The organism is Streptococcus sp. Marseille-Q0941 (assembly GCF_943736975.1).
Taxonomy (GTDB): Bacteria; Bacillota; Bacilli; order Lactobacillales; family Streptococcaceae; genus Streptococcus.
This window is the reverse complement of sequence record NZ_CALSFO010000002.1, coordinates 57672-115342: the sequence shown is the minus strand read 5'-3', so window position 1 is coordinate 115342 and position 57671 is coordinate 57672. Positions and strand designations below refer to the sequence as shown.

Below are 57671 nucleotides of genomic sequence, written 5' to 3'. Positions count from 1 at the left end.
TCAAACCAGCAGCCTATGCTCTCATTCTTTTACGTGAAAACGGTCTACCATGTGTCTTTTACGGAGACTACTACGGTATCTCTAGTCAGTATGCTCAAGAAAACTTCAAGGATGTCCTTGACCGTTTGCTAACTATCCGAAAAGAGTTGGCTTATGGAGAGCAAAGGGACTACTTTGATGACCCTAATTGTATCGGTTGGGCCCGTTCAGGTGCAGACAACCAAACACCTCTCGCAGTTCTTATCTCAAATGCTCAAGAGAATTCTAAAACCATGTTTGTCGGCCCAGAATGGGCAAACCAAACCTTTGTTGATTTACTTGGTAATCATTCTGATCAAGTAACTATTAATGCTGATGGTTATGGTGATTTCCCAGTTGCTGAACGTTCTGTAAGTGTTTGGGGACTTGCTAATTAAGAACAAAAAAACTTGCCTTAGTAGCAAGTTTTTTTATTACTAAATATTAGTCTTTCCATAGATCCATAGCATTTTTAAAATCTGATGAGACTTGAACATTTTGAGGATTAGTTGCTTCTCTCTCTTGACGTTTCACCTCTACCTGGGCTACACTCTTAATCCCCTCATGGCGCCAGTTGCGGAGGATTGCTTGGATGTACTTCCAATTTGGTTTTCCATTTAAAACAGCTTCACGCAAGGCTTCTTTTATCAAATCTGCACTAGTTCCGTCTTCTCTCAAACTCTTTTCCAAATCTTCAATTTCAAAGGGACTCAAGAGACGACCTAATTCCTGTTGAAAGGTTTCTACCAGATTCTTTAAGTCATTTGGTGCAGATTGTACCTGACTTGTTTCTTGCTTCCCAAACAGTTGGTCCAGACGTTCCAAGGCAAGGGTTGCATCGAAAATTACTTCTATCTCACCATTGAGTTCAATGGTTCGGTATTGAAGCAAGCCCTTATCAGTCAAGCGTGAAATAGCTTGATTGACTTCAGTGACTTGCTTGCCAATTTTTTCAGCAATCTGGCTTGGAGACAATTCACCTAAAGCCGTTGTATTCTGTAAGTAAAAGAATTGCCAAACCAAGAAATCATCGCTTGACGAGAACAGTTGATTGTAGTTTAAGAGCAGGTCACTTGGTAAAACTAAGTTCCCTGATTTGAAAGCATCTAAATATGTCATAATTCCTCTTATAAATATCCAAAATGAGACACATCATCTTCCACACTTTTCCACTCAAAAGGCGTTTCTTGGTAAACTGCATAATTTACCCAGTTACTGAAAAAGAGGGCTGCAGATGAACTCCAACGCATACATGGAAGTTCATGAATGTCATCATTTTTGAAATAATTTTCTGGTATATGTGGATCTAAACCAGCATCTAGATCTCTAAAATATTCCTTTGCAAGCGTATCACGATCATACTCTAAATGCCCGAAGCTATAGACTTCTCTCAAATCTCGACTCGCAAGGATAGAAACTCCTACCTCTTCTCCTGATGCTAAAATCTCTAGATTTGTTTTATTCAGGATATCTTCTTTGTGGACTTCTGCATGGCGAGAATGAGGGGATACATATAAATCATCAAAACCTCTCAATAGGAGATGACCTTCTTTCAAAACATCTTGAGGATAAATCCCCGAAAGCTTTTGGTCCATCTGGTATTTATCTACGCCATAGCGATAGTATAGACCTGCCTGTGCTCCCCAACAAATATGCAGGGTTGAAAAGACATGGGTCTTAGACCAATCGATAACTTGGGTAAACTCTTGCCAATAGTCCACTTCTTCAAAAGGGAGATGTTCAACTGGAGCACCTGTGATAATCAAACCATCGAAATAATCGTCTTTGACTTCCGAGAAAGTCTTATAAAAAGTCTCCATATGCTCAGAGCGGGTTGTTTTAGATTGGTGACTTTCCATATATAAAAAATCAATATCTAATTGCAGAGGAGTATTGGCCAAATGGCGTAAAAGCTGAGTTTCTGTAACCATTTTCAGTGGCATCAAGTTTAAAATCAGAATTTTCAGTGGTCGAATATCCTGATGAGCCGCCCTCTGGTCATCCATGACGAAAATATTTTCCGTTCGTAAAATCTCAACTGCTGGTAATTTTTTATCAATTCGAATCGGCATAGAAATCTCCTTACTGTATCATATTGGACTCAAGTAAACATGGTATCGTCAACGGGGAAAAATGCTGACGTTTCTCTTTCCCTTTATTATACTGTATGAAGATATAGTTTTCAATTATAGTTTTTCTCTAACTAGATATAGCTTATTTTTATATCAAATGAAGAGAAAACAGCCCTAGGGACTGTTTTTCATTAATAATGCATCAGCACTTTATAGTCGTAATCTCCGATAGCTTCACGACCTTTGAGTTCATCCAGTTCGATCAAGAAGGCACAACCTGCTACGACTCCACCCAATTTTTCAATCATTTCGATGGTTGCTTTAACAGTACCACCTGTTGCCAAGAGGTCATCTACGATAAGAACACGTTGTCCTGGTTTGATAGCATCTGCGTGCATAGTCAAAGTGTCAACTCCATATTCTTTTTCGTAGTCAGCTGAAATAACTTCACGTGGCAACTTGCCAGGTTTACGCACTGGTGCAAAACCGATTCCCAATTCAAAAGCGACAGGACATCCAACGATGAAGCCACGCGCTTCAGGGCCGACGATCATATCAATCTTTTTGTTAGTAGCATATTGAACAATTTCGCGAACAGCGTAGCTGTAGGCATTTCCATCTGCCATCAATGGGCTAATATCACGGAAAGTAATTCCTTCTTGAGGATAATTTTCAATACTTGCAATGTAATCTTTTAAGTTCATAGCGTTTCTTTCTTTTTAAATTTTTACTCCCTATTATACCATAATTCCTAGAAAAGCAAAATAGAAAGAAGCCTTGACACTTAGTACAAGACTTCTCATTTTTTCTTCAATTATTGCGATCATTTGCTTAATCAAGTTCTTACTTCTTTTACACCAACTCACTCAAATATTCATAACGTTCATATTTTTCAAGTAAGGCTTCATTCTTCTCATCTAGCTCTTTTTGAAGAGTCGCTAGTTTTCCAAAATCAGAGCCATTTGCCTGCATTTCTTCTTCAATAGCAGCGATTCGATTTTCCAGGTTTTCGATATCAACTTCAATACTTGCCCACTCCTGCTTTTCCTGGTAGGTCATGCGTTTCTTTTCTTCACGGACTTTGACCACTTTTTCCTTATCAGCCTTTTGACTTTGCGTTACTGCTTCTGCTTCAAAGACCTTTTCATCCAGATAGTCCGTGTAATGACCAAAGAAAGGACGAATGGTCCCATTCTCAAAAGCAAGAATCTTAGTCGCTACCTTATCAAGAAAATAACGGTCGTGACTAACAGTCAAAACTGGACCTGCAAATCCTTGCAAGAAATTCTCCAAGACTGTCAAAGTAGCAATGTCTAAATCATTTGTCGGTTCATCCAAGAGAAGCACATTGGGTTTTTCAAGGAGTAATTTGAGGAGGTAAAGACGCTTCTTCTCTCCACCTGACAGCTTCTCAATCAAGGTACCGTGCGTTGAACGAGGGAAGAGAAATTGTTCCAGTAACTCAGCAATTGATGTCGTAGAGCCACTACTAGTCTTCACCTCTTCTGCCACTTCCTGCAGGTAATTGATAACCCGCTTGCTTTCATCCAATCCTTCGATTTGTTGAGAGAAATAGGCGATACGAACCGTTTCGCCGATGATCACTTGTCCTTCAGTCGGTTCAAGACTTCCTGCAATGAGGTTAAGAAGGGTTGACTTTCCAACACCATTATCCCCAACGATTCCGATACGGTCTTTGGCTTGCACCAAGAGGTTAAAATCTTGTAAAATCGGCTTGTTCTCATAGGCAAAGGAAACATCCTTAAACTCGATGACCTTTTTACCGATACGGCTAGTTTCAAAATTCATGGTCAAATCTGTCTCAACACTAGTATCTGAAACTTCCTTTTTCAAGTCGTGGAAACGATTGATACGAGCCTGTTGCTTGGTTGCACGAGCTTGCGGTTGTCGGCTCATCCAGGCCAATTCCTGCTTATAAAGTTGTTCCTTTTTGTGAAGAAGAGCTGCATCGCGCTCATCCTGTTCGGCTTTGAGGCGAACATAATCTTGATAGTTCCCTTGATATTCTGTTAATTCACCTCTATCTAATTCAAAAATTCGTGTAGAAAGAGCATCTAAGAAATAGCGGTCGTGGGTGATAAAAAGAACCGTTTTCTTGGAATTTTTCAAGAAAAGGGTCAGCCACTCGATGGTCGCAATGTCCAGATGGTTGGTCGGCTCATCCAGTAACAAGAGGTCGTGGTTTCCTAGGAGAACTTGTGCCAACTGAACCCGTCTTCTCAGACCACCTGACAATTCACCAACTGGAGTCGACAAATCCTGAATACCCAACTTGCTGAGAACGGTCTTAACCTGACTCTCAATTTCCCATGCTTGTAGAGAATCCATCTCAGCCATGACCCGTTCCAAACGAGCCTGCTTGCCTTCGCTATAGTTGAGCATGATCAACTCATATTCACGAATGAGCTGGATTTCCTTGAGGTCACTGGATAGAACCGTATCCAAAACCGTCTTACTATCATCGAACTCTGGATCCTGAGTCAGGTAGCCAATCTTGTAATCACTCTTTGCTGAAAAAGGACTAACATCGCCATCAAATCCTGAAACTCCCGAAAGAACATCCAAAAGAGTAGTCTTTCCTGTACCGTTGACACCGATAAGACCGATTCTGTCCAAGTCATGAATGATAAAGGAAATATCCTTAAAGACGGTCTTGTCACCAACAGATTTGCTTAGTTTTTCAACAATAAAATCACTCATTTTTTCTCCCTTAGGTAATCATGGATGGCTTGACGGTCATTTTCCAACTCTCCATCGACAATAGCATACTCAATTTCCTCTAAAGCATCTCCCAATTCAGGACCTGGCTGGTAACCATATTCCTTGATTAAAATGCCTCCGTTAATCTGGATTTCTTTCTTATCATGAATGGTCAAACTCTGGTAAGTTTCTGTAATGGCTTGTGGATTGACTTCCTTCCCTTGAGCTTTGCGAAGATTTTCAGCTTGTAGAAGGGAATCCAAGTCAAATCGGTAACAATCACGCTTGCTCAGTTCCCTCTTTTCACGAACAGCTAAAATAGTCAGCAAATCCTGAACCTGCTTGGCAAATTGACGTGAGGTCTTCCAATCTTTCAAAAATGGCTGTGCATCCCTAATTTCCAACACCCACAAGAGAGCCGCCCAAGCTTGTTCAGAGGATTCAAAGGTGAAATTAGTCTCCAAATCAAACAGTCTGTTAAGCTTGTCCTGACTTCCTGCCATATCAGGGAGATAATCATAAGCTTGACTCTCAATCATGGAAGACAATCCTACACGCCAAAAGGGTGCCAGCAAGAGCTTATCAAACTCGACGAAGGTACGTTCCACAGAAATCTTCTCCAAGAGCGGAGTCAAGGATTTCATCGCTTCAAAGGTTGCTTGCTCAAGTTCAAAACCTAGACTGGCTTGGAAACGAAAGCCACGCATGATGCGTAGAGCATCTTCGTTGAAACGCTCACTGGCAACTCCGACTGCTCGCAAAACTTGATTTTCTAAATCTTTGAGCCCGTCAAATAAATCAACGATTTCCCCTGTCTCATCCAAAGCAAAGGCATTGACTGTAAAATCACGGCGTTTGAGGTCTTCTTCCAACGAACGCACAAAAGAAACTGCGCTTGGTCTTCGATAGTCTACATAGACATCTTCTGTCCTAAAAGTGGTGACCTCGTACTCCTCATCTCCATCTAAAACTAAGACAGTTCCATGTTCAATGCCGATATCGGCTGTACGGGGAAAAATCTGCTTAGTCTCTTCAGGATAAGATGAAGTCGCAATATCCACGTCATGGATAGGACGATTGAGTAGGGCATCCCTTACAGATCCGCCTACAAAATAAGCTTCAAATCCTGCTTCTTTAATTTTTTCTAATACTGGTAAAGCCTTCTGAAATTCAGAAGGCATTTTTGTTAATCTCATAATAAGTGTTCTAATCCATAGACAAGCTCATGACGCTTGACAACTTCTTTGATTCCCAAATTCACTCCTGTCATGAAAGAGCTACGATCATAGGAGTCATGACGCAGGGTCAATCCTTCTCCCTGATTTCCAAAAATGACTTCCTGATGGGCTACCAATCCTGGTAAACGAACCGAATGGATACGCATGCCATCAAAGTTGGCACCACGTGCACCAGCAATGAGTTCTTCCTCATCACTAGCACCTTGTTGAATAGACTTGCGAACTTGTGCCATCAACTCAGCTGTTTTAATAGCTGTTCCACTTGGAGCATCTTTTTTCTTGTCATGGTGAAGCTCAATAATCTCCACATTTGGAAAGTATTTAGCTGCTTGTGCCGCAAATTGCATGAGTAAGACAGCACCCAAAGCAAAGTTAGGAGCAATCAAGCCACCCAAGTTTTTAGAACGTGAAAAATCTTTTAATTCTTCGATTTCCTGACTGGTAAAGCCTGTTGTTCCAACTACTGGAGCAAAGCCATTTTCAAGAGCAAAACGTGTATTTTCATAGGCAACAGCTGGTGTTGTAAAGTCCACCCAAACATCTGCCTCAAAACCTGCCAAGTCATTCTTATCATTGAATACTGGAATCCCCTGCCATTCCGATGCAGACTCAAAAGGATCCAAAACGGCTACTAGTTCCAGTTCAGAATCAGAGAAAACCATCTGACAAGCAGCTTGGCCCATTCTCCCTTTAAAACCTGCGATAATCACTCGAATACTCATCTCTACTCCTAATCAAGATACAAAGGACGTTAGCTGCCCATGAAAAATAGGGAATGGCGCTGACTTTCCACGAAAGGCAAGACAGGCATCTTTTTTCAAGAGGCAGGTAGTCCGTGTTCAATTTCTAAGATACAAAGCCTGTAAGAACAATCTAGACGATTGGTGTATAACCCAAAGCAATACTTCCTTCACCAAGGTGAGTTCCAATAACACTACCGAAGGTTGCAATTGAAATATCTGTAGCTACACCACCATCTATCAAAAGCTGGCGCAAATCTGCTGCTTTTTGAGGGGCGTTCCCATGAATCACTACAATTCGGTAGTTCCCGTTACTTGTTGTTTCTTTGACAATTTCAACCAGGCGTTTTGTTGCTTTCTTCTCTGTACGAACCTTCTCACAAACTTCGATAACACCTTGGTCATTGAAATATAAGATTGGTTTAATACTAAGAAGGTTTCCTAAAACAGCTGCACCATTTGATAAACGACCACCTTTTACCAGATGGTCGAGGTCATCTACCATGATAAAGGCAGAAGTATTTTCAATTTGTTCAGTTACCTTCTCTAAGATAGACTCGAAGTCATCTCCCTGCTCAACCCACTGAAAAACACTTTCCACCATAAAACCTAGTGGAGCACTTGTAATACGAGTGTCAGGAAAAGCAATCCTTAATCCTTCGAACTCATCCGTCATATACTGGATATTCTGGTGAAATCCTGAGATTCCAGAAGAAAGGAAGAGCCCCAAAACATGAGTATAACCTTTTTCTTGCAAGGATGACAATATTTCATCTAACTTAGCAATACTTGGCTGACTGGTTTTCGGTAGTTCAGATGAACGAGCCATTTTTTCATAAAATTCTTGAGCGGTTAGATTTACACCTTCAACATACTCCTGTCCATCGATATTCACAGGAATGTCTAGCACAAATAAATCTTCTTTCCGCAAGGTTTCCGCTTGTAGAAAAGCAGATGAGTCTGTTATGACCGCTAATTTCATTTTTAAAACTCCAAATTAATTCCTGGTAAATCTAGGGCGATTTCCGTCACTTCGTAAGTCAAACGGTTTAGCATATCCAAAGAAGGACGAGCAAGTGTCTCAACTTCTTCTTGACTAAAATCGCTTGGTTGATCTACGATACGACCTTCAACGTGGTTGACTTGAGAGATGGTTCCACTGATAACAAATTTATCAAAGACAATCATAAAGCTCAAAACAACTACGAGAGAAGTCACCTGATTTTCTTGGTCGTGTTGAAGTAGTTGGAAGTTCACATCAACCTTTGTTTCAGGAATTCCGTTCTCATTTTCCCATTCAAAGTTACGTGCATCAAAGTGATACTGACTAACAAATTCTTGTTCGCGTTTTAAATTCATCATATTCTCCATGGTTACAATTTACTTTGACATTGTAACATATTTTCTTATTTTCTGCTAACTTTCCTAAATACCAATCTCTGCTTTCACAACTTCAGCAATAGTGTCAACATAATAGTCTACTTCTTCAGTTGTTGGTGCTTCAGCCATGACACGCAAGAGTGGTTCTGTTCCACTTGGGCGAACGAGAATACGACCGTTACCTGCCATCTCTTCTTCCATCTTATCAATAATCGCCTTGATAGCTGGTACTTCCATAGCTTTTTCCTTCATGGCATTCTCTACACGAATATTAACTAGCTTTTGAGGATAGATAGTCACTTCTAATGCTAATTCTGATAAACTCTTACCTGTTTCTTGCATGATCTTCGTCAATTGAACTGCTGACAACTGACCATCACCAGTTGTGTTATAGTCCATCAAGATAACATGACCAGACTGTTCACCACCGAGATTGTAACCTGACTTTCTCATTTCTTCAACTACATAGCGGTCTCCAACAGCAGTGACTGCTTTATTGATTCCTTCACGGTCCAAGGCTTTATGGAAACCAAGGTTGGACATAACTGTTGTCACAATCGTATTTTGAGCCAATTGACCTTTCTCAGAAAGGTATTTCCCGATGATATACATAATCTTGTCACCATCAACAATTTCACCATTTTCATCCACAGCAATCAAACGGTCGCTATCACCATCAAAGGCCAAACCAATGGCAGATTGACTTTCTTTAACAAGTTCTTGCAAGGCTTCTGGATGAGTGGAACCAACGTTCAAGTTGATGTTGAGTCCATCTGGAGTTTCTCCGATAACCGTTAATTGAGCACCCATGTCTGCAAAAATTTGTCGAGCACTTGTTGAAGCAGCGCCATTTGCAGTATCCAAGGCTACCTTCATCCCTTCAAGAGCTGTTCCAGTTGAAACAAGATAAGCTTCATACTTGCGCAAACCTTCTGGATAATCAACTACAGTACCTAGACCTTCAGCACTTGGACGTGGAAGAGTATCTTCACTCGCATCAAGCAAGGCTTCGATTTCTGCTTCCTTGTCATCGTCAAGTTTAAAGCCGTCACCACCAAAGAATTTAATTCCGTTATCAAGAGCTGGGTTGTGACTAGCTGAAATCATGACACCTGCACTTGCTCCCTCAGTTTTAACCAAGTATGCTACTGCTGGTGTTGCAAGAACACCAAGCTTATATACGTGAATTCCAACTGAAAGGAGACCCGCAATGAGAGCTGCTTCAAGCATTTCCCCTGAAATACGTGTATCACGTCCTACGAAAACCTTAGGCGCTTCAGTCGCATGTTGACTGAGGACATATCCTCCGAAACGACCCAATTTAAAGGCCATTTCTGGCGTTAATTCTACGTTTGCTTCCCCACGGACTCCGTCCGTTCCAAAATATTTACCCATTTTAACATTCCTTTTCTAGTATATTTTTTTAAGATTCTGACTTCGTCTCTGCTGATGTCGTTGAAGAGTTTTCAGTAGACGAAGTATTACTTGTTGTAGTTGTGCCACTTGTTGTTCTAACCGTTTTAGTTGAGACTTTCATAGTCGTTTCAAAAGGTGTGATAACTGTCGGTAAGACAGATCCATTTTTATCAACAGCTTGTAAGGGAACTGATCCAGAGTAGTTTCCTGTAATCTGTTCACTCGTTGGTAAAACTGCTACAATTCTATCAATCTTAGACAAAGTATCTGCGTCGCTGGTCACTGATACTTTTTCATCAGAAACAGTAACACGTTCGATGATAATACGCTCATCAATTTGACTAGAATCGATTTGAGGAACCACTGGTACATTATTTTTAGTGACTTTCTTACCAATCTTGACTGTGATTTTTTGTGGTGTTGCGACAGCTGTCAAACCACTTGGAAGATTTTCAATGTTCAAGGGAACTTCAATCGTTCCTTCTGTAGCTTGCGTCAAATCAGCAGTCACTTTAAATTTACGAGTGCTCTCTTGCATCTCACTAGCCAAGGTGACTCGATTTGAACCCGTCAAAAATACCGTAACTTCTGAGCTAAAACCACTAATGAAATATTGGTCACTATCATACTGAATATCAATCGGGACATTAACTACCGTATTGGTATAGGTTTCAGTTCGAGTTTGTCTAGCATTCGTATTGTTTTGATAATTGATTGATGTTGCGTAGATAAATAAAACGCAAGCAAAGAGGAGTGAGGAGATGATATATAAACTATTTTTTTTCATTCTTCCAGCCCCCTAATATACGTTCTGTTAAGCTTGGCTCTTGTGAATTTTCCGGAATTAGTATACGGCGTAGCTCTTCTTCAAACTCCTCCATCGTTAAATCATGTTTAAAGACACCATTATAGGTAATGGAAATACCTCCAGTTTCCTCTGATACAACAAAAGTGAGAGCATCCGAAACCTCAGATAAACCAATGGCTGCACGATGTCGCGTTCCAAATTCCTTAGAAATACCAGTGTTTTCAGTTAGCGGAAGATAAGCAGAAGTTACCGCTATCCGATCACCTTTTATAATGACTGCTCCATCATGTAAAGGGGTGTTGGGGATGAAGATATTGATTAAGAGTTCTGCCGAAATTTTAGCGTCTAAAGTAATCCCTGTGGAAATATATTCCTGCAAGGTTCTGACACGCTGAACAGAGACAAGTGCTCCAATTTTACGTGGACTCATATATTCTACCGCTTTAACAAAGAACTGAATCATCTGTTCTTCTGAACTCATTGGTGTACTTGAAAAGAAGTCCGTAGCTCGACCTAATCGTTCCAAGCCTGTCCGAATTTCTGGAGAGAAAATGACAACCGCTGCAATAACCCCGTAGGTAATCAATTGATTGATCAACCAGGAAATAGTTGTCAGGCCCAAGGTATTAGCTGCTATCTGAGCTAAGATAAAAACTAGAACGCCTCGAACCAGGATCATAATCTTGGTTCCTGCAATTGATTTTGTAAATTGGTATAAGATATAGGCAACGATAAGAATATCAATCACATTTATCAGAATACTCCAAGGACTGGAAAATAAACTAGACCAGTATTGAAGATTAGATAATTGCTGAAAATTCATTCTAGGTCTCCTCTCCATAAAAAAGCTACTCTTCATTATATCATTTTATATGAAAATTTTCTTCCCCCTACTTCATTTTAAATTAGTAGAAAATATGATAGAATAAGAAAATAGAAATTATTAAGGAGAAACCATGTCTGAACTATACGATATCACCATTGTAGGAGGTGGTCCTGTCGGTCTTTTCGCAGCCTTTTATGCTCACCTTCGCCAAGCCAAAGTACAAATCATCGATTCTCTTCCTCAACTAGGTGGTCAACCTGCTATCCTTTATCCTGAAAAACAAATTCTCGATGTTCCAGGTTTTCCAAACCTTACAGGGGAAGAATTGACTAACCGCCTTTTGGAACAACTTGAAGGGTTTGAGACGCCTGTTTACCTCAATGAAACTGTTCTTGAGATTGAAAAAGAGGACGGTGTTTTTAATATTACAACGAATAAGGGAAATCATACTTCTAAAACCGTCATTATTGCTATGGGTGGCGGAGCCTTTAAACCTCGTCCACTAGAATTAGAAGGCGTGGAAGGCTATGACAATATCCACTACCACGTTTCTAATATTCAACAATATGCTGGTAAGAAGATAACCATCCTCGGTGGTGGTGACTCAGCTGTGGACTGGGCACTAGCTTTTGAAAAGATTGCTCCAACTACACTTGTTCACCGCCGAGATAACTTCCGTGCTCTTGAGCATAGTGTACAAGCCTTGCAAGAGTCTTCTGTGACTATCAAAACACCATTTGTTCCAAGTCAGCTTCTTGGAGATGGTCAAACTCTTGACAAACTGGAAATCACAAAAGTCAAATCCGATGAGACCGAAAGCCTTGAACTGGAGCACCTCTTTGTCAACTATGGCTTCAAATCATCAGTTGGTAATCTTAAAAATTGGGGATTAGAACTGAATCGTCATAAGATTATCGTCAATAGCAAGCAAGAATCAAGCCAGGCTGGAATTTACGCTATCGGTGACTGCTGCTACTACGAAGGTAAGATTGACTTAATTGCAACTGGCCTTGGTGAAGCTCCAACTGCTGTCAACAATGCCATTAACTACATTGACCCTCAGCAAAAAGTACAACCAAAACACTCGACAAGTCTATAAGAAAAAAACCACGAATCCTAGGGTTCGTGGTTCTTTTAATGGAATTATATTATTCTCAACGTGTAAATCCTCTAGAAATATTATAAAGGCTACTTTGATTGTAGAAAAAAAGACTGAATTAAGACAAAAGCCCCAACATTAAGTTGAGGCTAATCATTATAGGTGGACGGATTTCAACCGTCGTCTTGATAATAGCACAAGCTTCAATAGCTAGATACTACTAAACTCAGTGTACCCTCGCTAAATCCATCTTCTTTCAAAGGTGCTATACCATGTTTTCACTCGTAAACTACTACCCTACTTATCTATTTCTATTGTACCAAGAATTAAGAGTTTTTACAACTATTTTCATATCCCTAGAATTCAAAGCATGAGTACACCCTTCTTTATCAAATTCATACCCGTAAGCACATATAGAAGCTTAAAATCCGCTTATCTTATGCGCTCTATTCATAATTCATCTGCAATTTTGTTGATCTTTCTCAGTCGATGATTGACACCACTTTTGGTGAGAGGGGTTGTCAAACTGTCTGCCAATTGCTGGATAGAATAATCAGGATGTTGGATACGCAAATGCGCTACTTCTTGCAAATCTGCTGGAAGATTATCCAAACCAATTCTATCTTTGATTTTACTGATGTTGTTGATGGTTTTCATGCTTGCTGAAACCGTCCGAGCAATATTAGCTGTCTCTGCATTATTGGCACGGTTGAGGTCATTACGAGTTTCTCGGAGTATCTTGATACCTTCAAAAGTATCTCGTGCCTGCATGGCTCCGACTAAAATTAGGAAATCCATAATATCTTCTGCTCGCTGAAGATAGGTCACCGCACCTTTTTTTCGTTCGATAACCTTGGCATCTAGCAAAAACTGCTGCAAAAGTGAAGCAAGCCCTTGAGCGTGGTCTACATAAACCGAACTAATTTCTAACTGATACTTGCCTGACTCGGGATCTCTGACACTTCCATTTGCTAAGAATGCACCACAGAGATAGGCACGACCTGCTTCCTCATCTCCTAAAATATCTGGATCAATCCCTGTTTCCAAGCCAAAGAAAGAATCTGCTAAACGTAAATCCGCTAAGAGTTCTTGAACACGCTCATCTGTGAAAACGGTATAGACACGATTTTTTCGAAGATTGCTTCTCTGGTGGTGACGAATCTCAGACTTGATGCCATAAAAGTGTAAGAAAGATTCATAGAGATGACGGGCCAACTTAGCATTTTCTGTAATGACGGACAAGGTCAAACCAGAGCTCGATAAACCAATACTACCCGACATCTTGATAATAGCTGATAATTCATGGCGACTGAGGTGGTGCTGACTTAAAATTTCTTCTTTTACTGCTACTGTAAAACTCATTTTCTCACCTGTATGATGCGCATGAGCTCATCTACGATTAGGTCACCATCGTGAAAGGCTCCCCCATTTTTCAAGCGTAGAAAGTTGGATGAAATGACACGTGGGACTTGCTTACGCAAACCTTCAAAATCATGCTCAACCTGCACCAAATATTCATCAAAACGGTTGGTATCCATATAGTCCCTCGGAACTTTTTCGATATTCACAAGGACAGTATCGATAAATGGACGACCCAAATGACGATGCAAGACTTCTACGTGATCACTATCTGAGAAATGCTCGGTCTCTCCGCGCTGAGTCATAATGTTACAGACATAGGCAATTTCAGCCTTAGTTTCCAGAAGTGCCTGACCAATTTCTTCAATAACGATATTAGGCAAAATCGAAGTAAAGAGGGAACCTGGCCCCAAAACAATCATATCACTATCAAGAATCGTATTGACGACTCGGCGACTTGCCTGTGGCTTTTTATCATCCAGAGTGTTGGTAACATAGACATAGTCAATCATTCCTGGATGATCTGCGATGTGACTTTCCCCAGCTACTTCTGATCCATCTTTGAAGACCGCATGGAGTGTCAAAGGATGGTCACTTGATGGAAAAATCTTGCCTGTCGTATGGAAAAACTTACTCAGTAATTGCATGGCATTGTAGGTTGAACCCTGCATTTCAGAAAGTCCTGCTATGATAATGTTCCCTAATGGATGACCGGCAAAAGCACCTGCATCCTCAGAAAAACGGTATTGGAAGACTTTCTCGTAGAATTTTGGCATATCTGACATAGCCACAAGGACATTACGCAAATCACCTGGTGGTGTTAACTGTTGAATGTTTTTACGAAGTTCACCTGAAGAACCACCATCATCCGCAACGGTTACAATAGCTGCGATATCCACATCCTTTTCGCGTAGACTATTTAAAATAACAGGGATTCCGGTTCCTCCACCAATCACCGTAATTTTTGGTTTTCTCATGAACGGTTTACCGTTTCCTTTCTTCGATCTTTATCACGATGACTTTCATTTACAAGCCAATTTTTAGATAAATCGTTTGCTAATCGTTTGGCAAAAGCAACGCTTCGGTGCTGGCCACCTGTACAACCCACTGCAATGGTTAAAACAGACTTACCTTCTTTTTTGTAGCCTGGTAGAATTGGTTCAATCAAGGCTAACAAATGACGATAAAAATCTTCAGATTCCTTATGATTCATGACGTAGTCATAAACTGCCTGGTCTTCACCTGTTTGGTTACGAAGTTCTGGAAGATAGTAAGGGTTTGGCAAGAAACGCACATCAAATACTAAATCGGCATCAATTGGAATTCCGTATTTAAATCCAAAGGACATAACCTCAATACGGAAAGATTGCGTTTGTTCTTGGTCCGAAAATTGCTCTGCAATGGTCTTACGGAGTTCACGAGGGGTTAACTCTGTCGTGTCTACCACGTTTTGACTCATGTTTTTCAAAGGAGCCAAGAGTTCTCGTTCCAACTTGATTCCATCTAAGATACGACCATCTGCTGCAAGAGGGTGACTTCTTCTTGTTTCCTTATAACGTGCAACTAATTCCTTATCGGCAGCATCTAAAAAGAGAATCTTAAAGTCTAAACCTTCTTGATTTTCTATCTCATCAAGAACCAACTGAATCTCTGAAAAGAAAGAACGACTTCTCATATCCACGACCAAAGCTAACTTGTGGTCATCATCCTTGGTCTCCACCAACTGTAAAAACTTAGGCAAGAGAGCAGGTGGCATATTATCAATGGTAAAATATCCTAAATCTTCAAAGGATTGAATGGCTACAGTTTTCCCTGCACCACTCATCCCTGTTACAATCACTAGGTGAAGTTGTTTTTTTGTCATCATAGTCTCCTTATATCAAAAGAAGTTTGGAAGAACCAAACTTCAACTAGCTTATCCAATCTCTGCGATGACTTCAATTTCGACTTTTACATCGCGAGGAAGACGAGCTACTTCCACAGCTGAACGAGCTGGAAATTCCTTATTAAAGGCTGTTTGGTAAACCTCATTAAAAGGTACAAAATCGTTCATATCGTTCAAGAAGCAAGTTGTTTTCACCACATGGTCAAAATCTGTTCCCGCTTCTGCCAAAATAGCTCCTATATTTTTCAAGACTTGTTCTGTTTGTTCTTGGATAGTTTCTCCTACGATTTCTCCAGTTTCAGGAGATAGAGGAACTTGACCGCTAGCAAACAAAAGGTTACCAACGATTTTACCTTGAACGTACGGTCCGATTGCCTTTGGAGCTTTATCTGTATGAATTGTTTTTGCCATTTGTATTCCTCACAATTTTTCTAAAATAGCATCCCAAGCTTGGTCCATTCCTGCTTTTGTCACGGATGAAAAGAGGATAAAATCATCACTTGGATCAAAGTTTAATTTCTTTTTAATAGCTGATTCGTGCTTGTTCCATTTCCCACGCGGAATCTTGTCTGCCTTGGTCGCTACAACGATGACAGGGATTTCGTAATATTTAAGAAATTCATACATCTGTACATCATCTGCTGACGGATCATGACGAAGGTCAACGAGACTAACAACTGCTCGAAGATTTTCTCGAGTAGTTAAGTATTCCTCAATCATGCGTCCCCATTTTTCGCGTTCTTTTTTGGAAACACGGGCATAACCATAACCAGGCACATCCACAAACCGCATCTTATCATCAATATTAAAGAAATTCAGTAGTTGTGTTTTTCCTGGTTTTCCAGAGGTACGAGCTAGATTTTTTCGATTGAGCATAGTATTGATAAAACTAGATTTACCAACATTTGAGCGACCTGCAAGAGCAATCTCAGGAAGTTCATCCTGCGGATAGTGGGACTTGTTAGCTGCACTCAGCAAAATCTCAGCATTGTGTGTATTGATTTCCATGGTCACCTCTAGGCTGTCTCTAGGATTGGCTTAGCTGTTCCATTGACTGCTTCTTTTGTGATACGAACTGTCTTCACATTATCTTGACTTGGAACTTCAAACATAACATCTAGCATGGTTTCTTCGATGATTGAGCGAAGACCGCGAGCACCCGTTTTCCGTTCGATTGCTTTGTTGGCAATTTCTTGAAGGGCTTCATCGTCAAATTCAAGCTCTACATCATCATATGAAAGCAAGGTCTGGTATTGTTTCACCAAGGCATTTCTTGGCTCTTTCAAAATACGAACCAAATCGTCCACGGTCAACTGCTCTAGAGCTGCAAAGACAGGCAAGCGTCCAATCAACTCAGGAATAATTCCGAATTTTTGAATATCTTCTGCGATGATCTCTTGCATGTAAGAGCTATTTTCATCAATAGCCTTGTTATTTTGTCCAAAACCGATAACTTTTTCACCCAAACGCTGTTTGACAATTTCCTCGATTCCATCAAAGGCACCACCCACGATGAAGAGGATATTCTTGGTATCCACTTGAATCATTTCTTGTTGCGGATGTTTACGTCCACCTTGAGGAGGTACACTAGCTACAGTTCCTTCGATAATTTTGAGGAGGGCTTGTTGCACACCTTCTCCAGAAACATCACGTGTGATGGAAACATTCTCACTCTTCTTGGCAATCTTGTCAATCTCATCGACGTAGATAATCCCACGTTCTGCACGCTCAATGTTAAAGTCAGCTGCCTGCAAGAGTTTGAGGAGGATATTTTCAACGTCCTCACCCACATAGCCAGCCTCAGTAAGAGCCGTTGCATCAGCAATAGCAAATGGTACATTCAAACTTCTAGCAAGAGTCTGAGCAAGGAAAGTCTTCCCTGAGCCAGTTGGGCCAATCATTAGAATGTTTGATTTTTGCAAATCAACATCTTCATGATCTTCACGAGTGTCATGGAAATTGATGCGTTTGTAGTGGTTATATACAGCCACTGCCAAAGCACGTTTGGCACGATCTTGACCAATCACATAGTGGTTCAAGATATTTAGGAGTTCAATAGGTTTTGGTACTTCAGACAAGTCTGCCAAAACTTCCTCAGCCAACTCCTCACGAATAATTTCCTGGGCCAACTCCACACATTCATTACAGATAAAGGCATTGTTCCCAGCGATTATTTTTTTAACTTCTTCTTGGCTTTTGCCACAAAATGAGCAATAAACCATCATATCATTTTTCCTATTTGTAGGCATGATTCCCTTCCGTTCTAACTATTCTTTCTATCTAAAATAAGGTCATATAAAAAGCATGAATGCTATTTACCAAGTTTGTAAAGGCATTAAGCCAAAGCAGAGTAGCAAGTCCAAATCGCTTTTTACGAAAAGCGTGTGTTCCAGCTACAAGACAGACAGCACACAAAAGAGCTGTAAAAAATCCAAAAATACTGCGCTCCATTAGACTTCCTTTCTCTTTCTATATTCGATGGTAAAATCATAGGCATTTTTTTCATCTTTATTATAAGATTTACTTGTAACGTTCTCAAAAGCAGTCAAGTCAAATTCTTCTGGGAAATAGGTATCTCCTTCAACTTGAGCATGAATTTGTGTCACAATCATCTCATCCAGATAGGATTCAAAAAGCTGAAAAATCTGCTTGCCACCAATGATGTATAGATTTTTATCCTGATGATGATACCAGTCTAAAACATCCTCAACACTTTGGAAAACCAGAGCCCCATCGATTGTTTCCTCGGGATTACGCGTCAAAATCAGGGTTTCACGTCCTGGAAGTAAACGTCGTCCCATTCCATCAAAGGTGACACGCCCCATTAAGATAGCATGATTAAAGGTTGTTTCTTTAAAATGTTTTAACTCTGCTGGCAAATGCCAAGGTAAGCGATCTTCTTTTCCGATTACACCCTTTTCATCTTGAGCCCAAATGGCTACGATTTTCTTTGTCATGCTTCCATCCTTTTCATTGATAGTTCTATTTTATCAAAAATCTTCAAAAAAGACTGTTTTGGAATGCCCTCCTGAATAGAAAAAATCCGTAGAAAACTTCTACGGATTTTTAGAAAAATAGACTATCTTACAAACCAGGTGCTTGTCCTAATTCTGCCGCAAGCATCCAGACTGTTTTTTCAAGGTCAGCCTTAGCACCAACAAAGATATCATTCGTAACATCATCACCTTCTTCATCTGTTACATCCAAAGCTTTTTGGAAAAGAGTGATGAGGTAACGATAAATGTCAAGGACACGTTCCAAACTTTCTTCTACATTGCGGAACTCTCCAACTTCTTCTTCAATTTCACTGTGTTGAAGGAATTCTGTCAAAGTAGAGTATGGTTTTCCACCAAGTGTAATCAAGCGTTCGCTGATTTCATCTAGGTAACCATCAAGGCTATCCATGTATTCATCCATCTTAGGATGCCATACCATAAAACCACGTCCACGCATGTACCAGTGTACTTGATGAAGAGCGATATGTGCTACATACAAGTCTGCAACTGCTTGATTCAAAACTTTCTTTGTATTTACTAGCGCTTCTGCCGCTGATTTAGATAATGTTGCTACATCTTTTAATGCATCTTTTTTCAATTCAACCATTTTTCTCACCTCGTAAAATTATTTTTGTAACCATATTTATTGATTACTACCTCAGTATACTACTCCAAGTAGACAAAAGCAAGGAAATTAACTCACATTAAAAAAGTTGTAATAGACTGATAATTTAAGAATAAGAAAGAGAATTTTTCTAGTTATTTTCTGTGTCTTTCCCAGAAAATTGACTTTGATAAAGGTCATAATAGAAGCCTTTTGCGTTTAAGAGACTTTCGTGATTTCCTTGTTCGATAATCTGCCCATCTTTAAGTACCACTATCTTATCAGCTTCCTGAATCGTAGAAAGTCGATGGGCAATGACAAAGCTAGTTCTTCCCTTCATCAAACGCTTCATAGCCTTTTGAATCAAGAGTTCTAGACGGGTATCGACTGATGAGGTTGCCTCGTCTAAAATTAAGATTTTAGGATCCGCCAAAAGTGCACGCGCGATCGTTAACAACTGTTTCTGTCCAAGAGAAATATTACTTGACTCTTGGTTCATTTCCATGTTGTAGCCACCAGGGAGGGTGCGGATAAAGTGGTCAACATTAGCAGCTTTAGCAGCTTCGACGATTTCCTCATCAGTTGCTTCAAGATTCCCAAAGCGAAGATTTTCCTTGATACTACCTTCATAGAGCCAAGCATCCTGTAGGACCATCCCAAACTGACGACGGTAGTCCTGACGAGACAAGTCTCGAATATCTTGTCCATCCACTAAAATGGCTCCAGCAGTTACATCATAAAAACGCATGAGAAGGTTAATCAAGGTTGTTTTTCCTGCTCCAGTAGGACCAACAATGGCTACCATCTCTCCTGGTTCAACATCCAGATTGAAATTGCGAATCAACGGTTTGTTTTCTACATATTGGAAATCAACATTCCTAAAGCTAACTTGCCCAGTCAAAGGTGATAGTTCTTTCACTTCAAGATCTTGAACTTCCTCCGTTTCATCCAAAACTTCAAAAATACGATCAAGCGAAGACTTGGCGCTCTGCATTTGCCCTGCTAACTGGGTGATGTTTTGGATAGGCTGGCTAACTTGCCAGACGTATTGGACAAAGGCCTGCATATTACCAATCGTCAAACGCCCCGCAATAACCTGTATACCTCCTAAAACTGCAACAATCAGATAAGTCAAATCTGATACGATATGTAGAGCGGGCATCATCAAACCTGAGATAAAGCTAGCCTTAAAGCCAACCTGTTGCAATTCATCGGTAATCTTTTCAAATCTCTCTTGAGAGTTTTCCTCACGTCCGAAAAGTTTTAAAACATTAAAACCAGTCAAGTTTTCCTGTACAAAGCCATTCATACGTCCCAAGATAGCTGCCTGTTGTTTAAAGTACGGTTGCGAACGATTCAGAATCGTTTTAGCACCAAAATAAGTAATCGGAATGGACAAGATGACAATGATAGCCAACTGAAGATTTAGATAGAGAACCATTCCCATCACAAAAAGAATGGTAAAGACGGCATTGACGATCTGTAAGAAAGATTGTTGGAGTGCGTTGGACACAGTCTCTACATCACTGGTAAAACGACCTAACAAATCTCCAAACTGGTGCTTATCGAAGTAGGACACAGGAATGCGATTGATTTTTTTGCTCATTTCATTTCGCAAATCCTGTATCATGGATTGCACAGCATTGGTCATAAAGTAGTTTGAGTAATAAGAACCCAATTCATAAAAAAGCCCACGCAAGAGATAGATAAGTAGAATCACTGCAATATAAGAAGTATTGATACCCGCTCCTGCAACTCCATTTGCCATAGCAAGGAGATTGCTCGTTAACTCTGTGATGGCAAGCCCCAATACGAATGGCTCGATAACACTCATAACAACGCTGATTATTTTCAAGAAAACTGCAAAGAAAACAGAGAAACGGTAGGCTTTTAAATAGCTCCATAGTCGAGCTAGACTAGATTGATTTTGCATCCTTTACCTCCTATTCTTCTGTCAGAGACGCATTTTTTAGCTGCGACTCAGCAATTTCTCGATAGATGTCATTGGTTTCCATCAATTCTTCATGACGGCCACGACCAACGATTTCCCCCTTATCAAGGACGATAATCTGGTCAGCATCCATGATGGTTCCAACACGTTGCGCAACAATCAATACTGTTGCGTCTTGAGTCACTTCCTTGAGACGGCGACGCAAGATTGCATCTGTACGGTAGTCCAAGGCTGAGAATGAATCATCAAAGATGTAGATGTCTGGTCCCTTGATGACTGCTCGGGCGATTGATAAACGTTGCTTCTGACCACCGGATAGGTTGCTTCCCCCTTCAGCCAGATGAGTCGCAAATCCTTCTTCTCGACTTTCGATAAAGTCTTTGGCTTGTGCAACATCAGCTGCTTGGTGCAAATCCTCATGACTAGCATCTTCTTTCCCGTAACGGAGATTATCTGCGATCGTTCCCGTAAAGAGCAAGGCCTTCTGTGGAATAAAACCAATCTTCTGACGAAGCGATTTGAGTCGGTAATCCCGAACATCTACACCATCGACCCTAATTATTCCCAGAGTAACATCATAGAAACGTGGAATCAATTGAACCAGGGTAGACTTACCTGACCCAGTTGAGCCAATAAAAGCAATGGTTTCTCCTGGTTTAGCAGTAAAGGAAATATTATGCAAAACAGGGCTCTCTGTTTCTCCAGGATAGGCAAAGGTCACATTATCAAATTCTAGATAACCGTGAGTTTCTGTTTCTTGAATTCCGTCCTCATTTGGATCAATGGAAATAGGCATGTCCATGATTTCCTTCAAACGCTCACTAGACACAGCCGTACGTGGATACATGGTAAAGAGATTTGACAAGAAAAGGAAGGACAAGAGAGCATGGAAACTATACTCGATAAAGGCCACCAAATCCCCAATCTGCAAATTTCCATGCTTCAGTGGATCAAGGGCAAACCAAACGATAGCCACAATCATAGCGATTATGATTTGGACAAAAAGTGGCTCCGTCAAACCAGTCAATTTGAACAAACGATTCGAATTATTCGCATAGATGGCATTTTTCTCTTCGAAACGATTTTCTTGGAAGTCTTCACGCGCAAAGGCACGAATAACACGCAAACCCATCAAATTTTCACGGACATATTGGTTAATCTTGTCCAGTGTTTTTTGTTGTTTCTCAGATAAGGGGCGCGTTTTCACTGCCACATAAAAAACTACAACAGCTAGAAAAGGAACAGAAAAAGCGACAATCCAAGCTAATGAAGGGCTAGTCAAGAAAATCATGAGAATGCTCGACAGCATCATCATGGGAGTAATGACACCCAACTTAAGGGTTTGTTCTGCAAACTGCATGAGAACAAAGGCATCACTGGTAATACGAGTAACCAGTGAAGATACACCAATCTGTTCATATTCGTGATGAGAATACTCTTGCAACTTAGCATAGACATCATTGCGCATATCCTTAACCATATTGGTAGTCAACTTACTAGCAGCGTAGGATAGGACTATCCGCCCAAATGTTCCCAAGACGATAATGACCAACATGATGACGGCCCAAAAATAGAGCTTTTCTTCATTACCTTGATTGATTCCCTGATCAATCATGCGAGCCAGAACGGTCGGTAGACCTAGATTGACAATGACAAAGAAAACTGCTCCGAGAAAGTCTAAAATCAACCACTTGGGATAACGTTTGAGATAAGACCAAATATACAGCATGATTCTCCTTTCTTTTTCTCCTAAGATGCAGAAAAGAGCGTGCTTTCGCACGCCTTTCTTTCCCTAAGGAACTTTTCTAGACTAGAAAAAATTCCTCTTTCACAAGAATGCTCCAAGTAAAAACAAGACAGGCAGTCAAAGTCACCTAGTACTTTTGACTGTCTGTCTGGAATAAGCTAGATTATTTTACAAAATCAAGCAATGCTAAGAAGCTTTCTGGATCAAGTGATGCACCACCAACAAGAGCTCCGTCAACATCTGGACAAGCCATGTATTCTGCAACGTTTTCAGGTTTAACTGAACCACCGTATTGAACACGTACTTTGTCAGCTACTTCTTGACCAAAGTCAGCAGCTACAACGTCACGAACAACTTTACACATTTTTTGTGCGTCGTCTTGTGAAGCTGATTTACCAGTACCGATAGCCCAGATTGGCTCATAAGCGATAACTGTTGAAGCTACTTGTTCTGCAGTCAATCCTGCAAGAGCAGCAGATACTTGTGCACCTACGAATTCAGCAGCTTTACCTGCTTCGTATGTTTCAAGGCTTTCACCACAACAGATAATTGGAAGCATACCGTTTGCAAAGATCGCTTTTGCTTTTTTGTTGATATCTTCGTCAGTTTCATGGAAGTAGTCACGACGTTCTGAGTGACCGATAACGACGTAGTCAGTACCGATTTCTTTCAAAACTTGTGGGCTAGTTTCACCAGTGAAAGCACCTGCATTTTCAAAGTAGCAGTTTTGAGCAGCAACTTTAAGGTTTGAACCTTTAGCAGCAGCAAGAACAGCTGTCAAATCAAGAGCTGGAGCTGCGATACCCGCTTCAACAAGGTCTGATGAAGGAAGTTTTGAGGCAACGGCTTCAACGAATGCTTTTGCTTCTTCTGGATTTTTGTTCATTTTCCAGTTACCAGCGATAAATGGTTTACGTGACATTTCACATACCTCTTTTTTCATTTTATTTTCTCTTTATTTTATCATAATTTAGGGGCGCTTGCAAATCTTACTCTGTAAGCCAAAAGCTGATTTTCAAAAATTTTCGAGCTGTTATTTCTATTTATGAGATAATTTGCGCTTGGTTAATTTAACCACTGCTTCCGTCCGTGCAGTATGTGGAAACATATCAACTGACTGGATATAGTGTAGGTCATAGACCTCTACCAAACGGACTAAATCACGCGCCAAGGTAGATACATTACAGGAAACATAGACCATCTTTTCAGGAGCGTATTTGACAATGGTATCCAAGAGCTTGTCGTCTAAACCAGTGCGCGGCGGGTCCACAATCAAGGCATCGGCACGATAACCTTCCTTGTACCAACGAGGAATTATTTCTTCTGCAGTTCCAGCCTCATAGTGAGTATTGGTATAACCCATACGCTTAGCATTTTCTTTGGCATCCTCAATGGCTTCTGGAATAATATCCATCCCTCTCAGACTCTTAACTTTTTTGGCAAAGGCAAAACCAATGGTTCCAACACCACAATAGGCATCGATCAAATGGTCCTCCTCAGTCACATCTAAGGCTTTCATGGCTTCACTGTAGAGGACTTCTGTCTGTTCAGGATTGAGCTGGTAAAAAGCTCGAGGAGAAAGAGAAAATTCGTAGTCTAATACACCCTCACGTATACTATCTTGCCCCCAAATAATCTCTGTCTTAGCCCCATAAATCTCACTAGTTTTAGCAGTGTTGGTATTCACAGCCACTGTTACCACTTCAGGATAATCTTTAACTAGGTCTTTCACAAATTGAGTCAGATTCAATTGACGATTGGTCACAATAATGATCTGGACTTGACCAGTTTTTCGCGCTCGACGAACCATGATAGTTCGAACTCCAAGAATTTTCCGTTCATCCGTAATCGGAATTTGATAATAGGTCAAGAGCTCTGCTATACGATTGGCAATAGTTTGCGTTTCCTTGTCTTGAACTAGGCAGTCTTTTAATTCGACCAAATAATGGGAATTTTGAGCATATAAACCTGCCTTCACTTGCCCTTTGAACCTTCGAGTTTGGAATTGCAGTTTAGCCCGATAATATTTTGGTTTCTGCATGCCAAGTGTCGGTCTAATCTCATAGGTTTCGTAACCTGCAGGTGCAAATTTCTTCAGTGCTTGATGTAGAAGATCTGTCTTGAACTCCAACTGCTTGTCATAATGTAGGTGCATGATTTGACAACCTCCACACTCATTATAAATGGTGCAGTCTGGAACCACTCGAAACTTAGATTTTTTATTAACCTCAAGGAGTTTAGCCTCAACGTAGTTACGCTTAACTGAAGTCACCTGACAATAGATATCTTCTCCCTTGAGGGCGCCTGGAACAAAAACAAGGGTTTTCTGGAAAAAACCAATACCTTCCCCGTTAATCCCCATACGCTTAATTTTTAATGGAATTTTTTGTTTGACTTTTAAATTCATACCCCTATCTTATCACAAAATGCGCTATAATAGAAACATGAAAATCACAAAACTAGAAAAGAAAAAACGACTCTATCTGCTAGAACTTGATAGCGACCAAACCTGCTACATTACAGAGGATACCATTGTTCGCTTTCTGTTGACCAAGGATAAGGAAATTAGTCCCGAAGAGTTTACAGAGATTCAGACCTTCGCACAATTTTCCTACGGAAAAAATCTAGCCCTCTACCACTTATCCTTCAAGGCTCGAACCGAAAAGGAAGTCCGAGATTATCTGATCAAACATGAAATTGATGAAAAAATCATTCCTCAAGTCATTCAGTCTCTAAAGGATGACAACTGGATCAGTGACCGTCAGTATGCCTATGCTATCATCAATTCCAATCAGCTATCTGGTGACAAGGGAAGCTACATGCTGATACAAAAAATTTCTCAAAAAGGAGTTGCTAAATCCATTATCCAAGAAGTTTTACAAGAATTTGACATGATGGAAGTCGCAGAGCGTACAGCTGAAAAACTACTGAGAAAATATCAGGGTAAATTGCCTGCCCGTGCTTTACAAGATAAGATTATCCAAAGTCTGACCAACAAAGGATTTTCTTACTCGGAGGCCAAAGTAGCCTTTGATCAGCTGGATATCCAGCTAGAAGAGGAAAACGTTCAGGAACTAATTTTCAAAGAGTTAGACAAGCAATATCGGAAATATTCACGAAAGTATGAAGGATACGAACTTGAACAGCGTTTGACCCAAGTTTTAGCTCGAAAAGGCTTTGATTTTTCGGACATAGCTAGCGCTCTCAGAGAATATCTTTAATATTTTCGTGTAAAATTCAAAAAAATTAGACCGATTTATGATATAATAGTAAACGATAAACTTATAAATTGTAGAAAGTTGGTTAGTTATGAAACTTCCAAAAGAAGGCGACTTTATTACAATTCAAAGTTATAAGCATGATGGGAGTCTCCACCGTACTTGGCGAGACACCATGGTACTAAAAACAACAGAGAACGCTATTATCGGCGTCAATGACCATACACTCGTTACCGAGAGTGATGGTCGTCGTTGGGTGACTAGAGAACCGGCTATTGTTTACTTTCACAAGAAATATTGGTTTAATATTATCGCTATGATTCGTGATAATGGTATTTCCTACTACTGCAATATGGCAAGTCCTTACTATCTAGACGAAGAAGCTTTAAAATACATTGACTATGATTTGGATGTTAAAGTTTTTACAGATGGTGAGAAACGCCTCTTGGACGTTGAGGAATATGAACGACATAAGCGAAAAATGAAGTATTCTTCTGACTTAGACTATATTTTGAAAGAGCATGTCAAGATTCTTGTTGATTGGATTAACAATGAACGAGGCCCCTTCTCAGAAGCCTATGTCAACATTTGGTACAAACGCTACGTAGAACTAAAGAATCGGTAAAGTTGTCAAACTAGGGTGTCTGCCCTAGTTTTTTTATAATCAAAAAACCTGCCTAATTTGGCAGGCTTTCGTTTAAATGTCTAATTTCGTAACGGTAAATTTGATATGGGAATAATCTTTCTCGATATCCTTATCTACCATAAAGGCTGTTGCATCCTTCTTGACCTGCACCAAGTCGATATTCTGGGCTTGAGCGGCATAGACACAACCACAGTAACATTGGCGATAAATATCGTACTCTTCACACATTTCTACAGAACGTTTATAGCCTTGATTCTTCTTGAAATCACTCGGAAGATAATGAGTTGTGTAGATTTTCTGCACATCGATCCCGATACTATTGATGGTTTGTGAATTTTTGTGAGGACTGATGGTTAGGGCTGAACCGAAGTAGTCAAAGCCCAAGTCCATAGCTACCTGCGCTGTCTTATCCAAACGATAGTCAAAACAAACCTTGCAGCGATCGCCACCTTCAGGTTCTTCTTCCAAACCACGGACCAATTTACGGTATTCATTGGGTTCGTATGGTGCTTCTAGGTATTGGACGTTATTGCCAGTTCGCTCATTAAAATCACTGACAAACTTTTGGGTCACATAAGCACGCTTATAATATTCTGCCTTGGGATGGATATTGGAATTAGCAAAATAAATGGTCACATCGGCATACTTAGTCAAGTACTCTAAAGTGTAGGTACTGCAGGGAGCACAACAGACGTGCATGAGAATAGTTGGTCTTTCTTCATTTTTTTCCCAAACTTGGACCATCTTTTGCATGACACGGTCATAGTTGATCTTTTGATTGGGATTCATCTTGCTGAGAATTTCTTCTACATCAATCATGCTCTTCTCCTTTTCTTCTTGTTATTTTATCACAAGAAGGCTCTTTGGGCAAATAGGATTTCGTGCTCTATTCAGTTTTTAAGTCCTGATTTAATAGCTTGCCCATCCTTTTTAGACTGATTATTAATATAGGATAAATTAAAAGTAAGATAAGGCCTAGAACTAAAAAGACAGCTACAAGACCCCAACGATCAATCAACCAACCTGTCAATGGGAAAATGACAATCATGGAAAGACTAAAGAGCATGGAATTGATACTAAGCATAGTTGCTCTTACACTGGAAGGTAAATAACCTTGTAAGTCATTGAAATAGATAGGCTGATAAACTGCATATAGTCCATTAGTCAAGAGATAGATCAATAGATAAGCCAAGGGTGTACCAATAACTACAAATAACAAGGTCAAGCCCGTTAGTACAACAAGAATCGGAAAAACTCGATTGCTATTCCATTTTTTACCGATTTGACTAGCTACATAAACCGCCAATAGATTTAGCAAACTACCAATCAGCATAACCAGTGAAACCTGCCATCCTGCTAAGTCACTTATTTTCTGCTGATAGTAAAAGTAAAACATGCACATGAGTGTTCCGACTAGCTGATAAGTCATCATCCAGTAAAAGAGTACTGGTTTTTCCTGCCATTCTTTTCGAACTTGCAGGACAATCGTTTTAAAGGTTAAGACTTCATTTCTTCCTCTCTTAGCCATAGGTTCTTTCATAAAATAAATCAAGATTATAGAAAGAAAAGATAATCCAATAGCAATTAGATAGGTCCAAGCCAATGCTCCGTGAATAAAGAAGCCTGCGACAACTGTACCTAGGGTTCGGGTGACTTCTGCCACACCAGACAAAAAGCTAGAAATCTGAAGATATCGGTCCTTTTGACCCGCTTCAACCGCCGAATCATATAAGAAAGCGGTGCTAGTCCCCGAGTCAAAATTGTAGGACCAGGCATTGACCATCATGGCAAGAGCATAGATCCAAAAATTCCCCTGACCAAACAAAATCAAGATAGAGGACACAATACTGGCCAAGCGAGCCAAATAGAGATTGGTCTTGTAGCTAAATCGATCGGCCAACATACCAGATGGGATTTCACATAAGAGACTTGTCCCATGAAAGATACTCTCTAATAGACCGATTTGAAGTAAGGAAAGACCATTTTGAATAAAGAATAAAATCCAAAAACTAGTAATTCCAAAATAAGATGTGAATTCCAGACCTGCTAGGAGTGGAATATTGCGTTTGTAAGTTCTTTTAAACATCGTTTTCTCTCTTTCAATATGTAATATGATTGTTTCTAAAAGACTTACTGAGATTTGCCTACATTTTCTCCACCTCTTTCATTTAAAGTGAGAGTGGGACAGAAATCGGTAATTCGTTAGAATTCGATTTCGTCGTCCAACCTCCGCACAGTTGAGTAGGGCTGTAAAAGCTGATGAAAGCAGCGTAGTAGAGCCCAATCAACCACTGCGTCTTGCTCGACAATCCAAAAGACAATTGAGAGGCTAGGACTTTTGTCCCAGCCTCATATTTATTAAGGTTTGATACGATGCAACATACGTGGGAATGGAATAGCTTCACGGATGTGTTTCGTTCCTGCTGCAAAAGTTACCATACGCTCGATCCCGATACCAAAGCCACCGTGTGGAACAGTACCGTATTTACGAAGGTCAAGGTAGAATTCGTACTCTGTACGATCCATACCAAGTTCTTCCATCTTAGCAACAAGGGCATCGTAATCTTCCTCACGCATAGAACCACCGATGATTTCTCCGTAACCTTCTGGTGCGAGCAAGTCTGCACAAAGCACGCGCTCAGGATTTCCAGGAACTGGTTTCATGTAGAAGGCCTTGATAGCTGCTGGGTAGTTCATGACAAAGGTTGGTACACCAAAGTGGTTTGAAATCCACGTTTCGTGTGGTGAACCAAAGTCATCTCCATGCTCCAAATGCTCGTAGTCTGCGTCTTCATCATTTTCATGCTCTTGCAAGAGGTCAATAGCTTCATCGTAAGTAATGCGTTTGAAGGGCTCTGCAATGTAGCGTTTCAAAAGCTCTGTATCACGTTCCAAGGTTTCCAAGGCTTGAGGAGCACGGTCCAAAACACCTTGGAGCAAAGCTTTAACATATGCTTCTTGCAAGTCAAGTGACTCATCATGTGTCAAGTAAGAATACTCCGCATCCATCATCCAGAACTCAGTCAAGTGACGGCGCGTTTTTGATTTTTCAGCACGGAATACTGGACCAAAGTCAAAGACACGACCAAGGGCCATAGCACCTGCTTCTAGGTAAAGCTGACCTGATTGGCTCAAGTAGGCTGGTGTCCCAAAGTAGTCTGTTTCAAAAAGTTCTGTAGAGTCCTCAGCTGCATTTCCTGAAAGAATTGGGCTATCAAACTTCATAAAGCCGTTCTTATCAAAGAACTCATAAGTTGCATAGATAATAGCGTTACGGATTTGCATCACTGCTACTTGTTTGCGTGAACGCAACCATAAGTGGCGGTTATCCATCAAGAAGTCTGTTCCGTGCTCTTTTGGAGTGATTGGGTAGTCTTGTGATTCACCGATGACTTCGATGTCTGTGATATCGAGTTCATAGCCAAACTTAGAACGCTCATCTTCTTTGACAATCCCTGTCACATAAACAGAAGTCTCTTGGCTCAAGTGTTTGATGGTTTCAAATTTTTCAAGACCAACTTCTTCACCAAATTTTTCTACAAAGTTTGGTTTGAAGGCTACACCTTGGAAGAAGGCAGTTCCGTCACGCAATTGCAAAAAGGCAATTTTCCCTTTTCCTGATTTGTTGGCAACCCAAGCGCCAATCGTCACTTCTTGACCAACGTAGTCTTTTACTTCGATAATTGTTACACGTTTTGTCATGTTTTATCTTCCTTTTTTTGTTTAACTTGTCTAAAGACATTATTACTCACTATTTTACCACAAATAGACTCTGATAGCTAGCTTCTACTGGAGAAATTTCGCGAGAATTTCGTTACAAAAAATCTCCGTCAAGACGACGAAGATCTTATTTTTATTTTTCCATAAATTGGTGCAAGCGACGAATGGCTTCTTTGAGTGTATCTAAGTCTGTCGCATAGCTGAGACGGACATTCTCTGGTGCTCCAAATCCCGCTCCTGTAATCAAGGCCAGACCTACTTCCTCAAGAATGGCCGTGGTAAATGCTGTTACATCTGTATAACCTTTCATTTCCATAGCTTTTTTAACATTTGGGAAGAGGTAGAAAGCTCCTTGCGGTTTGACCACTTCAAAGCCAGGGACTTGACACAAGAGTGGATAGATGGTATTGAGACGTTCCTCGAAAGCCTGACGCATAATTTCTACAGAGTCTTGTGGACCAGTTAGCGCTTCGATTGTTGCATATTGAGATACAGCAGTTAAGTTAGAAGTCGTTTGACCGGTCAATTTGCTCATAGCAGCAATAATTTCTGGGTCACCTACTGCATAACCTACCCGCCAACCAGTCATAGCATATGCCTTAGACACTCCATTGATGACAATGGTTTGTTTGCGAATAGCTTCTGAAAGACTGGAGATTGGGACAAATTCATGACCGTTATAGACCAAACGTCCATAAATATCATCGGCTAGGATCAGAATATCATGATCAACAGCCCAGTTTCCAATAGCTAACAATTCCTCTCGAGAGTATATCATACCGGTAGGATTAGATGGTGAGTTCAGAACCAAGACTTTGGTCTTATCTGTACGAGCCGCTTCTAATTGCTCCACGGTTACTTTAAAGTGATTGTCTTCCTTAGCTTGGATAAATACAGGAACGCCTTCTGCCATCTTAACCTGGTCCCCATAGCTAACCCAATATGGTGTTGGAATGATTACCTCATCTCCAGGGTTGATAACAGCCATAAAGAAAGTATAAAGGGAGAACTTGGCACCTGTAGCAAAAGTGACCTCATTAGCTGCCACAGAATATCCATAATAAAGTTCAAAATAAGTATTAACCGCTGCTTTCAATTCAGGCAAACCCGAAGCCACCGTATAGAAAGAAGCACGTCCATCTCGAATAGCTGCAACAGCAGCATCCTGAATATTTTCAGGTGTATGAAAATCAGGCTGACCTAAAGTCAAGAAAAGGACGTCTTTTCCTTCAGCCTTTAACTTCTTTGCTCTTGCATCACTAGCCAGAGTGACACTTTCTTCCATTTCTAAGACACGTTTGGATAGTTTCATAGCTTCTCCTTTTCGATTAGGCTACCAGATTCAAAATCTACTAGATAATAGTTTCCTCCAGATTTGATTTCCCAGACGGGCTTGTCAGCATACCGTCCAAAGGTAATCTTATCAATCTCAGTTGCTCCTTTTTCTCTGACAACTGCTTCTGCTTTTTCTTGAGAAGTACCATTTTCTAGTTGATATACGTAAATATTATTGTTGTTTTTTTCTATTAAAACAGCAACTGGTTTCTGATTTTTATCTTGACCAAGAACACTATAATAGCTTTCTAAGCCATTGAATACATCCACTTGGTTTACCGTTTCTAGATTCGCATACTGCTTAGCAAGCTTCTCTCCTTCAAACTTAGCAGTTCGATATGGCTTCATGCTGATCCATACTAAATAAAGAAAGGAGGAAGTGATGACTAGAGTTAACAACGTGATACCAATAATGTACTGAAATAATAGGGAATTTTTTTCTTTTTTCTGTCTCTGTTTCACTCGTCTATTTTACCATCTATCCTATTGAATTACAAGTGAAGAAAGGGGATGAATCTAGATTTTCAATACATTTTTAGGAGATCATGACACAACTTCAAGCATTGTTTTTATAGACTTTCCCACGGTCTTAATTCTTAAATGGAATCTTACATTTTATTGATTTTATTTTTTTTGAGCGTATTTCTTGCAAATGACTTTGTTTTGTTGTAACATATTTTGTGACAACAGATTAATTCTGATAAAAAAATTTAAAGGAGACTCCCTATGTCTAAAAAAATATTATTTATCGTTGGCTCACTTCGTGAAGGTTCATTCAACCACCAAATGGCACTAGAAGCTGAAAAAGCTCTTGAAGGCAAAGCTGAGGTTAGCTATCTTGACTACTCAGCCATTCCTCTATTTAGCCAAGACCTTGAAGTCCCAACCCTTCCAGCTGTTGCTGCTGCTCGTGAAGCAGTTCAAGCTGCTGATGCAATCTGGATTTTTTCTCCAGTCTATAACTTCTCAATTCCTGGAACAGTGAAAAACTTGCTAGATTGGCTTTCACGCGCCATTGACTTATCTGACACTCGTGGAGCTTCTGCTCTTCAAGATAAGATTGTTACTGTATCTTCTGTAGCAAATGCAGGACACGATCAACTCTTTGCAATCTACAAAGACCTTCTACCATTTATCCGTACACAAGTTGTTGGTGATTTTACCGCAGCTCGTGTCAATGATTCTGCTTGGGCAGATGGTAAACTAGTCCTTGAAGATAGCGTCGCTGCTTCTCTAGAAAAACAAGCTGAAGACTTGGTACAGGCTATTCAATAGTCTCATGTAAAAGAAAAAGATAGTAGAAAATTTTCTACTATCTTTTTTGTTAATCAACAAGTTCTGGAATCATACTATGTTTGAGTGGTAGACTACACATCACTAGAAGAAAGATAAAGGCTGATTGAATCCAAAAGAGGGCCAGATCAAAAATTCCATGTACAGCAACTACTGTTAAAAATGAAAGATAAAGTCCAAGAATAGGTCGTTTACTTGGTACTTGACTCATATCAATCAACATACGGATTGGATCTGAAGAAGCAATCCCTAATAATACCGTTCCTACTACACCGTAACTCAATATCGTATCGATATAGATACTATGCGCATGTTCATGATAAGGAGCAAAAATACGGGGGTACGAATGCATGTAAGTTAGCGGACCTTCACCCCAGAACGGATTTTGTTTGAATAGGGTCATACCTGCATTCCAGATAGACACTCGTTCTTCCATAGACGAATCGAGCGTTCCCATTCGAACTCCCAAATCACTCGAAAAGAGAAAGGCTAGACCAACACCAAAGACTCCGATACTTAGCCATAAGGCACGCCAGTTCTTAATGGTAGTGAAAAGATAAACAATCGCAGCAAAGATAATGGCTGGAAAAGCTGTTCTATTTTGAGTGAAATTCAAGCCAAACAAATTCGCAAAAATCGCAATGAGAGAGAAAATTCTCAACCATCTCAATCTAGTCGTACTAATTAAGTAAAATCCAATCATGATACAGAAGCAACAGATTATTCCATAATAATTAGGATTAAAGAAGGCTACTTCTGCACGGTTCTGATGCCAGACCTGCATCTTAGGTGATAAGAAAGTATAATCAAATTTCTTTACAATTTGAAAATGCTCTAAAGCTGCAAAAACTGATGCTAGCACACTAAGCGACAAAACCGATTGTAATACTAATCTAAAAAACTTAGGCGTTAGATGGGCTTGATAATAATAAAAGAAAATCGCAAAGAGGAACATCCCTAAGGTAGCAACCATTCCCATCACATTTTGTGCTAAAAGAGAGATAGCACCACTATAGCCAATAAATAAGAGTAAGATAGAATGGTGGGATAATCGTTTTAAGATTCCCTTCATCTCTCCTGTAAATATGAGACCTATTAAGTAGGCAATAAAAATGATGACGAAAATATAAAAAGGCAAGAAAATACTTAGAATAACACCTAACAAGACTAGTTCTTGCTTGGATAAGCCTTTCAATTTTTCAATGATACCTATTGATTTCACAACAGATCCTTTCTCTCTGCGCTAAAAAACGCAGATAAATAAACTATTAAAACATTTTACCATTTTTCAAATAATTTGAAAACCACTTTGTCCATGGCATCCTAACTAAAACTAGGTAAAATTTTTATAGTAGACTAAGATACCTCTCTAAGCACGTATCCTTTTTTAAAAATATGGTACAATAAATCTAGATGTTGCAGAAAGGGCCTAGTATGAAATCCTACCAAGAAGTTTACAAAATCTTAGCTAACGAAACAGATTATTTAAGTGGAGAAAAAATTGCTGAGACATTAAACCTCTCTCGCACCTCTGTTTGGAAGGCTATCCAGCGCCTCCAACAAGAAGGTTTAGAAATTGACAGCATCAAAAACCGTGGCTACAAACTTCTTCATGGTGACCTAATCTTACCTCAAGAAATAGAAGCCAATAGCCCCATCACAGTTCAGTTTAAACCTATCACCAAATCAACCCAGAGTGATGCCAAGGAGGCCATGGAAGCTGGTGCCAAAGGAGATACACTCTACCTATCAACAGGCCAAACGATGGGACGTGGTCGGTTTCAGCGCCCCTACTATTCTCCAGAACAAGGTGGGATTTACATGTCTCTCCACCTCAAGCCAAATCTCTCTTATCTAGATTTACCAGCCTATACACTCTTGACTGCAGCTGCAATTTATAAGGCTGTTAAAAACCTTTGTCTGATTGATTTAGATATCAAGTGGGTGAACGATCTTTACCTAAATCAGAAAAAAGTAGCCGGCATCCTAACCGAGGCCATCACTTCTGTCGAAACCGGACTGGTCACAGATGTTATTATTGGTGTTGGTATCAACTTTTCTATCGCTACATTCCCAAAAAATTTACAAGGGAAAGCTGGAAGTTTATTCTCTCAAAACATTCCAATCACTCGAAACGAACTGATTGCTGAAATCTGGAAATGTTTCTACGAAACAGATGTAGACGAACTGCTTTATCTCTATAAAAAACGCTCCATCGTTTTAGGAAAAGAAATTTCTTTTAAGAAAGATCAGCAGACAATCTCAGGAAAAGCATGCGATATTTCTGATCAGGGCCAACTACAGATAGAATTGACTACTGGTGAAATAATCTGGCTCAATAGTGGTGAAGTTTCACTCACTAAATGGTGAATTATTTTTGAAAAATAAAAAAATCGACCTCTCTTTCGAGAAGGTCGTTTTTCTTATCATTTATTTTTTCAAACGCTCAACATCACGCGCAATGACAAGTTCTTCATCAGTTGGGATGACAAGTACACGAAGTGTCGCAGCATCTGTAGAAATATCTCCAGTTACTCCAAAGACATTTTTCTCTGGATCTACATCACAACCAAACCAAGAGATACCTGAAATAACTTTCTCACGCACAAGAGTTGCATTTTCACCAACTCCTGCAGTAAAGATGATGGCATCCGCACCATTCAAGACTGCCAAGTATTGACCGATGTGTTTTTGGATACGGTCAACGTACATTTCAAGAGCTAATGTTGCATCTGGATCGCCTGCTTCCATCGCCGCTTGAACATCACGCATATCACTAGATTTTCCAGAAACGGCTTGAAGACCAGATTCACGGTTTAGAATACGACTAATATCTTCTGGAGTCTTGAAGTCTTCTGTATGTTCCATCAAGTAAGGAATGATAGCAGGGTCGATATCTCCAGTTCTTGTTCCCATCATAACACCAGCAAGTGGAGTGAATCCCATAGAAGTATCGATTGATTGACCTCCCTTAACAGCTGTGATAGAAGCACCATTACCGATATGGCAAGTGATCAATTTCAACTCTTCTAGTGGACGTCCCAAAAGTTTTGCTGCTTCCTGAGCAACATATTGGTGACTTGTACCGTGAGCACCATATTTACGAACTTTGTTTTCTGTATAGTACTTAGTTGGCAATGGATAACGGTATGCTTTTTCTGGCATTGTTGTATGGAATGATGTATCAAAGACTGCTACACTTGTAATATCTGGCAACAATTCTTTGAATGCACGAATCCCAGCTGCATTGGCAGGGTTGTGCAATGGAGCAAGAAGTCCTAATTCTTCGATTTTTTCTAGAACATCCCCTTCAACAACTGTAGACTCTTTGAAGTATTCTCCACCTGCAACAACACGGTGTCCAACACCAGTAATTTCATCATAAGCTTTGATAATATCAAAACGGATCAAGTCATCAAGCAAGATTTTTACAGCCAAAGTGTGGTTTTCAATGTCAAGAACTTGCTGTTCTGAACGACCATCAAACTTAACTGTAGAAATAGAATCTTTCAATCCAATGCGTTCAATCAAACCTTTTGCAAGTACTTTTTCTTCTGGCATTTGGTAAAGTTGCCATTTCAAACTTGAGCTTCCAGCGTTAATTGCAATGGTTTTTGTCATAATGTTTCCCCTTTTTTAAGCGTTTTCAACTATTATATCAAAATTTAGACTAGATTTCATGTTCTTGACACCAATTTTGAAAATTTTCCTTAAATTCCAACAAAATTTCAGGATCACGAAGACTGGTAAGTGGATAAACAAATGGTTCAACTCCTTCTCCTGTCTTCTTTTGTAGGACAAAAATGGTTTTAGACTGGGCTCCTTGGGCAAAGAGGTCCTCTGGTAAAGCTATGATAGCTACTAATTGAGCCTGGTCAGTTAACCAGGATTTCAAGAGATCACTCTGAGGACTCGTCAAGAGATTGCTAGGAGCTAGAAAAATCGCATAGCCTCCTGTTCTGAGATACTTGAGTGATTGTTCCATTAACAAATGATGAGCATAAGTATGTTCATTCTTAGCCGCTACTTGATAACGTGAGGCTGTCTGATCATCTGGATAGTAACCGACAGGCAGGTCGCTCACAATGATGTCACTTTCTTTTAATACTTGTGGACGTACTGCATCTCCTTGGACAAAGCCCATTTGAAGATCCATAACTTCAGCCATACTCGCCGCCAGATCAATCAAGAGGTCGTCTATCTCAATCCCTAGGTAATCTACCTTTTTGTTCATGGACGTTAAAAAGCTAGCACCCAGAATTCCCATCCCAGAGCCCAATTCTAGTAGACTTAGATCTTTAGCAGGCCACAGTTGCTCCATCAAAAAAATCATCAAGTGACCAATCGCATCTGGTGTAAACTGGTGGTTGGCCTGAAGAGGTTCCGTTTGCGCTGCCTTCATTAATAAGAATTGGTAGGTTCGTAACCACTCTTCTTTTCGAAGAGCCAATCGTTTTAAAGCTTGATTGTTTTTCTTGACATCTTCCAGATTCGTCTGACCATCCAGATAGATTCCATTTTGCTCAATTAAGGCATCGTAAAAATTTGTCGTCAAATCATTTTGAATGATTTGGACATTTTCTAGTAAATAGGTATATGCTTGTTCAATTTTTTCAAAATCCATAATCTTATCTTACCAAATTCAGAGCTTATTTTCCAGATTTTCATAATACTGAAAACAAATAAAAACCTCTGAGATCACTCTCAAAGGTTTATTCTACTATTTACTATTTTCAACAGCTGCTGTTACAAAAGCAGTGTAAAGTTCTTCTGGGCGGTTTGGACGACTTGATAGCTCTGGATGGTACTGACAAGCCACAAAGAATTTATTTTTTGGAATTTCCACAATTTCTACCAAGCGGTTGTCTGGTGACACTCCTGAAAAGACAAAACCTGCTCCTTCAAACTGTTCACGAAAAGCATTGTTAAACTCATAACGGTGACGGTGACGGCGTTGAACCACCTCTTTGTTATGATAAGCTGCCGCTGCCTTAGAACCACGCTTTAACTTAGAAGGATAAAGTCCCAAACGAAGGGTTCCACCCATGTCCTCAACATCATTCTGATCACGCATGATATCGATGATAGGGTATTTGGTATCAGGATTTAGCTCTGCTGAATTAGCTCCTTCAAGACCTAAGACATTACGGGCAAACTCGATACAGGTCAACTGCATTCCCAAGCAGACTCCCAGCATTGGTACATCATTTTCACGCACATAGCGAATGGCTTCAATCTTGCCTTCTGTTCCACGTTGGCCAAAACCACCTGGAACGATGATTCCGTCCGCGTCAGATAGAAGTTCTGCCACATTGTCAGCTGTCACATCGTTAGCATTGACCCAATCAATCTTGACTTCTGCATCATTGGCATAACCAGAATGTTTCAAGGCCTCTACGACAGAAATGTAGGCATCTTGCAACTCGACATACTTACCAACAAGAGCAATCTTAACTTGTTTTTTGAGGTTCATAACCTTGTCAATCATGGCTGACCACTCTGTCATATCTGCTGTCGGTGCATCAATCTTCAAATGGTCACAGACGATTTGATCCATGCCTTGAGCTTGCAGATTAAGTGGGATTTGGTAAAGATGATCCACATCCAAGGACTCAATAACTGCTTCTGGCGCTACATCACAGAACTGGGCTAATTTATTTTTAATCCCTTGTCCTGCTGGTTTTTCTGTACGAATGACTAACATATTTGGCTGGATTCCCAAACCACGCAATTCTTTGACAGAGTGTTGAGTCGGCTTGGTCTTCATTTCTCCAGCCGCCTTGAGGTAAGGAAGCAAGGTTGTATGTATATACATGACATTATCTGCTCCGACATCAGACTTCATCTGACGAAGAGCCTCTAAAAATGGAAGAAATTCAATATCGCCGACTGTTCCCCCAACCTCTGTAATAATAACATCAGAGTCAGTTGTTAGGGCAGCACGCTTGATTTTTTCTTTCAAAGCATCTGTAATATGAGGAATGACTTGGACAGTTGCACCGAGGTACTCTCCACGACGTTCTTTACGCAGAACTTCGCTATAGATTTTACCAGTTGTCATATTTGAGTATTTATTGAGATTGATATCGATAAAACGTTCATAGTGACCCAAGTCCAAATCTGTCTCAGCTCCATCATCTGTCACAAAGACTTCCCCGTGCTGGTAAGGACTCATGGTCCCTGGATCGATATTGATATAAGGGTCAAATTTTTGGATGGTTACCTTCAAACCACGATTTTTCAAGAGCCGTCCTAGGCTCGCCGCAACGATCCCTTTCCCAATAGACGACACCACACCACCAGTTACAAAAATATATTTCGTAGACATAGATTCCTCTTTCTAAAATGCTCAAGATCTTGTTCACTAGAGGGGGACTAAGAAAACAAGACCTTCATCGACAACTACAATCCAGTATGATAATTTTCCTGGAAAAACAAAAATAGCTCCCTAAAAACTAGGAAGCTCCGACCTCAAAAAGAGGTGCCCGAACAATATCTTACCTCAATTTGGCTCATTTGTCAAATGTCATTCTTTGCTAGATTTATAGTTCTACTGCAGAAAAGAAAAACAACAAGGGAATTCCCTTGTTGTTTGGTATTATTCTTCTTCTTCCTCAGAATCTTCGTCGTCTTCTTCAACGAGATCGACATCTTCCCCAAGATCGTCAGGTGCGATTTCGTTGATTTCAGCGTCGTAGGCTTCTACTTCGTTCTTCTCATCGTCTGGATTTTCATCATCATAAGAAAGAGCTGGATCTTCTTCGTAGGCGTCTTCATCCTCTGGATCATCTGCACCGTAATCAATGGCATCCGTATCTCCATCCATAAAGGCATTAACTCGTTTTTTCTTAGCCTTAGGTGCTACTTCTTCATCGTCACTTTCTTCAAGTGCAATGATTTCTTCGTCAATTTCATCTACTCCATACCATGAACGAAGGCCCCATTTGTTATCTCCAAGAGAGATAAAGCTACCATCAAAGTTCAACTCTGTATAGAACAAAGGTAGGGCTTCACGAATATCGCTATTAGAGGTACCAAGATAGTTTTGGATTTCATTGACTAAATCGCTAAAATGCATTTCGTGATCACGACCACGAAGTTCTAAGATGGCACGAGCCACCTCAATCATAGATAGTTCACTTTTTTCTTGCCCAGCAAATACTTCTAATTCCAAAGCGTTTCTCCTCAATTTTACTACTATTACCAGAGCAAACAAACTCTGGTCTCATTTTATCATGTACTCTTTATTGTACGATAATTTTCTTTATTAGTCAAAGGTTTAGAAGAAATTAATGTGAAATATTTCAGCTAATTGAAAGACCTGGGAGATACACTCACAGGTCTGCTACTTTATTTATAGCTTAAAGCTCGTTTAAAGGTTTTCCAGACACCTAGATCATCTGTTTGGAGAACTAGGCTTGCATACATGCGTCCGATAAAGGCTGTTGCCGTTACGGCGAATACAACTGTTATTGCAAGCGAAATCCATGCTTCTAAACTACTTGCATAACCATTAATAGCTCTGAAAGGCATAAAGAAGGTTGAGATGAATGGGATATAAGACCCAATTTTCAAAATCAAATTGTCTCCTGCAGCGCCTAGGGCAGTAACGCCAACAAAACCAGCTATTATCAAAAGCATCAAAGGGGACAAGGCCTTACCAGAGTCTTCAGGTCGAGAAACCATAGAACCTAAGAAGGCTGCCAAGACCACATACATGAAAAGACTAACCAATACAAACAACAAGGTATTGACCGAAAAAGCTTCTCCCAAATGACTTAGAATACCTGAATTAGCCAAGATAGGCATATCTTTAAAGAATAAGATTGCTCCCAGTCCGCCTACAATATAAATACCAATATGAGTCAAAATGACAAGAAGTAAGGCAATCATACGAGCGTAAAAATAGTGACTAGCACGAATGCTTGAGAAGACCACTTCCATGATTTTAGTACCTTTTTCACTAGCCACTTCTTGAGCAGTGACACTGGCATAAGTAATCAAAATCATGTAGAGGAAGAAGCCCAGTCCAGCCGCCGCAAAGGTTTGGACCATCTTTTTGCTTTCTTTGGCTTCATCAATTTGCTCTGTAAATTGAACAGTTTGTGCCAGACGTTGTTCCTGTTCCTGGGATAAATGCGCCTCCGAACGATTGAGTTGGTATTGGAGCTCATTCAACTTAGTTGTCACGGCTAACTTAATACCACTTTCAAGGGAAGTTTCACCGTGATAAACTGCCTTGAGGACACTACCATCTTGGTCAATCGTTAGATAGCCCTTTATTTTTTCATCTTTGACAGCTTCTTGGGCACTTGCTTCATCCTTGTAGTCAAAATTAATGCCATTGGTCGATTTAAGACCCTCTGTGACAGCAGGCACCGAACTAACTACTGCCACCTTATTATTCTGAGCCAGAGAGGAACCTTGGAGATAGCCAATTCCGCCAGACAAGCCGATAAAGAGAAAGGGTGAGATTACCATAAAGAAGAAACTCCAGGATTTGACATGACGTAGATAAGTTTCTTTGATTACAACCAACATATTTCTCATACTTCCACCCCTGATTCTAGTTTAAAGATTTCATCAATTGTCGGAGCTTGCTGGTCAAAGGTCGCAATATAGTGTCCTTGAGTCAAGATAGCAAAGAGCTCCTGACCAGATTCTTCGTCGTCTAAGATAAGTTTCCAAGTTCCCTGTTTGGTCAAGCTAACATGCGTGACATGAGGAAGTTTTTCCAACTCTTCCTGGCACTTTTCGCTTGCAACAAAGAGTCGCGTTTTACCATATTGATTTCGAACATCTTGGACAGGTCCATGCAAGACGACACGCCCATCACGAATCATAAGGATATCATCACATAGCTCTTCGACATTAGTCATGACGTGGTCTGAAAAGATAATGGTTGCACCACGTTCTTTTTCTTTGAGGATAACCTGCTTGAGCAGTTCAGTATTAACTGGGTCTAAGCCACTAAAGGGTTCATCTAGGATAATCAAATCAGGTTCATGCATTAAAGTAATGATCAGCTGAATCTTCTGTTGATTCCCTTTTGAGAGACTCTTAATCTTGTCTGTCAATTTTCCCTTTACTTCCAGTTTTTCCATCCATTGAGGGAGTTTTTCTTTGACCTCCTTAGCATCCATGCCCTTTAGAGTAGCCAAGTAACGAACTTGTTCAAGGACTGTCAACTTGGGCATGAGACTGCGTTCCTCAGGCAGATAACCAATCCGAGCATAGGTTTCCTGACGAATTTCCTGGCCATCAAACAGAATGTCTCCCTGATACTCTAAAAATTTCAATATACTGTGGAAAATAGTGGTCTTTCCAGCCCCATTTTTCCCAACTAGACCTAAAATACGCCCTGGTCGTGCTTGGAAATCTACACCAAACAGAACTTGCTTAGGCCCAAAACTTTTTTCAAGATTGCGGACTTCTAACATATTCCACCTCCTACTAATCTTACCCTCATTATACTCCTTTTTTTAGCCATTACAAGGATTTATGTACATTTTTATTAATAGAATTTACTAGAAATTTTTAATATCAAAACGAATAAGATTCAACCTTATTTTTCTTTCCAATATTAGGCATTTACAAAGATAAAAAAATCCACCCCTAGGGATGGATTTTAGACTGTTAACGCACTTCAGCATTGACTTTTTCTTCGAGAGAAGCTTGGATTTTTTCCATGTAGCGTGCGACTTCTTCGTCTGTCAAGCTATCTTCTGGATTTTGGAAGGTCAGGCTATAGGCCATAGACTTCATTCCGACACCCAGTTTTTCACCTGAGAAGACGTCAAAGAGTTTGATGTCTGTCAAGCGTTTCACACCCGCAGCTTTGATGGCATCAACCACATCTTGGTGAGTGACTTCTGCTTTGAGGAGAAGGGCAATATCACGGCTCACCGCTGGGAACTTGGTAATTTCCACAAATGGAGCAGCTGGTTGAAGGGCCGCTTCAATAGCTGAAAGGTTAAGCTCAGCTACATAAGTCTCTGGAATATCGTAAGCCTTAGCCGTAACAGGGTGCACTTGACCGAGGAAACCAAGAACTTGATCACCGAGTGAGATCAAGGCTGTGCGTCCTGGGTGAAGACTCTTGATCTCTTGCGTTGCTGTATAAGTCACTTCAAGACCCAAACGAGCAAAGAGGGCTTCAAGGATTCCCTTAGCGTAGAAGAAATCAACCGGAACGGCTGCTGTTTGGAAGTCTTTTTCAGCGACTAAACCTGTCAATGCAAAAGCAAAGCTGTTGATTTCATTTGGCAATTCTTCTTTAGGATTACCTGTTTGCTCGAAGACTTTTCCGATTTCGTAAAGTGCCAAGTCTTTGTTCTTACGAGCCACGTTGTAGGCAACGGTATCCAAAATACCTGAAACCATATTTTGACGGAGGACTGAACGATCCACGGTCATTGGCCACATAAGTTCTGTCAAATGACTTGGTTGAACAGTAAACTCCACTGCTTTTTCAGGAGTTGTCAGAGCATAGGTGATGATTTCTGTCAATCCAGCCCCTTCAGCAATGGTGCGAACTTTACGACGTAATTTTTGAGTCGCAGTCAATTCACCGGCTGTCCCATCGTCTTTTGGTAGACTAGTTGGCAAGCGGTCATAACCATAAATCCGAGCGATTTCTTCAAAGAGGTCTGCTTCGATGGTGATATCCCAACGGCGACGTGGTACGCTAACAGTAAAGCTATCTGCATTTCCAGAAAGACCAAATCCAAGACGACGAAAGACATCTTCTACATCCGCGTATGAAAGCTCCGTACCAAGGACACGGTTAACGTCTGCAAGAGTTGATGAAACTTCTACATCAGAAGTGTCAAGCTGGCCTGCTGAAACGATACCCTTCCGCACAGTCGAACCAGCCAATTCAGCGATCATACTCGCTGCCGCATCAAGGGCTTCATTAACGGTTGCCACATTAATCCCTTTTTCAAAGCGAGAAGATGATTCTGAACGAAGGTTGAGGCGACCGCTGGTCTTACGGATTGATTTGCCATTGAAGACAGCTGCTTCAAGAACAACACGACTAGATTTTTCAGAGATTTCTGTAGCCTCTCCACCCATAACACCTGCAAGGGCTACTGGTTTGTCAGCAACAGTGATGACTAAGTCAGTTGCTTCCAAGTCACGTTCTTCCCCATCCAAGGTCACCAATTTCTCACCAGCACGCGCTTCACGCACACGAATGTCGTTTCCTTCAAAAGTATCCAAATCGAAAGCATGCATAGGTTGACCAAAGTAAAGTAGGATATAGTTGGTCACGTCAACGACATTGTTAATCGGACGGATGCCTTCGTTCATGAGGAGGTTTTGCAACCATTGTGGACTTGGTGCGATGGTCACATTGTCCAAGATACGGGCTGCATAGTATGGTGCCTTGTCTGTATCAATGCTGACAGAAAGAGCATCTGCTGCAGCTTGATCTGTTTCTGAAAGAGAAAACTCTTTAAAGCTAACTGACTTGTCATAGATGGTTGCAACTTCGTGCGCTACTCCACGCATAGATAGAGCATCTGCACGGTTTGGAGTGATGGAAAGTTCGATGATTTCATCATCCAAGTCTAGATATGAGAAGACTTCCTCACCTGGAACTGCATCATCTGGCAAGATTTGGATGCCATCTGCAAATTCTTTCGGTACAACAGAGTCAGAAATACCCAACTCACCAAGTGAACAGATCATTCCGAGTGACTCTAAGCCACGGATTTTCCCTTTTTTAATCTTGTAGTTGTCCGCAATGCGAGCACCTGGAAGAGCCACCATAACCTTGATGCCTGCACGCACATTTGGTGCTCCACAGACGATTTGACGGGCTTCTTCTTCGCCAACGTTAACCTGACAAACATGGAGGTGAGTTTCGGGTACATCTTCGCAAGACAAGACCTCACCGACGACAATTTTTGAGAGGCCAGCAGCAGGTGATTCCACACCTTCTACTTCGATCCCTGTGGTTGACATTTTTTCAGCCAACTCTTGTGATGACACATCAATGTCCACCAATTCTTTTAACCATTTGTATGATACTAACATAATTCTGATTGTAAGATCCCACTAAGCAAGACCTTTTCAATTCCTTTCTTTTTCTTCGAGTCAATCGTTTCAATTTCTAGACTATATGAAAACGAGAACGACTGTTTAGGATTGTGTTTCAGGTTTCAATATTATTTAAACTGTTCTGAGAAGCGGACATCGCCTTGATAGAATCCACGGATATCGTTAATTCCATAACGGAGCATGGCTACACGTTCTTGTCCAAGACCAAAGGCAAAACCAGAGTAGACAGTTGCATCGATACCACTCATCTCAAGGACACGTGGGTGAACCATACCGGCACCCATAATCTCGATCCAACCTGTTTTCTTACATACGTTACAGCCGTCTCCTCCACATTTGAAGCACGAAACATCCACCTCAACAGATGGCTCAGTGAATGGGAAATAAGATGGACGCAAACGAATCTGGCGCTCTTCACCAAACATTTTTTGCACAATCAACTGAAGCGTTCCTTGAAGGTCTGCCATAGAGATGTTTTTCCCAACAACCAAACCTTCGATTTGGTGGAATTGGTGACTGTGAGTTGCATCGTCCGTATCACGACGGAATACACGCCCTGGTGAGATCATCTTCAAAGGACCTTTAGAAAAATCATGGGCATCCATAGCACGCGCCTGAACTGGAGACGTGTGAGTACGGAGCAAGATTTCTTCTGTGATGTAGAAAGTGTCCTGCATATCGCGAGCTGGATGGTCTTTAGGAAGATTCATACGTTCAAAGTTATAGTAGTCTTGCTCCACTTCAAAACCATCCACGACTTGGTAACCCATCCCAATGAAAATATCTTCGATTTCTTCACTAGTTTGTGTGAGGACATGACGGTGACCAGTCGCAACTGGACGACCTGGAAGGGTCACATCGATGCTCTCGCTAGCAAGTTGAGCCACGACTTTCTTTTCTTCTAAAAGCTTAGCTGTTTCTTCAAAAGCTGCTGTCAAAACATCACGAGCTTCATTGACGTGTTTTCCAATAACAGGACGCATTTCAGCTGAAACATCTTTCATCCCTTTAAGGATTTCAGTAAGAGAACCTTTTTTCCCAAGGACAGAGACACGCAAATCTTGCATCTCTTTTTCATTTTCAGCAGAAATCTGCTTCAAGCTAGCCAGAGTTTCTTCGCGAAGCGCTTTTAATTGTTCTTCAATAGTTGACATAATTCCTCCATCAGTCTCTCATAAGATAAAAAGAAAACCACATGCCAAAAACTCCACTCGGAGCGTTGACACGCGGTACCATCCGTTTTTATCTGACAAGTCAGACCTTTATTTCTGAATCCATAGGCAAGTGAATTCACCCAGCTTTCATATAGAGAGCTTCCAGTCACGGCTCTCCTCCCTGATATACTTCCCTTGAGTTACTAGTCTTGCAGATTCCTATTTAATTAATATTCATTTTATCAAATTTCAAACATTCTTGCAAGATGTTTTACGACTAATCAACATAGTCCCCACCTTCAAAGCCATAATACTCTTCTAAACTAAGGCCACTTGCTGCAATTTCTTTAGCTTCTTTACCGACGTAGCGAAGGTGCCATTCTTCAGCCATATAGCCTGTTTCTTTTTCCTTACCTTTGAGGTAACGAACGACAAAGCCATAGTCAGCAGCGTGATCTAAGAGCCATTGGGCTGCCTTTTCTTCTGTCACTAAGTCTCCATCTGTTCCAATCAGGTCAAAAGCCAGTCCAGTTTGATGTTCACTGTAACCAGGTCTGGCAGAATAGCGATCCGCCTCCGCCTTGCCATCTTTATTTACATAGTCTTGGTAAAGTTGAGTTTGAGTTTCATAACTTCTAAAACCACTATAGTGGTCGCTAATTGGAAAACCTGCTTGTTGCATAGCTGCAATGAGTTTCAACAGTTCAACCTTAGCGGTAGGATTTTCTCCAGGATTATAATCTTTTGACAAGGGATAGTGTTTGTTAGCAATCACAATCTCATCATACTTACCTTGAATGCTATAGTGATCTCCTTTGTTAACCACTTGAGCTTTTTTCTGACTAGCTTCCTGAGACTTACTTCCTGCAGTTCCTTCTTGTACAGTTGATTGTTCTGAAGAAGCTTTTGCGTCAGAAGTCGCTGATTTTTCTTGTGAACAAGCTGTCAATGTCAAGGCTAGCAATCCTGATAAGATAAGGTATCTTTTTTTCATTGTTTATCCTTTCATCTCTATCATCTGGTCTAAAGTATCAGATAAGGTAGCAATCAAACCTTCTAATTTGCTTCCCTTAACCTGATATTCTTCAGAAACCATTTCTTCCCATGGAACCCACCAAACTGGACCACGTCCATTAAGACCGTGTCCCTTCATATCGCCCGCTCGTCTCGGAAAAATATGCCAGTGGACATGGGCATCTCCATTTCCCAACAACTCTACATTCATTTTTTCAGCAGAAAAAGCTTTAGAGACGGCTTCCTGAACCAAACTCATTTCCTCTAAAAAGCGGAGTTTAACACTTGGATCTAGTTGGTGTAGTTCTGTGACATGTTCTTTGGCTAAGAATAAAGTGTAGCCTTCAAAATACTGGTGGTCACCGATCACAACATAGCCTGTTTCTAATTCTTTTACAAAGTAGGGATTATCACCAGATTTTATTAGATCAATTCGTTGACAAATCAAACACATATCAGTCCACCAAGTCACTCTTGAGATAAGCGTCTACCATGCGTTCAGTTGCTACAACAGAATCGATATGGGTACGTTCGTATGAATGGCTAGATTCAATTCCAGCACCGAGGAGGGCGTGTTTGACCTCTGCTCCAGCTGACATCGCTGCAGAAGCATCCGAACCGTAAAATGGATAGATATCTAATTTAAATGGAATGTCTTGATCTTTTGCTAAAGCAACCAGATGTTGACGGAATTCATAGTGATAAGGGCCTGAAGCATCTTTGACACAGATAGATACTGTGTACTCATCTGTCTGTTGGTCATCGCCCATTGCACCCATATCCACAGCCAAATATTCTACTACCTGAGCAGGAATATTGGAGTTAGCACCATGCCCCACTTCTTCAAACACTGAAAAGGCAAAGTGAGTTGTCACAGGCAACTCAATCCCTTCTTCCTTGTAAACACGAAGAAGATTGAGAAGGATAGCCGCGCTGACCTTATCATCCAAATGGCGCGATTTGATAAATCCTGAATCAGTCACGACAGTTCTTGGATCAAAGCTGATAAAGTCACCAATCTCAATACCGAGTGCGCGTGTTTCTTTTTCGTTAGTCACTTTTTCATCCAAACGCACTTCCATATTGTTCTGCGTGCGTTCAGCAGTTCCAGCGTCCTTGTATACATGACAAGAAGTCTGGTGAATCAAAATAGTACCTGAAACAGTCTTACCTGTACTAGCTACATGAACCGTACAGTTTTCGCCTTCAATCATATTCCAAGGATAGCCACCGATACGGTCCATTTTGAGACGACCGTCTGGTTTAACCGCACGGACAATAGCCCCCAAGGTATCCACATGGGCAGTTACATAACGTTGTTTGTCATCATTTTTACCTTTAACAGTGACATTAACACCACCTTTTGCAGTGCGGATTGGTTGATAACCTAGTTTTTCAAGCGTCTCAACTAAATAATTCGTAATTTCACGTGTAAAACCAGTTGGGGATGCGATAGCAGTTAGTTCTTTGATATATTCTACAGTTTGATTCATTTCTTCACCTCTTGCTACCATTATATCACTTTTCCCATTTTAGTATGTGTAAAAAGGAAAAATGAATATACTTTGATTGCGAAAGTATTTTATGGTATAATGAAAAAAGTTCTTATGATGAAAGGAAATAATATGAACAAATATTTTAAAATGATGCTACTCTTAGCCTTACCGTTGACATTCCTGTTGGGGTGTTCAAAACAAGCATCAACAACTTCGAACTCTTCAAAAGCAGAGACAACTGAGGTAAAAACTACTGAAGCTGAAACAACTGAAAAGAAATCCGAACTAAAAACTGTTACTTTTGTAAATGATTCTCAGCCTGGCATCCAGTCAACATTGACCTATACAGTTGACGGTGATAACGTTGTGAAACAAACTGCTCATAACGTTGCTGACCCTGAAGCCCTAAACAATAATGCAGATGATTTAAAAAATCTAATTGAAGAAACCTACAAAGGATACAAGGGGCTCAAAGGTGTCACTTTATCAGTTGAAATTAAAGACGGTAAAGTCGTTCAAGACCTTGAAATCGACCTTTCAGTTGCAAGTATAGACGAACTTAGAAAAGCTTTACCAGAAGAATACTCAGGCGTTGGAAAAAATGTAAGTTTTAAAGCCTCTAAGAAAATGTTAACAGAACATGGTTATAAAGAACAAACGAACTAAGAGGAATTGAAAAAACCTTGGCATAAGCCAAGGTTTTTTTATTCCATCTCAAAAGATTCACTCTTTTGCTTATTTGGAAGAACAAGAGATAATAAAATTCCAACAATCGCTGGCACTAACCATGGCAATGAAGCCTTAGCAAATGGCAAAGCGTTCACGATGTTTGCAAGGACCTCAATCTTAAATGTAGATCCTAAAACACTTGCAATGGCAATAGCTGTAACAATAGCAACAGTTAGTTGCATGCCTGGTTTAGAAAGAGCGATAAACTTGTTCACAATCACAATCATGACAATGGCAATCGTGATAGGATATAAGACAACAAGAACAGGGATAGAGTACTTGATAATGGCACTCAAACCAAGATTTGCGATGGCAAAACCAATCAAGGTAAAGACAGTCGCATAAACTTTATAGCTGATTTGTGGGAAGCGTCCATTAAAGAACTCAGCAGTCGACACAATCAACCCTACAGTGGTTGTAAAGCAAGTAACAGTTACCATAACTGCAAGGAAAAGCTGAGCAGTAGAACCAAAGATTTCTTGCGTTGCTTGTGACAAGATATAAACCCCTGGAGTCCCGCTCTTCATCGCTTCTTCTGTTACTGGGAAGTGATTTCCAAGGAAACCTAAACCGATGTAAAGGGCACTAAATCCGAGTGCTACGACGATTCCGACTATCCAAATGGTTGAAATGTACTCTTTCTTGCTTGAGAAACCAAGTTGTTTCATGGTTTGAACTGCAATAACACTGAAGGCAACAGAAGCAAGTGCATCAAGCGTATTGTATCCTTCAAGGAACCCTGTACCAAAGGCCGAAGCTTGATAAGCTCCTGACGCTGCTTGTGGTGCATTTCCACCATATTTAAAGGCCCCAAGGATGACCAGAACAACGATTAAGAGGGCAAAAACTGGCGTCAAGACACGACCGATACGATCCAGAATCTTTGAAGGATTCAGCGAAATGAGAAAGGCCGCAACAAAGTAAAGAATCGTAAAAATTATCAAACCTAGACTTTTATCTGCTTGATTCAAAAGTGGACTGATCCCAACTTCAAACGATGTTGTTGCTGTACGCGGAATCGCAAAGAATGGACCAATCGACAAGTACAAGGCTGCTAGATAAACTGTCGCAAACCATGGGGAAATTTTCTTAGAAATTTCATAGATATAACCCTTTGGATTCAGGGTCCCGATAATCAAGGTTAAGACGGCAATCCCAACACCTGAAAAAACAAATCCTGCAATGGCAGGGAGGAAGTTATCTCCAGACTGTGCACCCAGAGTTGGAGGGAAAATCAAGTTACCTGCTCCAAAAAATATTCCAAACAGGAGTAATCCTGTTAAAGCACCTTTTTTAGCCATAAACTCTCCTTATAAAATTAAAATACTTTCTTAGTATAACATGTTTAAAGGCTTGAAAAGGCTATCTCGAACTAATTCTAAAATGTTTTCAATTTTCGGAATTTTAGTACAAAAAATCCCTCGATTCCTTTCTCATTTGTAAAGGTCTCGAAGAAAATTTTCCTTATTCAAAGGCATCCATGCCACCTAGAACATTAATAACCTCATAGCCTTGTTCTGCTAAAAATTGACAAGCGCGTGCTGAACGCATTCCTGATTTACAAATCACGTAGTAAGGATTATTCTTGTCTAGTTGTTTATAAGTATCAGCTAGTTGGCTGAGAGGGAAATTACGAGCGCCTTCTAAATGAAGAACCTCAAATTCCTCTACTTCTCTCACATCCAATACAGAAAGTGACTCTTTCTGGTATAGTTGGTAAAAATCATTAAAAGTAATTTCTTTCATTTTTCATCTCCGAGAATTTTTTGAATTTTAGCTTTCAAGTCAGGTAAGACTTCTTCCTCAAACCACGGATTTTTCTTCATCCAGATTTGGTTACGAGGTGACGGGTGTACCAGAGGGAAATAATCTGGCAAATACTCTTTAAATCGATGCACACGATCTGTTACCTTTCCACTGACTTTCTCATGCAGATAGTAAGCCTGAGCATACTGCCCAATCAAGAGCGTCAACTGAATATCTGGTAATTCTTTCAAAATTTTAGGGTGCCACTTTTCTGCAAAACCAGGTCTGGGCGGTAAATCACCGGATTTCCCATGTCCTGGAAAGTAGAAATCCATGGGCAGAACTGCAAAATAACCTGAATTGTAAAAGGTATTCTCATCCACACCCAACCAGTCTCGCAGGCGATCGCCACTTTTATCCTTCCAGTAAAGTCCTGCTTCTTGGGTTTTGAGACCAGGTGCCTGCCCAATGATATTGATACGAGCAGTCTTTGGTGCTGCAAAGAGAGGTTCGATTCCTCGCTCAGTATAGTGTTGATTTTGTGGATCAGCCATGATGGCTTGTTTGATTCTTTCGATTTGAGACATCTGTTTTCCCTCCAAAAAGAAGTCCAAGCATAAAATCTCAGACTTCTATCGTTTTATTTGATCAATTCATAAATAGCTTCTGCATAGATTGCTGCTGCTCGGAAGAGATCGTCCAAGGCGATAAATTCGTTGGCTTGGTGCATGGTATCGATTGAGTCTGGGAACATAGCACCGTAGGCAACTCCACGTTCCAGCAAGCGACCAAAGGTTCCACCTCCGATGACTTGCTCGTGACCTTTAAGACCAGTTTGTTTTTCATAGACATTCAACAAGGTTTGAACGAGTGGATCTTCCATTGGCACATAGTGAGGGGTGTGACCGTGTTCAGAAAGGCTAACAGAAGCAACTGGCAAGTTTTCAAGGACTGACTTGATTTGCTCTGGGCTTGTTCCTTTTGGATAACGGAAGTTGAGGGCAATGGTATTGTCAGCACTTGCTTCGTCAAAGCGGAAGACACCAGCATTCATAGAAAGAGCACCCATCTTTTCATCCACATGGGCAACTTTCAAGTTCTTCCCTTCGTGGTCATTCAAGAGAATCTTACCAGCAATGTCAAGGTAGTCTTTTGCAGGTCCTTCAAAGGCAAACTGGCTAAGGAAGAGAGCAAGATACGTCGCACCATTGACACCTGAAGCAGGCATAGCACCGTGGGCAGATTTACCAATTACAGTTACCTTGTACTGACCGTTTTCTTCTTGGATTTCTCCTCTGAGTTTGTACTCTGCAACAAAGGCATCTAGTTTCGCTTGCAAGTCAGTCAAGTCACCTGAAACAACTGCTGTTGCTGACTCAGGAACCATGTTTTCACGCAAACCACCTGTGAAGCTGTGGAGACGAGCTACACCTTTATTTTCACCGGCAAAATGGAGGTATTCTGTGATATTCCCTTTTTCACCATTGATGATTGGGAATTCAGCATCTGGAGAGAAACCAAAGTCTGGTTTTGCTAGTCCTACATGTTCAAAGTAGTAGTCCATGTCTGCCCAACCTGATTCTTCATCAGTACCGACAATAAAGCGAACTTTTTTAGAAGTTGGAAGGCCAAGCTCTTTAATGATTTTCAAACCATAGTAACATGCTGTAGTTGGACCCTTGTCATCTGACGCTCCACGCGCATAGAGACGGCCATCTTTGATAGTTGGAGTATATGGATCAGTGTCCCAACCACTACCTGCTGGCACTACGTCCATATGGGCAAAGATTCCAAGAACTTCGTTCCCTTCACCAAACTCAAAATGTCCTGCATAGTTGTCGACATTTTTTGTTGGATAACCATCACGGTCTGCGATTTCAAGGAATTTCTCCAAAGCTTTTACTGGACCAGGACCAAATGGATGTTCAGCATCGGCCTTGCTGTCATCGCGTTCTGAATTAATTTCCAAAAGGCTAAACAAGTCAGCCAAGAGGGCTTCCTTGCGTTTTTCTACTTCTGCTGTAAAATCAATAACTGTCATGTTTACTTCCTATCTTTTTTCGATAATTTCATCTACTGGCAAGCGGTAGCTTGGTTCCAACTTCTCGTCTGTGTATCCTACTGTGATCAAGAGCTCTGGACGGAAGCGTTCTTCGATTTCCAAGACTTCATTGGCTTTTGATTTATCAAAACCAAGGATAATGTTTGAACCGATCCCCTGGTCAGTCAATGCAAGGACTAAGTTCATAGCTACTAGCCCTGCATTAAGGGCCAAGTAGTCACTAACTTGTTGTTCATTGTATCGCGCAAACTCTGCTGGAAGATTTTTCATAAAGTACTGAAGTTGTTCTTCTGAGAAGTTCTTTGCACCACCGACGCGAGCAATCTTGCGAGCACGCTTAGCTAGGTCAGTATCTGTAAACAAGGCAATGGTTACAGGGGCAGCTGCGACTTGCTCAAAGTTTGAACCGTAAGCCAATTTTGCGAGTTCAGCATTTTTCTCGCGAACCACAACAAATTTCCAAGGCTGACTGTTGTGAGCACTTGGTGCCAAGGTCGCGATTTCAATAGCTGTTCGAACATCCTTGGGATCAACAGGTTTATCAATAAAACGCTTAGTCGCATGACGTTTTTTATTTAATTCAAGAAATTTCATAATCGATTTCCTTTTCTAATTCTACTGCTTCCATTTTACCACATTTTGAAAGAGCTTGCAGAGTTTTTTCATTCGTGAAATAAATTATCTTTTTCTGATCCGACTTGACTTTTAGATGACAGATTCAATCTGGAAATTATAATATTTTTCTATCGCCTCTATAAAAAATATATATTGGATATTTGATTGATTGTCTGGTAAGCTAGGTATCATGAAGTAAAGGAGACACACATGAAAAAATTATTCTTATTATTAGCCATTAGTCCCTTGTTGGTGGCCTGTGGACAATCTAAACAGGAAAGTGCTTCAACTTCTACTACTAGCCCTAAAACCATTGTCGTAGCCACTGCCGGAGACATCCCACCTTTTGACTTTGAACAAGATGGTAATTTAACTGGATATGATGTTGAGGTTTTAAAAGCAGTCGATGAAAAGCTAGATCAATACAAGATTGAATTCCAAAAAACTGCTTGGGAGAGAATCTTCCCTGGAGTGGATGCCGGTCGTTACCAAGCTACTGCCAACAACTTGAGCTATACCAAAGAAAGAGCTGATAAGTACCTCTACTCACTCCCTATCGCTAAAAATCCTTTGGTTCTCGTGAGCAGAAAAGACAAGGCTCTTACCTCTCTTCAAGATATCGCTGGCAAAACAACCCAGGATGACACCGGAACTTCTACGGCCAAGGTCGTTACTGACTGGAACCAAAGCCACTCCGACAACCCTGCAAGCATCCAATACTCTGGTGAAGATGTGGCTAAACGTCTCACTGACCTATCAAATGGCGAGTTTGATTTCCTAATCTTTGATAAAATTTCTGTTCAAAAAATTATCCAAGACCGTGGCTTAGACTTGAACGTAGTAGACTTGGAAAGTAATGATAATCCAAATAACTACATTATCTTCTCAAGCGATCAAAAAGAATTTAAAGAACAATTTGACAAGGTTCTCAAAGAACTCTCCCAAGACGGAACCCTTGAAAAACTCAGCAAGACCTATCTCGGTGGTTCTTACCTACCAGATCAATCACATTTACAATAAGAAATATTAAAAGAGAGTGGGACAGAAATCGGTAATTCGTTAGAATTCGATTTCGTCGTCCCACCTCCGCACAGTTGAGTAGGGCTGTAAAAGCTGATGAAATCAGCGTAGTAGAGCCCACTCAACCACTGCGTCTTGCTCGACAATCCATAGACAATTGAGAGGCTAGGACTTTTGTCCCAGCCTCTTTATTTAGTATCTGTTAGTTAAAGCAACTCTTACAAAAAATCAAAATAATTCTTGACATCCTCTACATATCCATGCTTTTCAATTAAACAAGCTAATAAATCTCTATTATGACCTTGATAGTTGTCCTCACGTCGTAATTCTTCATACATTTCGATAAAAGGAAGACCTTTGGTCTTAGCTGATTCTAGCTCTTCTTCATAATCATAAGCAACTTTTCGAAATTGGATATTGACCAATTCACCATTTTCAACCTCAAGTAAGGCATACTGGGCACGGTGATTTTTCAGCCCTTTCCAGTTAAAATAAGGCATACCAATCGAACCTGGATTGATGATTTGTTGACCTTGGCTACCATAACGAAGCAACTGCTTGTGAACATGACCATAGACGGCTACATCAGTAGTTTCATTAAGTAACTGGTCAAATTTTTCTGTACCATTTTCAACCAGCAAATCACCACCATAATTTTTCTCAGGTAAATTATGAGAAAGAGAAAAACGCAAGCCTTCAACTTCTTTCTTGGCTACCATAGGTAGATTCCTCAACCAATCAATATGCTCTGGGTTTAAGTGCTCCATCAAAAACTGGGTCATTCTGAGAAGCTGAATTTCTTCGGGATCCGCTAAACTATATTGCCCATCTATAGCCTCTAACACACAATCATCCCAGTTTCCTCTAACGAATGCTGTAATGGGTAGGTCTTTCAGAAGAGCCACCAAGTCAGTCGCTCCCGGACCAGGAAGAAAAATATCTCCCAAAAGCCAATATTCAGTCGCTCCCAAATTTTTAGCGTCCTCAAGCACTCCAGCTAAGGCCGTCGTGTTACCATGAATGTCTGATAAAATTGCAATCTTATGGTTCATTTTCTGCTCTTTCTTTATTGGATAGCATTCAGGGTATCCAAATCACTATTATTTTTCTTCATTATAGCATAAAATCGCTAGAAGATTTTATAATGGAAATATTATCACCAAGATTCTTTTAAAAATATGTCAAAAATAGTTGACATTTTATTTTCAAAAGAATATACTATAGTCAAATATATATGACATAAACTAAAAAGGAGGAAGCATGAATCGTGTGAAAGAATTTCGCAAGGAACTGGGAAAGTCCCAACTCGAACTTGCCAAGGATATCGGTGTCTCGAGACAGACCATCAATATGATTGAAAACGATAAGTACAATCCAACCCTGGAACTCTGTCTCAATCTCGCTAGAAGCCTCCAAACTGACCTCAACAGTCTCTTCTGGGAAGACGATTTTTAAAAAAGGAGCCAACACATGAAAAAAGGAACCCTCACTGAAAAACTCATTAAACGCACATACGGTATTTCTGATCCACTTGACGAATACAAACGGCGCGAGGCTGATCGTATCGGCAACCAAGTCTTTATCATCCTCTTTTATCTGATGATATTTGGCAATTTTATCCCACTCGTTCTGGCCTATAAATATCCTCAAGCAGTGGCTCTAATCTATCCTCCTCTGATTTTAGTGATTGCCCTCATCGCTGCTGGCTATGTCACCTACCAAATGCAAAAAACAGGGATTACAACTATTGAACCAGATATGCTGAGTGAAAAAGAGAATAAGCAACTACGCTACCCAGGTCTTAAAGCAGGTTTGTTCTTTGGTCTATGGATGTTTTTTATAACTCCTCTTCTCGGTATACTCATAGGTGAAGGTCAGAACTATTTTCAGTCTCTTCTCACTATAAGGAATGGAGTATCAAGCATTCTCGGTTCTGTCTTCTTCGGAGCAAGCATACAGTTCCTCATCTCCCATCGCATTGCAAGAGCTAAAAAAGAGCAGGATAAGATTTAGGAGAAAGCTTATGAAAAAAGAACCCCTCAATGAAAAATTGATCAAACGCATCTATGGTATTTCAGGCCCCCTTGATGAACACAAACGGCGCGAAGCTGAGCACATTGGAAATAAAATCTTTATGATTCTCTTTTATCTGATGATATTTGGCAATCTTATTCCGCTCGTCCTCGCTACCAAATATCCAGAAATAGTTGCTATCGGTTATCCTCTGGTGATATTTGGTATTTCCATGGTTTGTGCCTTCTATGTGCTCTCTCAAACCAAGAAAACGGGTATCACAGCCATCGATCCTGATATATTGAGCCAAAAGGAAAAGAAACAGTTACGTTTTCCTGGTCTGAAAGCGGGTCTAATCTATGGATCAGTCATGTTATTTGGAATACCACTTCTTAATGTCTTGACGGATGATAGTAAAAATTATCTTAGTTCTCTTTTAAATACAGGTCATTTTGTAACAACTATCGTAGCAACTTTATTCTTCGGATTGATCATGCAGAGCGGTATCTCCCTTCGTATTCAAAAAGCTAAGGAAGATCAGGACGACGATTAGGAGGAAGCTTATGAAATCACTAGTAACTTTACTTATCTATCATCTTTTATTTGCTTCTATTCTCACCTTCATCATCGTTTCAGGAAGCTTGCCAATCTACGATATAGTCCTCGTACTAGTCTTTCTTCCGG

Annotated in this window: 58 protein-coding genes (2 of these 58 cut by a window edge); 12 read left to right on the top strand and 46 right to left on the bottom strand. The window is 40.5% G+C overall.

Translation table 11 applies throughout. The features are described 5' to 3' along the window. A protein-coding gene (locus NGI26_RS01385) for an alpha-amylase (RefSeq protein ID WP_251935086.1) crosses the window boundary here: on the top strand, nt 1-416 show its final stretch. Its footprint begins 1036 nt before the window's first position; only the last 416 of its 1452 coding nucleotides appear in the window; its start codon lies beyond the left edge, outside the window; the stop codon is at nt 414-416. A 46-nt stretch (nt 417-462) separates the two neighbouring features. On the opposite strand, the gene NGI26_RS01380 is transcribed toward NGI26_RS01385, so the two are convergent. The 11 genes from NGI26_RS01380 to cdaA all read right to left on the bottom strand — a co-directional run bounded on the left by NGI26_RS01380 (nt 463) and on the right by cdaA (nt 11216). Continuing rightward, nucleotides 463-1137: a DnaD domain-containing protein gene (locus NGI26_RS01380; RefSeq protein WP_251935083.1), complete on the bottom strand. Its 675-nt coding sequence runs from the start codon at nt 1135-1137 to the stop codon at nt 463-465. Between the two features lie 8 nt (nt 1138-1145). After that, nucleotides 1146-2090, bottom strand: a complete 945-nt coding sequence (metA, locus tag NGI26_RS01375) for a homoserine O-acetyltransferase MetA (RefSeq protein WP_251935081.1) — start codon at nt 2088-2090, stop codon at nt 1146-1148. A 191-nt stretch (nt 2091-2281) separates the two neighbouring features. Further along, nucleotides 2282-2794: an adenine phosphoribosyltransferase gene (locus tag NGI26_RS01370; RefSeq protein WP_006148048.1), complete on the bottom strand. Its 513-nt coding sequence runs from the start codon at nt 2792-2794 to the stop codon at nt 2282-2284. A 148-nt stretch (nt 2795-2942) separates the two neighbouring features. Beyond that, nucleotides 2943-4811, bottom strand: a complete 1869-nt coding sequence (locus tag NGI26_RS01365) for an ABC-F family ATP-binding cassette domain-containing protein (protein ID WP_251935079.1) — start codon at nt 4809-4811, stop codon at nt 2943-2945. After that, nucleotides 4808-6007: a CCA tRNA nucleotidyltransferase gene (locus NGI26_RS01360; protein WP_251935060.1), complete on the bottom strand. Its 1200-nt coding sequence runs from the start codon at nt 6005-6007 to the stop codon at nt 4808-4810. The genes NGI26_RS01365 and NGI26_RS01360 overlap by 4 nt, the downstream gene beginning before the upstream one ends. Then, nucleotides 6004-6771, bottom strand: a complete 768-nt coding sequence (gene dapB / locus NGI26_RS01355) for a 4-hydroxy-tetrahydrodipicolinate reductase (RefSeq protein WP_251935056.1) — start codon at nt 6769-6771, stop codon at nt 6004-6006. The genes NGI26_RS01360 and dapB overlap by 4 nt, the downstream gene beginning before the upstream one ends. Before the next feature lie 151 nt (nt 6772-6922). Beyond that, nucleotides 6923-7771 carry a DegV family protein gene (locus NGI26_RS01350; RefSeq protein WP_251935053.1) on the bottom strand — a complete coding sequence of 283 codons (849 nt, stop codon included), beginning with the start codon at nt 7769-7771 and terminating at the stop codon, nt 6923-6925. A gap of 2 nt (nt 7772-7773) precedes the next feature. Beyond that, on the bottom strand, nt 7774-8148 hold the full coding sequence (locus tag NGI26_RS01345; protein ID WP_004252208.1) for a DUF1149 family protein: 375 nt from the start codon (nt 8146-8148) through the stop codon (nt 7774-7776). A 66-nt stretch (nt 8149-8214) separates the two neighbouring features. Further along, nucleotides 8215-9564 carry a phosphoglucosamine mutase gene (gene glmM, locus NGI26_RS01340; RefSeq protein ID WP_251935049.1) on the bottom strand — a complete coding sequence of 450 codons (1350 nt, stop codon included), beginning with the start codon at nt 9562-9564 and terminating at the stop codon, nt 8215-8217. A gap of 28 nt (nt 9565-9592) precedes the next feature. After that, the gene (locus NGI26_RS01335) at nt 9593-10372 is read right to left on the bottom strand and encodes a CdaR family protein (protein ID WP_251935046.1); all 780 of its coding nucleotides are present in this window, start codon (nt 10370-10372) and stop codon (nt 9593-9595) included. Then, nucleotides 10359-11216: a diadenylate cyclase CdaA gene (gene cdaA, locus NGI26_RS01330; protein ID WP_251935042.1), complete on the bottom strand. Its 858-nt coding sequence runs from the start codon at nt 11214-11216 to the stop codon at nt 10359-10361. Before cdaA ends, NGI26_RS01335 begins: the two co-directional genes overlap by 14 nt. A gap of 133 nt (nt 11217-11349) precedes the next feature. Here cdaA and NGI26_RS01325 point away from each other — a divergent pair, with 133 nt between their 5' ends. Further along, nucleotides 11350-12318, top strand: a complete 969-nt coding sequence (locus NGI26_RS01325) for an NAD(P)/FAD-dependent oxidoreductase (RefSeq protein ID WP_251935040.1) — start codon at nt 11350-11352, stop codon at nt 12316-12318. A gap of 450 nt (nt 12319-12768) precedes the next feature. On the opposite strand, the gene whiA is transcribed toward NGI26_RS01325, so the two are convergent. The 12 genes from whiA to rlmD all read right to left on the bottom strand — a co-directional run bounded on the left by whiA (nt 12769) and on the right by rlmD (nt 25267). Further along, nucleotides 12769-13680 carry a DNA-binding protein WhiA gene (gene whiA / locus NGI26_RS01320; RefSeq protein WP_251935037.1) on the bottom strand — a complete coding sequence of 304 codons (912 nt, stop codon included), beginning with the start codon at nt 13678-13680 and terminating at the stop codon, nt 12769-12771. After that, on the bottom strand, nt 13677-14654 hold the full coding sequence (locus NGI26_RS01315) for a YvcK family protein (RefSeq protein ID WP_251935034.1): 978 nt from the start codon (nt 14652-14654) through the stop codon (nt 13677-13679). The genes whiA and NGI26_RS01315 overlap by 4 nt, the downstream gene beginning before the upstream one ends. Beyond that, nucleotides 14651-15541 carry an RNase adapter RapZ gene (rapZ, locus tag NGI26_RS01310; protein WP_251935031.1) on the bottom strand — a complete coding sequence of 297 codons (891 nt, stop codon included), beginning with the start codon at nt 15539-15541 and terminating at the stop codon, nt 14651-14653. The genes NGI26_RS01315 and rapZ overlap by 4 nt, the downstream gene beginning before the upstream one ends. Nucleotides 15542-15592: 51 nt before the next feature. Continuing rightward, on the bottom strand, nt 15593-15973 hold the full coding sequence (locus NGI26_RS01305; RefSeq protein ID WP_251935028.1) for a RidA family protein: 381 nt from the start codon (nt 15971-15973) through the stop codon (nt 15593-15595). Nucleotides 15974-15982: 9 nt separating this feature from the next. Further along, nucleotides 15983-16570 carry a ribosome biogenesis GTP-binding protein YihA/YsxC gene (yihA, locus tag NGI26_RS01300; protein WP_251935025.1) on the bottom strand — a complete coding sequence of 196 codons (588 nt, stop codon included), beginning with the start codon at nt 16568-16570 and terminating at the stop codon, nt 15983-15985. Nucleotides 16571-16578: 8 nt separating this feature from the next. Then, entirely contained in the window at nt 16579-17811 is a 1233-nt protein-coding gene (clpX, locus tag NGI26_RS01295; RefSeq protein WP_251935012.1) for an ATP-dependent Clp protease ATP-binding subunit ClpX, read from the bottom strand. Between the two features lie 201 nt (nt 17812-18012). Next, the gene (locus NGI26_RS01290; protein ID WP_251935009.1) at nt 18013-18519 is read right to left on the bottom strand and encodes a dihydrofolate reductase; all 507 of its coding nucleotides are present in this window, start codon (nt 18517-18519) and stop codon (nt 18013-18015) included. A gap of 127 nt (nt 18520-18646) precedes the next feature. After that, the gene (locus NGI26_RS01285) at nt 18647-19165 is read right to left on the bottom strand and encodes a Dps family protein (protein ID WP_251934997.1); all 519 of its coding nucleotides are present in this window, start codon (nt 19163-19165) and stop codon (nt 18647-18649) included. 148 nt (nt 19166-19313) lie between these two features. Next, nucleotides 19314-21095 carry an ABC transporter ATP-binding protein gene (locus tag NGI26_RS01280; protein ID WP_251934995.1) on the bottom strand — a complete coding sequence of 594 codons (1782 nt, stop codon included), beginning with the start codon at nt 21093-21095 and terminating at the stop codon, nt 19314-19316. A 10-nt stretch (nt 21096-21105) separates the two neighbouring features. Next, complete coding sequence (locus NGI26_RS01275) at nt 21106-22842, bottom strand: ABC transporter ATP-binding protein (protein WP_251934993.1); 1737 nt, start codon at nt 22840-22842, stop codon at nt 21106-21108. 181 nt (nt 22843-23023) lie between these two features. Further along, the gene (gene tpiA, locus NGI26_RS01270; protein WP_251934991.1) at nt 23024-23782 is read right to left on the bottom strand and encodes a triose-phosphate isomerase; all 759 of its coding nucleotides are present in this window, start codon (nt 23780-23782) and stop codon (nt 23024-23026) included. A gap of 117 nt (nt 23783-23899) precedes the next feature. After that, nucleotides 23900-25267, bottom strand: coding sequence for a 23S rRNA (uracil(1939)-C(5))-methyltransferase RlmD (gene rlmD / locus NGI26_RS01265; protein WP_251934989.1), 1368 nt, complete (start codon nt 25265-25267; stop codon nt 23900-23902). A 37-nt stretch (nt 25268-25304) separates the two neighbouring features. Between rlmD and recX the strand changes: the two genes are divergently transcribed. Next, on the top strand, nt 25305-26081 hold the full coding sequence (gene recX, locus NGI26_RS01260) for a recombination regulator RecX (RefSeq protein WP_251934986.1): 777 nt from the start codon (nt 25305-25307) through the stop codon (nt 26079-26081). An 88-nt stretch (nt 26082-26169) separates the two neighbouring features. After that, nucleotides 26170-26703, top strand: coding sequence for a nucleoside tri-diphosphate phosphatase (ntdP, locus tag NGI26_RS01255; RefSeq protein WP_049504712.1), 534 nt, complete (start codon nt 26170-26172; stop codon nt 26701-26703). A 72-nt stretch (nt 26704-26775) separates the two neighbouring features. Here the strand turns inward: ntdP and NGI26_RS01250 are convergent, their stop codons facing one another. The 5 genes from NGI26_RS01250 to NGI26_RS01230 all read right to left on the bottom strand — a co-directional run bounded on the left by NGI26_RS01250 (nt 26776) and on the right by NGI26_RS01230 (nt 32241). Continuing rightward, the gene (locus NGI26_RS01250; protein WP_251934984.1) at nt 26776-27543 is read right to left on the bottom strand and encodes an epoxyqueuosine reductase QueH; all 768 of its coding nucleotides are present in this window, start codon (nt 27541-27543) and stop codon (nt 26776-26778) included. A gap of 67 nt (nt 27544-27610) precedes the next feature. After that, complete coding sequence (locus NGI26_RS01245) at nt 27611-28810, bottom strand: MFS transporter (protein WP_251934982.1); 1200 nt, start codon at nt 28808-28810, stop codon at nt 27611-27613. Nucleotides 28811-29082: 272 nt separating this feature from the next. Next, on the bottom strand, nt 29083-30426 hold the full coding sequence (asnS, locus tag NGI26_RS01240) for an asparagine--tRNA ligase (protein ID WP_251934980.1): 1344 nt from the start codon (nt 30424-30426) through the stop codon (nt 29083-29085). 151 nt (nt 30427-30577) lie between these two features. Next, nucleotides 30578-31756: a pyridoxal phosphate-dependent aminotransferase gene (locus NGI26_RS01235; RefSeq protein ID WP_251934978.1), complete on the bottom strand. Its 1179-nt coding sequence runs from the start codon at nt 31754-31756 to the stop codon at nt 30578-30580. Then, a complete protein-coding gene (locus tag NGI26_RS01230; protein ID WP_251934976.1) occupies nt 31753-32241 on the bottom strand; it encodes a cell wall elongation regulator TseB-like domain-containing protein in 489 nt (162 codons plus the stop codon). The genes NGI26_RS01235 and NGI26_RS01230 overlap by 4 nt, the downstream gene beginning before the upstream one ends. A 264-nt stretch (nt 32242-32505) precedes the next feature. Here NGI26_RS01230 and NGI26_RS01225 point away from each other — a divergent pair, with 264 nt between their 5' ends. Continuing rightward, nucleotides 32506-33054 carry an NADPH-dependent FMN reductase gene (locus NGI26_RS01225; RefSeq protein ID WP_251934974.1) on the top strand — a complete coding sequence of 183 codons (549 nt, stop codon included), beginning with the start codon at nt 32506-32508 and terminating at the stop codon, nt 33052-33054. Nucleotides 33055-33103: 49 nt separating this feature from the next. Here the strand turns inward: NGI26_RS01225 and NGI26_RS01220 are convergent, their stop codons facing one another. After that, nucleotides 33104-34294, bottom strand: a complete 1191-nt coding sequence (locus tag NGI26_RS01220) for an O-antigen ligase family protein (protein ID WP_251934972.1) — start codon at nt 34292-34294, stop codon at nt 33104-33106. Nucleotides 34295-34506: 212 nt separating this feature from the next. On the opposite strand from NGI26_RS01220, the gene birA reads away from it, so the two are divergent. Further along, a complete protein-coding gene (gene birA, locus NGI26_RS01215; protein WP_251934970.1) occupies nt 34507-35442 on the top strand; it encodes a bifunctional biotin--[acetyl-CoA-carboxylase] ligase/biotin operon repressor BirA in 936 nt (311 codons plus the stop codon). Between the two features lie 60 nt (nt 35443-35502). On the opposite strand, the gene NGI26_RS01210 is transcribed toward birA, so the two are convergent. The 11 genes from NGI26_RS01210 to NGI26_RS01160 form a co-directional block, all read right to left on the bottom strand. Beyond that, nucleotides 35503-36693 carry an acetate kinase gene (locus NGI26_RS01210; protein WP_251934968.1) on the bottom strand — a complete coding sequence of 397 codons (1191 nt, stop codon included), beginning with the start codon at nt 36691-36693 and terminating at the stop codon, nt 35503-35505. Between the two features lie 49 nt (nt 36694-36742). Then, nucleotides 36743-37696: a class I SAM-dependent methyltransferase gene (locus tag NGI26_RS01205; RefSeq protein ID WP_251934966.1), complete on the bottom strand. Its 954-nt coding sequence runs from the start codon at nt 37694-37696 to the stop codon at nt 36743-36745. A 96-nt stretch (nt 37697-37792) separates the two neighbouring features. Continuing rightward, complete coding sequence (gene pyrG / locus NGI26_RS01200; RefSeq protein WP_251934964.1) at nt 37793-39400, bottom strand: CTP synthase; 1608 nt, start codon at nt 39398-39400, stop codon at nt 37793-37795. A 270-nt stretch (nt 39401-39670) separates the two neighbouring features. Further along, on the bottom strand, nt 39671-40246 hold the full coding sequence (rpoE, locus tag NGI26_RS01195) for a DNA-directed RNA polymerase subunit delta (protein WP_353505209.1): 576 nt from the start codon (nt 40244-40246) through the stop codon (nt 39671-39673). A gap of 176 nt (nt 40247-40422) precedes the next feature. Continuing rightward, the gene (locus NGI26_RS01190; protein ID WP_251934960.1) at nt 40423-41622 is read right to left on the bottom strand and encodes an ABC transporter permease; all 1200 of its coding nucleotides are present in this window, start codon (nt 41620-41622) and stop codon (nt 40423-40425) included. After that, the gene (locus NGI26_RS01185; protein WP_251934958.1) at nt 41619-42512 is read right to left on the bottom strand and encodes an ABC transporter ATP-binding protein; all 894 of its coding nucleotides are present in this window, start codon (nt 42510-42512) and stop codon (nt 41619-41621) included. The genes NGI26_RS01190 and NGI26_RS01185 overlap by 4 nt, the downstream gene beginning before the upstream one ends. A gap of 196 nt (nt 42513-42708) precedes the next feature. Then, nucleotides 42709-45114 carry a phenylalanine--tRNA ligase subunit beta gene (gene pheT, locus NGI26_RS01180; protein ID WP_251934956.1) on the bottom strand — a complete coding sequence of 802 codons (2406 nt, stop codon included), beginning with the start codon at nt 45112-45114 and terminating at the stop codon, nt 42709-42711. Between the two features lie 131 nt (nt 45115-45245). Then, on the bottom strand, nt 45246-46292 hold the full coding sequence (gene pheS, locus NGI26_RS01175) for a phenylalanine--tRNA ligase subunit alpha (RefSeq protein ID WP_251934954.1): 1047 nt from the start codon (nt 46290-46292) through the stop codon (nt 45246-45248). Between the two features lie 277 nt (nt 46293-46569). Further along, nucleotides 46570-47286, bottom strand: coding sequence for an LD-carboxypeptidase LdcB/DacB (gene ldcB, locus NGI26_RS01170; protein ID WP_251934950.1), 717 nt, complete (start codon nt 47284-47286; stop codon nt 46570-46572). Nucleotides 47287-47289: 3 nt separating this feature from the next. Beyond that, a complete protein-coding gene (locus NGI26_RS01165; RefSeq protein WP_251934948.1) occupies nt 47290-47760 on the bottom strand; it encodes an HIT family protein in 471 nt (156 codons plus the stop codon). Between the two features lies 1 nt (nt 47761). After that, nucleotides 47762-48799, bottom strand: a complete 1038-nt coding sequence (locus NGI26_RS01160) for a M42 family metallopeptidase (protein ID WP_251934945.1) — start codon at nt 48797-48799, stop codon at nt 47762-47764. A 132-nt stretch (nt 48800-48931) separates the two neighbouring features. On the opposite strand from NGI26_RS01160, the gene NGI26_RS01155 reads away from it, so the two are divergent. Beyond that, complete coding sequence (locus NGI26_RS01155; protein ID WP_251934943.1) at nt 48932-49468, top strand: DUF1307 domain-containing protein; 537 nt, start codon at nt 48932-48934, stop codon at nt 49466-49468. Between the two features lie 38 nt (nt 49469-49506). On the opposite strand, the gene brnQ is transcribed toward NGI26_RS01155, so the two are convergent. The 5 genes from brnQ to NGI26_RS01130 all read right to left on the bottom strand — a co-directional run bounded on the left by brnQ (nt 49507) and on the right by NGI26_RS01130 (nt 53933). Continuing rightward, a complete protein-coding gene (brnQ, locus tag NGI26_RS01150; protein ID WP_251934938.1) occupies nt 49507-50832 on the bottom strand; it encodes a branched-chain amino acid transport system II carrier protein in 1326 nt (441 codons plus the stop codon). 163 nt (nt 50833-50995) lie between these two features. Further along, nucleotides 50996-51277: a rhodanese-like domain-containing protein gene (locus NGI26_RS01145; RefSeq protein ID WP_251934936.1), complete on the bottom strand. Its 282-nt coding sequence runs from the start codon at nt 51275-51277 to the stop codon at nt 50996-50998. Then, nucleotides 51274-51864 (bottom strand): uracil-DNA glycosylase family protein, encoded by a 591-nt coding sequence (locus NGI26_RS01140; RefSeq protein ID WP_251934933.1) that lies wholly within the window; start codon nt 51862-51864, stop codon nt 51274-51276. The genes NGI26_RS01145 and NGI26_RS01140 overlap by 4 nt, the downstream gene beginning before the upstream one ends. Before the next feature lie 53 nt (nt 51865-51917). Next, nucleotides 51918-53318: a dipeptidase PepV gene (gene pepV / locus NGI26_RS01135; RefSeq protein ID WP_251934931.1), complete on the bottom strand. Its 1401-nt coding sequence runs from the start codon at nt 53316-53318 to the stop codon at nt 51918-51920. A 9-nt stretch (nt 53319-53327) separates the two neighbouring features. Then, the gene (locus NGI26_RS01130; RefSeq protein ID WP_251934928.1) at nt 53328-53933 is read right to left on the bottom strand and encodes a nitroreductase family protein; all 606 of its coding nucleotides are present in this window, start codon (nt 53931-53933) and stop codon (nt 53328-53330) included. A 231-nt stretch (nt 53934-54164) separates the two neighbouring features. On the opposite strand from NGI26_RS01130, the gene NGI26_RS01125 reads away from it, so the two are divergent. After that, nucleotides 54165-54974 (top strand): amino acid ABC transporter substrate-binding protein, encoded by an 810-nt coding sequence (locus tag NGI26_RS01125; protein ID WP_251934926.1) that lies wholly within the window; start codon nt 54165-54167, stop codon nt 54972-54974. A 218-nt stretch (nt 54975-55192) separates the two neighbouring features. On the opposite strand, the gene NGI26_RS01120 is transcribed toward NGI26_RS01125, so the two are convergent. Then, nucleotides 55193-56026, bottom strand: coding sequence for a metallophosphoesterase family protein (locus NGI26_RS01120; protein ID WP_251934924.1), 834 nt, complete (start codon nt 56024-56026; stop codon nt 55193-55195). Nucleotides 56027-56234: 208 nt separating this feature from the next. Here NGI26_RS01120 and NGI26_RS01115 point away from each other — a divergent pair, with 208 nt between their 5' ends. The 4 genes in view from NGI26_RS01115 to NGI26_RS01100 are tightly spaced (at most 15 nt apart) and all read left to right on the top strand, a layout consistent with a single transcriptional unit that may run on beyond the window. Then, nucleotides 56235-56429: a helix-turn-helix transcriptional regulator gene (locus NGI26_RS01115; RefSeq protein WP_006152985.1), complete on the top strand. Its 195-nt coding sequence runs from the start codon at nt 56235-56237 to the stop codon at nt 56427-56429. Between the two features lie 15 nt (nt 56430-56444). Then, on the top strand, nt 56445-56987 hold the full coding sequence (locus tag NGI26_RS01110) for a DUF3278 domain-containing protein (protein ID WP_251934922.1): 543 nt from the start codon (nt 56445-56447) through the stop codon (nt 56985-56987). Between the two features lie 10 nt (nt 56988-56997). After that, nucleotides 56998-57540, top strand: a complete 543-nt coding sequence (locus tag NGI26_RS01105) for a DUF3278 domain-containing protein (protein ID WP_251934920.1) — start codon at nt 56998-57000, stop codon at nt 57538-57540. Between the two features lie 10 nt (nt 57541-57550). Continuing rightward, a protein-coding gene (locus NGI26_RS01100) for a hypothetical protein (protein ID WP_251934918.1) crosses the window boundary here: on the top strand, nt 57551-57671 show its 5' end (the start). 203 nt of this gene lie beyond the right edge of the window; 121 of the gene's 324 nt are visible here — the first part of the coding sequence; its start codon is at nt 57551-57553; its stop codon lies off the right edge, out of view.

Coding starts and splice junctions, on each gene's coding strand:
- NGI26_RS01380 (WP_251935083.1), bottom strand. CDS start 1,137: ATGACATATTTAGATGCTTTCAAATCAGGGAACTTAGTTTTACCAAGT.
- metA (WP_251935081.1), bottom strand. CDS start 2,090: ATGCCGATTCGAATTGATAAAAAATTACCAGCAGTTGAGATTTTACGA.
- NGI26_RS01370 (WP_006148048.1), bottom strand. CDS start 2,794: ATGAACTTAAAAGATTACATTGCAAGTATTGAAAATTATCCTCAAGAA.
- NGI26_RS01365 (WP_251935079.1), bottom strand. CDS start 4,811: ATGAGTGATTTTATTGTTGAAAAACTAAGCAAATCTGTTGGTGACAAG.
- NGI26_RS01360 (WP_251935060.1), bottom strand. CDS start 6,007: ATGAGATTAACAAAAATGCCTTCTGAATTTCAGAAGGCTTTACCAGTA.
- dapB (WP_251935056.1), bottom strand. CDS start 6,771: ATGAGTATTCGAGTGATTATCGCAGGTTTTAAAGGGAGAATGGGCCAA.
- NGI26_RS01350 (WP_251935053.1), bottom strand. CDS start 7,771: ATGAAATTAGCGGTCATAACAGACTCATCTGCTTTTCTACAAGCGGAA.
- NGI26_RS01345 (WP_004252208.1), bottom strand. CDS start 8,148: ATGAATTTAAAACGCGAACAAGAATTTGTTAGTCAGTATCACTTTGAT.
- glmM (WP_251935049.1), bottom strand. CDS start 9,564: ATGGGTAAATATTTTGGAACGGACGGAGTCCGTGGGGAAGCAAACGTA.
- NGI26_RS01335 (WP_251935046.1), bottom strand. CDS start 10,372: ATGAAAAAAAATAGTTTATATATCATCTCCTCACTCCTCTTTGCTTGC.
- cdaA (WP_251935042.1), bottom strand. CDS start 11,216: ATGAATTTTCAGCAATTATCTAATCTTCAATACTGGTCTAGTTTATTT.
- NGI26_RS01325 (WP_251935040.1), top strand. CDS start 11,350: ATGTCTGAACTATACGATATCACCATTGTAGGAGGTGGTCCTGTCGGT.
- whiA (WP_251935037.1), bottom strand. CDS start 13,680: ATGAGTTTTACAGTAGCAGTAAAAGAAGAAATTTTAAGTCAGCACCAC.
- NGI26_RS01315 (WP_251935034.1), bottom strand. CDS start 14,654: ATGAGAAAACCAAAAATTACGGTGATTGGTGGAGGAACCGGAATCCCT.
- rapZ (WP_251935031.1), bottom strand. CDS start 15,541: ATGACAAAAAAACAACTTCACCTAGTGATTGTAACAGGGATGAGTGGT.
- NGI26_RS01305 (WP_251935028.1), bottom strand. CDS start 15,973: ATGGCAAAAACAATTCATACAGATAAAGCTCCAAAGGCAATCGGACCG.
- yihA (WP_251935025.1), bottom strand. CDS start 16,570: ATGGAAATCAATACACACAATGCTGAGATTTTGCTGAGTGCAGCTAAC.
- clpX (WP_251935012.1), bottom strand. CDS start 17,811: ATGCCTACAAATAGGAAAAATGATATGATGGTTTATTGCTCATTTTGT.
- NGI26_RS01290 (WP_251935009.1), bottom strand. CDS start 18,519: ATGACAAAGAAAATCGTAGCCATTTGGGCTCAAGATGAAAAGGGTGTA.
- NGI26_RS01285 (WP_251934997.1), bottom strand. CDS start 19,165: ATGGTTGAATTGAAAAAAGATGCATTAAAAGATGTAGCAACATTATCT.
- NGI26_RS01280 (WP_251934995.1), bottom strand. CDS start 21,095: ATGCAAAATCAATCTAGTCTAGCTCGACTATGGAGCTATTTAAAAGCC.
- NGI26_RS01275 (WP_251934993.1), bottom strand. CDS start 22,842: ATGCTGTATATTTGGTCTTATCTCAAACGTTATCCCAAGTGGTTGATT.
- tpiA (WP_251934991.1), bottom strand. CDS start 23,782: ATGTCACGTAAACCATTTATCGCTGGTAACTGGAAAATGAACAAAAAT.
- rlmD (WP_251934989.1), bottom strand. CDS start 25,267: ATGAATTTAAAAGTCAAACAAAAAATTCCATTAAAAATTAAGCGTATG.
- recX (WP_251934986.1), top strand. CDS start 25,305: ATGAAAATCACAAAACTAGAAAAGAAAAAACGACTCTATCTGCTAGAA.
- ntdP (WP_049504712.1), top strand. CDS start 26,170: ATGAAACTTCCAAAAGAAGGCGACTTTATTACAATTCAAAGTTATAAG.
- NGI26_RS01250 (WP_251934984.1), bottom strand. CDS start 27,543: ATGATTGATGTAGAAGAAATTCTCAGCAAGATGAATCCCAATCAAAAG.
- NGI26_RS01245 (WP_251934982.1), bottom strand. CDS start 28,810: ATGTTTAAAAGAACTTACAAACGCAATATTCCACTCCTAGCAGGTCTG.
- asnS (WP_251934980.1), bottom strand. CDS start 30,426: ATGACAAAACGTGTAACAATTATCGAAGTAAAAGACTACGTTGGTCAA.
- NGI26_RS01235 (WP_251934978.1), bottom strand. CDS start 31,756: ATGAAACTATCCAAACGTGTCTTAGAAATGGAAGAAAGTGTCACTCTG.
- NGI26_RS01225 (WP_251934974.1), top strand. CDS start 32,506: ATGTCTAAAAAAATATTATTTATCGTTGGCTCACTTCGTGAAGGTTCA.
- birA (WP_251934970.1), top strand. CDS start 34,507: ATGAAATCCTACCAAGAAGTTTACAAAATCTTAGCTAACGAAACAGAT.
- NGI26_RS01210 (WP_251934968.1), bottom strand. CDS start 36,693: ATGACAAAAACCATTGCAATTAACGCTGGAAGCTCAAGTTTGAAATGG.
- NGI26_RS01205 (WP_251934966.1), bottom strand. CDS start 37,696: ATGGATTTTGAAAAAATTGAACAAGCATATACCTATTTACTAGAAAAT.
- pyrG (WP_251934964.1), bottom strand. CDS start 39,400: ATGTCTACGAAATATATTTTTGTAACTGGTGGTGTGGTGTCGTCTATT.
- NGI26_RS01190 (WP_251934960.1), bottom strand. CDS start 41,622: ATGAGAAATATGTTGGTTGTAATCAAAGAAACTTATCTACGTCATGTC.
- NGI26_RS01185 (WP_251934958.1), bottom strand. CDS start 42,512: ATGTTAGAAGTCCGCAATCTTGAAAAAAGTTTTGGGCCTAAGCAAGTT.
- pheT (WP_251934956.1), bottom strand. CDS start 45,114: ATGTTAGTATCATACAAATGGTTAAAAGAATTGGTGGACATTGATGTG.
- pheS (WP_251934954.1), bottom strand. CDS start 46,292: ATGTCAACTATTGAAGAACAATTAAAAGCGCTTCGCGAAGAAACTCTG.
- ldcB (WP_251934950.1), bottom strand. CDS start 47,286: ATGAAAAAAAGATACCTTATCTTATCAGGATTGCTAGCCTTGACATTG.
- NGI26_RS01165 (WP_251934948.1), bottom strand. CDS start 47,760: ATGTGTTTGATTTGTCAACGAATTGATCTAATAAAATCTGGTGATAAT.
- NGI26_RS01160 (WP_251934945.1), bottom strand. CDS start 48,799: ATGAATCAAACTGTAGAATATATCAAAGAACTAACTGCTATCGCATCC.
- NGI26_RS01155 (WP_251934943.1), top strand. CDS start 48,932: ATGAACAAATATTTTAAAATGATGCTACTCTTAGCCTTACCGTTGACA.
- brnQ (WP_251934938.1), bottom strand. CDS start 50,832: ATGGCTAAAAAAGGTGCTTTAACAGGATTACTCCTGTTTGGAATATTT.
- NGI26_RS01145 (WP_251934936.1), bottom strand. CDS start 51,277: ATGAAAGAAATTACTTTTAATGATTTTTACCAACTATACCAGAAAGAG.
- NGI26_RS01140 (WP_251934933.1), bottom strand. CDS start 51,864: ATGTCTCAAATCGAAAGAATCAAACAAGCCATCATGGCTGATCCACAA.
- pepV (WP_251934931.1), bottom strand. CDS start 53,318: ATGACAGTTATTGATTTTACAGCAGAAGTAGAAAAACGCAAGGAAGCC.
- NGI26_RS01130 (WP_251934928.1), bottom strand. CDS start 53,933: ATGAAATTTCTTGAATTAAATAAAAAACGTCATGCGACTAAGCGTTTT.
- NGI26_RS01125 (WP_251934926.1), top strand. CDS start 54,165: ATGAAAAAATTATTCTTATTATTAGCCATTAGTCCCTTGTTGGTGGCC.
- NGI26_RS01120 (WP_251934924.1), bottom strand. CDS start 56,026: ATGAACCATAAGATTGCAATTTTATCAGACATTCATGGTAACACGACG.
- NGI26_RS01115 (WP_006152985.1), top strand. CDS start 56,235: ATGAATCGTGTGAAAGAATTTCGCAAGGAACTGGGAAAGTCCCAACTC.
- NGI26_RS01110 (WP_251934922.1), top strand. CDS start 56,445: ATGAAAAAAGGAACCCTCACTGAAAAACTCATTAAACGCACATACGGT.
- NGI26_RS01105 (WP_251934920.1), top strand. CDS start 56,998: ATGAAAAAAGAACCCCTCAATGAAAAATTGATCAAACGCATCTATGGT.